Origin of the sequence: Bradyrhizobium sp. URHA0013, assembly GCF_000518345.1 — a bacterium.
In the GTDB taxonomy this organism is placed as follows: Bacteria; Pseudomonadota; Alphaproteobacteria; order Rhizobiales; family Xanthobacteraceae; genus Bradyrhizobium.
In genome coordinates this window covers 450,706-506,360 of the sequence record NZ_JADK01000007.1, presented here as the reverse complement: position 1 = coordinate 506,360, position 55,655 = coordinate 450,706, and the positions used below count along the sequence as shown (strand labels likewise).

The 55,655-nt window shown below is 64.7% G+C and carries 56 protein-coding genes and 1 tRNA gene (2 of these 57 only partly in view); 36 read left to right on the top strand and 21 right to left on the bottom strand.

Going from position 1 to position 55,655, the window contains the following annotated elements; translation table 11 throughout:
* Together N551_RS0112605 and N551_RS0112600 are read left to right on the top strand one after the other, a co-directional pair.
* Positions 1–634: the 3' portion of an ABC transporter substrate-binding protein gene (locus N551_RS0112605; protein WP_027567280.1), read on the top strand. It extends 917 nt beyond the left edge of the window; the window shows 634 of its 1,551 coding nt (coding positions 918–1,551); its start codon lies beyond the left edge, outside the window; the stop codon is at positions 632–634.
* Positions 635–638: 4 nt separating this feature from the next.
* On the top strand, positions 639–2,183 hold the full coding sequence (locus tag N551_RS0112600) for a GMC family oxidoreductase (RefSeq protein ID WP_027567279.1): 1,545 nt from the start codon (positions 639–641) through the stop codon (positions 2,181–2,183).
* Positions 2,184–2,218: 35 nt separating this feature from the next.
* Here the strand turns inward: N551_RS0112600 and N551_RS0112595 are convergent, their stop codons facing one another.
* The gene (locus N551_RS0112595; RefSeq protein WP_027567278.1) at positions 2,219–3,433 is read right to left on the bottom strand and encodes a YeeE/YedE family protein; all 1,215 of its coding nucleotides are present in this window, start codon (positions 3,431–3,433) and stop codon (positions 2,219–2,221) included.
* A 1,128-nt stretch (positions 3,434–4,561) separates the two neighbouring features.
* Between N551_RS0112595 and N551_RS36930 the strand changes: the two genes are divergently transcribed.
* Positions 4,562–4,750: a hypothetical protein gene (locus tag N551_RS36930; RefSeq protein WP_081747822.1), complete on the top strand. Its 189-nt coding sequence runs from the start codon at positions 4,562–4,564 to the stop codon at positions 4,748–4,750.
* 194 nt (positions 4,751–4,944) lie between these two features.
* On the opposite strand, the gene chrA is transcribed toward N551_RS36930, so the two are convergent.
* Both chrA and N551_RS0112585 read right to left on the bottom strand, forming a co-directional pair.
* The gene (chrA, locus tag N551_RS0112590; protein WP_027567277.1) at positions 4,945–6,330 is read right to left on the bottom strand and encodes a chromate efflux transporter; all 1,386 of its coding nucleotides are present in this window, start codon (positions 6,328–6,330) and stop codon (positions 4,945–4,947) included.
* Entirely contained in the window at positions 6,330–7,148 is an 819-nt protein-coding gene (locus N551_RS0112585; protein WP_027567276.1) for a chromate resistance protein ChrB domain-containing protein, read from the bottom strand. The genes chrA and N551_RS0112585 overlap by 1 nt, the downstream gene beginning before the upstream one ends.
* A gap of 195 nt (positions 7,149–7,343) precedes the next feature.
* Here N551_RS0112585 and dmeF point away from each other — a divergent pair, with 195 nt between their 5' ends.
* The 3 genes from dmeF (at position 7,344) to N551_RS0112570 (ending at position 10,158) form a co-directional block, all read left to right on the top strand.
* Positions 7,344–8,294: a CDF family Co(II)/Ni(II) efflux transporter DmeF gene (gene dmeF / locus N551_RS0112580; protein ID WP_027567275.1), complete on the top strand. Its 951-nt coding sequence runs from the start codon at positions 7,344–7,346 to the stop codon at positions 8,292–8,294.
* Between the two features lie 71 nt (positions 8,295–8,365).
* Positions 8,366–9,196 carry an N-acyl homoserine lactonase family protein gene (locus N551_RS0112575; protein WP_027567274.1) on the top strand — a complete coding sequence of 277 codons (831 nt, stop codon included), beginning with the start codon at positions 8,366–8,368 and terminating at the stop codon, positions 9,194–9,196.
* 83 nt (positions 9,197–9,279) lie between these two features.
* Positions 9,280–10,158 (top strand): DMT family transporter, encoded by an 879-nt coding sequence (locus tag N551_RS0112570; protein WP_027567273.1) that lies wholly within the window; start codon positions 9,280–9,282, stop codon positions 10,156–10,158.
* Here the strand turns inward: N551_RS0112570 and N551_RS0112565 are convergent.
* Together N551_RS0112565 and N551_RS0112560 are read right to left on the bottom strand one after the other, a co-directional pair.
* Positions 10,155–10,346 (bottom strand): hypothetical protein, encoded by a 192-nt coding sequence (locus N551_RS0112565; protein ID WP_027567272.1) that lies wholly within the window; start codon positions 10,344–10,346, stop codon positions 10,155–10,157. The genes N551_RS0112570 and N551_RS0112565 overlap by 4 nt on opposite strands.
* Before the next feature lie 31 nt (positions 10,347–10,377).
* Positions 10,378–11,535 carry an MFS transporter gene (locus tag N551_RS0112560; protein WP_027567271.1) on the bottom strand — a complete coding sequence of 386 codons (1,158 nt, stop codon included), beginning with the start codon at positions 11,533–11,535 and terminating at the stop codon, positions 10,378–10,380.
* A 184-nt stretch (positions 11,536–11,719) separates the two neighbouring features.
* Here N551_RS0112560 and N551_RS0112555 point away from each other — a divergent pair, with 184 nt between their 5' ends.
* Entirely contained in the window at positions 11,720–12,979 is a 1,260-nt protein-coding gene (locus N551_RS0112555) for an adenylate/guanylate cyclase domain-containing protein (RefSeq protein ID WP_027567270.1), read from the top strand.
* Between the two features lie 114 nt (positions 12,980–13,093).
* Here the strand turns inward: N551_RS0112555 and N551_RS0112550 are convergent, their stop codons facing one another.
* Positions 13,094–14,338 (bottom strand): MFS transporter, encoded by a 1,245-nt coding sequence (locus N551_RS0112550; protein ID WP_027567269.1) that lies wholly within the window; start codon positions 14,336–14,338, stop codon positions 13,094–13,096.
* A 167-nt stretch (positions 14,339–14,505) separates the two neighbouring features.
* Here N551_RS0112550 and N551_RS0112545 point away from each other — a divergent pair, with 167 nt between their 5' ends.
* On the top strand, positions 14,506–15,858 hold the full coding sequence (locus N551_RS0112545) for an Nramp family divalent metal transporter (protein WP_027567268.1): 1,353 nt from the start codon (positions 14,506–14,508) through the stop codon (positions 15,856–15,858).
* Positions 15,859–15,986: 128 nt separating this feature from the next.
* On the opposite strand, the gene N551_RS0112540 is transcribed toward N551_RS0112545, so the two are convergent.
* The 3 genes from N551_RS0112540 to hemB form a co-directional block, all read right to left on the bottom strand.
* Complete coding sequence (locus N551_RS0112540) at positions 15,987–16,763, bottom strand: arginyltransferase (RefSeq protein ID WP_027567267.1); 777 nt, start codon at positions 16,761–16,763, stop codon at positions 15,987–15,989.
* A gap of 163 nt (positions 16,764–16,926) precedes the next feature.
* Complete coding sequence (locus tag N551_RS0112535) at positions 16,927–17,466, bottom strand: RDD family protein (protein ID WP_007611123.1); 540 nt, start codon at positions 17,464–17,466, stop codon at positions 16,927–16,929.
* Positions 17,467–17,787: 321 nt separating this feature from the next.
* Positions 17,788–18,849, bottom strand: a complete 1,062-nt coding sequence (hemB, locus tag N551_RS0112530; protein WP_027567266.1) for a porphobilinogen synthase — start codon at positions 18,847–18,849, stop codon at positions 17,788–17,790.
* A gap of 122 nt (positions 18,850–18,971) precedes the next feature.
* Here hemB and N551_RS0112525 point away from each other — a divergent pair, with 122 nt between their 5' ends.
* The 12 genes from N551_RS0112525 (at position 18,972) to N551_RS0112470 (ending at position 29,507) form a co-directional block, all read left to right on the top strand.
* Complete coding sequence (locus tag N551_RS0112525) at positions 18,972–19,469, top strand: DUF6163 family protein (protein WP_027518332.1); 498 nt, start codon at positions 18,972–18,974, stop codon at positions 19,467–19,469.
* Positions 19,470–19,875: 406 nt separating this feature from the next.
* Complete coding sequence (gene ldtR, locus N551_RS0112520) at positions 19,876–20,394, top strand: transcriptional regulator LdtR (protein WP_007603420.1); 519 nt, start codon at positions 19,876–19,878, stop codon at positions 20,392–20,394.
* A gap of 201 nt (positions 20,395–20,595) precedes the next feature.
* The gene (locus N551_RS0112515; protein WP_027567265.1) at positions 20,596–20,832 is read left to right on the top strand and encodes a hypothetical protein; all 237 of its coding nucleotides are present in this window, start codon (positions 20,596–20,598) and stop codon (positions 20,830–20,832) included.
* A gap of 37 nt (positions 20,833–20,869) precedes the next feature.
* The gene (locus tag N551_RS0112510) at positions 20,870–21,091 is read left to right on the top strand and encodes a hypothetical protein (RefSeq protein WP_007603423.1); all 222 of its coding nucleotides are present in this window, start codon (positions 20,870–20,872) and stop codon (positions 21,089–21,091) included.
* A gap of 243 nt (positions 21,092–21,334) precedes the next feature.
* Positions 21,335–22,633 carry a serine hydroxymethyltransferase gene (gene glyA, locus N551_RS0112505; RefSeq protein ID WP_027567264.1) on the top strand — a complete coding sequence of 433 codons (1,299 nt, stop codon included), beginning with the start codon at positions 21,335–21,337 and terminating at the stop codon, positions 22,631–22,633.
* A gap of 29 nt (positions 22,634–22,662) precedes the next feature.
* Complete coding sequence (gene nrdR, locus N551_RS0112500; protein WP_007603426.1) at positions 22,663–23,145, top strand: transcriptional regulator NrdR; 483 nt, start codon at positions 22,663–22,665, stop codon at positions 23,143–23,145.
* Positions 23,142–24,290, top strand: coding sequence for a bifunctional diaminohydroxyphosphoribosylaminopyrimidine deaminase/5-amino-6-(5-phosphoribosylamino)uracil reductase RibD (ribD, locus tag N551_RS0112495; protein WP_027567263.1), 1,149 nt, complete (start codon positions 23,142–23,144; stop codon positions 24,288–24,290). The genes nrdR and ribD overlap by 4 nt, the downstream gene beginning before the upstream one ends.
* Positions 24,290–24,913, top strand: coding sequence for a riboflavin synthase (locus tag N551_RS0112490; protein WP_027567262.1), 624 nt, complete (start codon positions 24,290–24,292; stop codon positions 24,911–24,913). The genes ribD and N551_RS0112490 overlap by 1 nt, the downstream gene beginning before the upstream one ends.
* Positions 24,914–24,985: 72 nt before the next feature.
* Positions 24,986–25,477, top strand: a complete 492-nt coding sequence (ribH, locus tag N551_RS0112485; RefSeq protein ID WP_027567261.1) for a 6,7-dimethyl-8-ribityllumazine synthase — start codon at positions 24,986–24,988, stop codon at positions 25,475–25,477.
* A gap of 2 nt (positions 25,478–25,479) precedes the next feature.
* Positions 25,480–25,977 carry a transcription antitermination factor NusB gene (gene nusB / locus N551_RS0112480; RefSeq protein ID WP_027567260.1) on the top strand — a complete coding sequence of 166 codons (498 nt, stop codon included), beginning with the start codon at positions 25,480–25,482 and terminating at the stop codon, positions 25,975–25,977.
* Positions 25,978–26,152: 175 nt separating this feature from the next.
* The gene (gene thiL, locus N551_RS0112475; RefSeq protein ID WP_027567259.1) at positions 26,153–27,151 is read left to right on the top strand and encodes a thiamine-phosphate kinase; all 999 of its coding nucleotides are present in this window, start codon (positions 26,153–26,155) and stop codon (positions 27,149–27,151) included.
* 235 nt (positions 27,152–27,386) lie between these two features.
* Complete coding sequence (locus tag N551_RS0112470) at positions 27,387–29,507, top strand: sodium-translocating pyrophosphatase (protein ID WP_027567258.1); 2,121 nt, start codon at positions 27,387–27,389, stop codon at positions 29,505–29,507.
* A 270-nt stretch (positions 29,508–29,777) separates the two neighbouring features.
* Here the strand turns inward: N551_RS0112470 and N551_RS0112465 are convergent, their stop codons facing one another.
* On the bottom strand, positions 29,778–30,779 hold the full coding sequence (locus N551_RS0112465) for a tripartite tricarboxylate transporter substrate binding protein (protein ID WP_027567257.1): 1,002 nt from the start codon (positions 30,777–30,779) through the stop codon (positions 29,778–29,780).
* A gap of 86 nt (positions 30,780–30,865) precedes the next feature.
* Entirely contained in the window at positions 30,866–31,351 is a 486-nt protein-coding gene (locus N551_RS0112460) for an outer membrane protein assembly factor BamE (protein WP_027567256.1), read from the bottom strand.
* Positions 31,352–31,449: 98 nt separating this feature from the next.
* On the opposite strand from N551_RS0112460, the gene N551_RS0112455 reads away from it, so the two are divergent.
* The 8 genes from N551_RS0112455 to N551_RS0112420 all read left to right on the top strand — a co-directional run bounded on the left by N551_RS0112455 (position 31,450) and on the right by N551_RS0112420 (position 36,992).
* Complete coding sequence (locus N551_RS0112455) at positions 31,450–32,001, top strand: ubiquinol-cytochrome C chaperone family protein (protein ID WP_027567255.1); 552 nt, start codon at positions 31,450–31,452, stop codon at positions 31,999–32,001.
* Entirely contained in the window at positions 31,998–32,561 is a 564-nt protein-coding gene (locus tag N551_RS0112450) for a DUF177 domain-containing protein (RefSeq protein WP_027567254.1), read from the top strand. Before N551_RS0112455 ends, N551_RS0112450 begins: the two co-directional genes overlap by 4 nt.
* A 298-nt stretch (positions 32,562–32,859) precedes the next feature.
* Positions 32,860–33,921 (top strand): phosphate acyltransferase PlsX, encoded by a 1,062-nt coding sequence (plsX, locus tag N551_RS0112445; protein ID WP_027567253.1) that lies wholly within the window; start codon positions 32,860–32,862, stop codon positions 33,919–33,921.
* On the top strand, positions 33,918–34,898 hold the full coding sequence (locus N551_RS0112440) for a beta-ketoacyl-ACP synthase III (protein WP_026233249.1): 981 nt from the start codon (positions 33,918–33,920) through the stop codon (positions 34,896–34,898). Before plsX ends, N551_RS0112440 begins: the two co-directional genes overlap by 4 nt.
* 133 nt (positions 34,899–35,031) lie before the next feature.
* Entirely contained in the window at positions 35,032–35,373 is a 342-nt protein-coding gene (locus N551_RS0112435) for an integration host factor subunit alpha (protein ID WP_018456841.1), read from the top strand.
* 27 nt (positions 35,374–35,400) lie between these two features.
* A complete protein-coding gene (locus N551_RS0112430) occupies positions 35,401–35,979 on the top strand; it encodes a MerR family transcriptional regulator (RefSeq protein WP_007611070.1) in 579 nt (192 codons plus the stop codon).
* Between the two features lie 118 nt (positions 35,980–36,097).
* A tRNA-Pro gene (locus N551_RS0112425) sits at positions 36,098–36,175 on the top strand.
* Positions 36,176–36,299: 124 nt separating this feature from the next.
* Complete coding sequence (locus N551_RS0112420) at positions 36,300–36,992, top strand: hypothetical protein (RefSeq protein ID WP_027567252.1); 693 nt, start codon at positions 36,300–36,302, stop codon at positions 36,990–36,992.
* A gap of 6 nt (positions 36,993–36,998) precedes the next feature.
* On the opposite strand, the gene N551_RS0112415 is transcribed toward N551_RS0112420, so the two are convergent.
* The gene (locus tag N551_RS0112415) at positions 36,999–37,799 is read right to left on the bottom strand and encodes a tetratricopeptide repeat protein (protein ID WP_027567251.1); all 801 of its coding nucleotides are present in this window, start codon (positions 37,797–37,799) and stop codon (positions 36,999–37,001) included.
* A 331-nt stretch (positions 37,800–38,130) separates the two neighbouring features.
* The gene (locus N551_RS0112410) at positions 38,131–38,370 is read right to left on the bottom strand and encodes a hypothetical protein (protein ID WP_007611067.1); all 240 of its coding nucleotides are present in this window, start codon (positions 38,368–38,370) and stop codon (positions 38,131–38,133) included.
* A 331-nt stretch (positions 38,371–38,701) separates the two neighbouring features.
* Here N551_RS0112410 and N551_RS0112405 point away from each other — a divergent pair, with 331 nt between their 5' ends.
* From N551_RS0112405 to N551_RS0112395, 3 genes are all read left to right on the top strand, one after another.
* Positions 38,702–39,610: a dihydrodipicolinate synthase family protein gene (locus tag N551_RS0112405; protein WP_027567250.1), complete on the top strand. Its 909-nt coding sequence runs from the start codon at positions 38,702–38,704 to the stop codon at positions 39,608–39,610.
* A 143-nt stretch (positions 39,611–39,753) separates the two neighbouring features.
* The gene (locus tag N551_RS0112400; protein WP_027567249.1) at positions 39,754–40,725 is read left to right on the top strand and encodes an SDR family oxidoreductase; all 972 of its coding nucleotides are present in this window, start codon (positions 39,754–39,756) and stop codon (positions 40,723–40,725) included.
* Between the two features lie 264 nt (positions 40,726–40,989).
* Positions 40,990–42,102, top strand: a complete 1,113-nt coding sequence (locus N551_RS0112395; protein WP_027567248.1) for a S9 family peptidase — start codon at positions 40,990–40,992, stop codon at positions 42,100–42,102.
* A gap of 10 nt (positions 42,103–42,112) precedes the next feature.
* On the opposite strand, the gene N551_RS0112390 is transcribed toward N551_RS0112395, so the two are convergent.
* Positions 42,113–42,619 carry a MarR family winged helix-turn-helix transcriptional regulator gene (locus N551_RS0112390; protein ID WP_027567247.1) on the bottom strand — a complete coding sequence of 169 codons (507 nt, stop codon included), beginning with the start codon at positions 42,617–42,619 and terminating at the stop codon, positions 42,113–42,115.
* A gap of 403 nt (positions 42,620–43,022) precedes the next feature.
* Here N551_RS0112390 and N551_RS0112385 point away from each other — a divergent pair, with 403 nt between their 5' ends.
* A complete protein-coding gene (locus N551_RS0112385; protein WP_027567246.1) occupies positions 43,023–44,579 on the top strand; it encodes a porin in 1,557 nt (518 codons plus the stop codon).
* 330 nt (positions 44,580–44,909) lie between these two features.
* On the opposite strand, the gene N551_RS0112380 is transcribed toward N551_RS0112385, so the two are convergent.
* From N551_RS0112380 to N551_RS0112370, 3 genes are all read right to left on the bottom strand, one after another.
* Entirely contained in the window at positions 44,910–45,389 is a 480-nt protein-coding gene (locus N551_RS0112380; RefSeq protein WP_027567245.1) for a GcrA family cell cycle regulator, read from the bottom strand.
* A 72-nt stretch (positions 45,390–45,461) separates the two neighbouring features.
* Positions 45,462–45,659, bottom strand: a complete 198-nt coding sequence (locus tag N551_RS0112375; protein ID WP_007603456.1) for a hypothetical protein — start codon at positions 45,657–45,659, stop codon at positions 45,462–45,464.
* Positions 45,660–45,859: 200 nt separating this feature from the next.
* Positions 45,860–46,801, bottom strand: coding sequence for an acetamidase/formamidase family protein (locus N551_RS0112370; RefSeq protein ID WP_027567244.1), 942 nt, complete (start codon positions 46,799–46,801; stop codon positions 45,860–45,862).
* Positions 46,802–46,984: 183 nt separating this feature from the next.
* Here N551_RS0112370 and N551_RS0112365 point away from each other — a divergent pair, with 183 nt between their 5' ends.
* From N551_RS0112365 to N551_RS0112355, 3 genes are read left to right on the top strand one after another with little or no spacing between them, the layout of a single operon-like run.
* Complete coding sequence (locus N551_RS0112365; protein WP_197031131.1) at positions 46,985–47,734, top strand: YdcF family protein; 750 nt, start codon at positions 46,985–46,987, stop codon at positions 47,732–47,734.
* Positions 47,735–47,791: 57 nt separating this feature from the next.
* Positions 47,792–48,574, top strand: a complete 783-nt coding sequence (locus N551_RS0112360; protein ID WP_027567242.1) for a DUF169 domain-containing protein — start codon at positions 47,792–47,794, stop codon at positions 48,572–48,574.
* A gap of 14 nt (positions 48,575–48,588) precedes the next feature.
* On the top strand, positions 48,589–49,773 hold the full coding sequence (locus N551_RS0112355; RefSeq protein ID WP_027567241.1) for a trans-acting enoyl reductase family protein: 1,185 nt from the start codon (positions 48,589–48,591) through the stop codon (positions 49,771–49,773).
* Positions 49,774–49,869: 96 nt separating this feature from the next.
* Here N551_RS0112355 and N551_RS0112350 read toward each other — a convergent pair whose 3' ends face one another.
* Positions 49,870–51,066, bottom strand: coding sequence for an FAD-dependent monooxygenase (locus tag N551_RS0112350; protein WP_027567240.1), 1,197 nt, complete (start codon positions 51,064–51,066; stop codon positions 49,870–49,872).
* A 146-nt stretch (positions 51,067–51,212) separates the two neighbouring features.
* Here N551_RS0112350 and N551_RS0112345 point away from each other — a divergent pair, with 146 nt between their 5' ends.
* On the top strand, positions 51,213–51,689 hold the full coding sequence (locus N551_RS0112345) for a MarR family winged helix-turn-helix transcriptional regulator (protein ID WP_051462695.1): 477 nt from the start codon (positions 51,213–51,215) through the stop codon (positions 51,687–51,689).
* Here the strand turns inward: N551_RS0112345 and N551_RS0112340 are convergent.
* The 3 genes from N551_RS0112340 to N551_RS0112330 form a co-directional block, all read right to left on the bottom strand.
* Positions 51,658–52,914: an O-antigen ligase gene (locus N551_RS0112340; protein ID WP_027567238.1), complete on the bottom strand. Its 1,257-nt coding sequence runs from the start codon at positions 52,912–52,914 to the stop codon at positions 51,658–51,660. The two genes, N551_RS0112345 and N551_RS0112340, sit on opposite strands and share 32 nt — an antisense overlap.
* Positions 52,915–53,000: 86 nt before the next feature.
* Positions 53,001–54,551, bottom strand: a complete 1,551-nt coding sequence (locus N551_RS0112335; protein ID WP_027567237.1) for an undecaprenyl-phosphate glucose phosphotransferase — start codon at positions 54,549–54,551, stop codon at positions 53,001–53,003.
* 120 nt (positions 54,552–54,671) lie between these two features.
* Positions 54,672–55,655, bottom strand: the 3' portion of a protein-coding gene (locus tag N551_RS0112330; RefSeq protein WP_027567236.1) for a glycosyltransferase family 4 protein. 150 nt of this gene lie beyond the right edge of the window; 984 of the gene's 1,134 nt are visible here — the last part of the coding sequence; its start codon lies beyond the right edge, outside the window — the gene reads right to left on this strand; its stop codon occupies positions 54,672–54,674.

The following is a 55,655-nucleotide window of genomic DNA, read 5'->3' as shown; positions in this document are numbered from 1 at the left end:
TCAGCGCGAGGTGCTGGACGCACTCGGCCTGGACGCCAAATACGCCACGCCTTGCGCGACATACTTCACCTGCGGCACCACCTATGACAGCAAGGCCGGGACCGAAGCCGCCGCCAAGCCGTCGATCGAAACGGCGAAGGTCGCACTGAAGGCGACGAAATATGCCGGCGAGCCTGTCGTCGTGATGGAGGCCAACGATCTCGAAGCCCCGCGCGTCTCGGCGCAGGTGCTGGCCGAGCGGCTGAAACAGGCCGGCTTCAACGTCGACCTCCAGGTGATGGACTGGGCGAGCGTGCTGGCGCGCCGCGCCAAGAAGGAGGGCTGGAGCGTCTATGGCGTTCACGCCGGCGGCTTCGACCTCGGCTCGCCGCTGACCAACGTCATGGTCGCCTTCAACTGCGCCGATTTCACCGGCTGGCAATGCGATGCGCGCATCACGCCGCTGATGGAGGCCTTTGCCAAGGCGCCCGCCGAGGAGGATCGCAAGAAGATCGCAGGCGAGATCCAGACCGTCATGTACGATCAGGCACCCGCGATACCGTGGGGCCAATTCGCCCAGCCCGCCGCCTCTCGCGCGACCTTGCGCGGTCTGATACCGTCCGCCATCCCGGTGTTCTGGAACGTTGAGAAGTAGCGCGATGTACGATGTCATTGTTGTCGGCGGCGGCTCCGCCGGCGCCGCTGTTGCGGCACGGCTCTCGGAAGATCCCGCCCGGCGCGTCCTGCTGCTCGAGGCGGGCCTGGACTGGCGCGCCGACGAGGCACCCTGGGAGGTGATGACGCCGAATCCCATCCCGATCATCCACAAGCGCGAGTACCAGGAGAAATGGCAATGGCCGGATCTTCTGACGCGCCGCGTGGCCGGCCAGGAGCCGCGTTTCTACTGGCGCGGCAAGGGGCTCGGCGGTTCGTCGATGATGAACGGGCAGATCGCCATCCGCGGTGTCGCCGATGCCTTCGACGAATGGGCCGCCAATGGCTGCACCGGCTGGTCCGCCAAGGACGTGATGCCGTTGTTCTCGGTGATCGAGGATGATCTGGAATTCGGCGACGAGGCCTGCCACGGACGCGGCGGACCGCTGCCGGTCTATCGCGCGCCGCCGGACAAATGGGGACCGATCGATCGCGGCTTGCGCGATGCGGCGCTGGCGAGCGGCTATCCCTGGTGCGCCGACGTCAACGGCCCGGACGGCGAGGGCGTCGCCTGCTATCCCATCAACAGCCGCGACAGCCGCCGCATCACCACCAACGAGGGTTATCTGGAGCCCGCGCGCGGCCGCGCCAATCTGGAAATTCGCGGGCATGCGCTGGTCGATCGCGTGCTGATCAGCGACGGGCGGGCGACCGGCCTTCGCGTTCACATCGAGGGGCAGGGCACCAGCGAGATCAGCGCGCGCCAGATCGTGCTGTGCGCCGGCGCCATCCACAGTCCGGCAATCCTGCTGCGCTCGGGCATTGGACCCGCGGATGAGCTGAAGGCGATGGGGACCGCGGTCGAGCGCGACCTGCCGGTCGGCAAGCACTTCTTCGACCACCCGCTGTTTCGCGCCACGATCCAGCTCCAGGAAAATCTGCGGCCCACAGATCCCGACACCCGCCACACCAATTGCTGCGTGACCTATTCGTCAGGCCTCGCCGACGGCGGCAAGCGCGACATGATCCTGATCGCCTTCAACCACCGCGGCATCGGCGTGCCGGGCGCGATCGGCGCCGGGCTGTTCAACGCGTATTCGCGTGGCACGCTCAAGCTGGCCTCGACCGACCCCGCGATCGATCCTGTTGTCGAGGAGAACATGCTGGCCGATCCCCGCGACATGTTACGCATGATGGATGCGGTGAGGCGGCTGGCCGTGATCACCGCCCAGCCGACGCTATCGGGCATCACGGACTGGATCCGGCTCGCCGACACGGATTTGACGCTGCCGCAAGCTGCTGCTTTGCCCGATCACGAGCTCGAAGCGCTGCTGCGCCGTGAGACCGGCGACATCCAACACGCCGCCGGCAGTTGCCGCATGACCGGAGTGAACGACGCCCACGGCGTGGTCAACCCTGACGGCACGGTGAAGGGTATCGCGGGCCTGCGCGTCGCCGACGCCTCGATCATGCCGTCGGATTGCCGGGCTAACACCCACTTCACGACGGTGGTGATCGGCGAGGCGATCGCGCGGATGATGATGCGTTAGACGGCAGCATCGATCGCCGGCGTGCGGACGAAGACCTACCGCTCGACGGCCAGGCCGAACAGCGGTCGGAGCTGTGTTCCCAGAATGTTGCCAACGAAAGCCGCGACCAGCCAGCACCAGCCGTGCAGGCTGCCCGATGCGATCCCGCTGAAATAAGCGCCGATATTGCAGCCATAGGCGAGCCGGGCGCCATACCCGAGAAGCAGGCCGCCGATGATGGCGGCGAGGAGCGAGGATGCGGAGATGCGCCATGTCGGATGGAATTTGCCGGCGAGGCCTGCGGCCAGCAACGCTCCCAGGATGATGCCGAAATCCATGACGGACGTGATGTCGGCGAAGATACTTTGGTGCAGCGAGGCCGCCCGAGCGCCCTGCCAATAGGGCCAAGACGCGACGTCGACGCCGAGGCTCATCAGGATCTTCGATCCCCAGAGCGCGAAAGCGGAGGTGATGCCCCAGGGACGTCCCGCGAGATACAGCGTGGCGAAATTTCCGATCGCGAGCAGGATCGCGCCCCACAGGAGCGGCCACGGCCCCTGCATGAAGCGGCGCGCGCCGCGCAGCTTCGTCTGCGCTCCCGGCTCAAGTTGGCCGTGCCGGCCGATCTCAGCCCTGAGCGTGATGAGGTAGATCGCAGCCATGACGGCCCAGCAGAGCACGAGCGCCGGCAGCCAGCCGAGCCGTTCGACCAACGAGACCGCGCCGATGTTCGGCAGCGCGCTCCACCACGGCAGATGCAATGCACCGAGCGTCGATCCGGCGATGAAGGCCGCCAGTGTCACCAGCATGCGGGTGTTGCCGCCGCCGGCGGTATAAAGCGTTCCCGACGCGCAGCCGCCGCCAAGCTGCATTCCAAGGCCGAACAGAAACGCCCCGGTCAGCATGCCCACGCCCACCGCGCCGAGCTCGCCATGCACGGCAACGCCGAACAGCGTGCCTTGCGCCAGGGCCGGAAAGAAGAGGGCGGTTGCCAGCGCCAGCATGATCATTTGCGCACGGAGGCCGGCGCCTCGTCGCGCGACAATGAAGACGCGCCAGGCCGAGGTGAACCCGAACAGCGCATGGTAAAGCGTCAGGCCAAGTGCACCTCCGAGAAGAAACAACAATCCCTGCTGCCAGGAAATCGTGCCCGACAAGGCCGCGGCGCCCGCCAGAAGAATCGCCGCCGCGACAGCAACGACCGTGAGATTGGCGCCGTGCCGGTCATTGTCAGGGGCAAGCAGCCGCGCATCGATAGATAGATCGGTCATGGCTCATCCAAAAAAGCGGATTTCCTCGCAGTGAGAGCTAACCGGGGCGAATTCTCCCCGTTCCAATCTTTCCACCTTGGAACTGATGCGATAGCGCTAGGAAACGGCTGTCATGCCCCGGCTCGACCGGGGCATCCAGTACGCCGCGGCTTCTCTTCTCAATCACGATCGTCTCGGAGTACTGGGTCGCCCGGTCAAGCCGGGCGAGGACATCGAGGGTGAGGTTCACCCAGCCACCGCTCGGTTATACGTGTCGAACAGCGGACACGCCTTCGCGATCTCGCGGCGCGTTCTGCCCGAGTTTTGCGTCGTCGCATTGCCCTCGTTGAGACAAGGGCGCAGGGAAGGCCGGGCGCCGGCTGGCACCCGCAGATCCGTGGGCGATAGAAATGCACACGGGGTGGATCACAGGTTCGCCGGATCGCCCGGCCTTCCCGGCGCAATGGTTTTAACGTGTCCTTCGTGCTCCCCCCGGGGAGCGATGCACTATTGCCCCCGTCGCCTTGCAGATGACTGATGCGCGCGCCCGGTCGGGCCGCCACATCACCGCAGGACTTGACGCACAGACCCCGGGCGTCAGGACCAAACGACTTGTTCGTCCGCGCACGTCCTCGCTGGGACTTCGAGTGCTGGCGTGTGCTCACACCCGAAGCATGCCAAGGCGCTGGCGGCATCGTGTCGTAGACGCGAAAGCCTGTGCTCACGGTTTCCCGCCCTGCAAGGCTCGCCGCGCCCGACGCCGTCGCTGCCCAGCCCGCGGTCGTGACGATCGCGATCCGCCCCTTGTCTCGGGCCGGGGTATGTCGTTGGTACGTCGAATCCGAATTTCGGTAAAGTAGAATGTTTTGCGAGGGCTTGAGAGGCGGTGTGGCGTAGGCTTTTCAGCGCAACTTCGGCGACCCGGCACCTGATAGGACAACGTTATGACCGAAAGCGAAAAGAAGCTCCTGATCCACTCGGACATGGATCGCGCGGCTCGTCTGACGTCGGCTTACGCCAGTAGACGCACCAGCTTCAACCGAACTGGAACAATCTCGAAGCGATCTGATTGAAGTTTGTACGGCTTAGCTGGGATAGACACGGAGTATTCCTGGAGAAGCGTGTTGTCTATCAGGGAAGGTGCTTCACATGGATGACAAACGAAAATCATCAAAAGCTGGGGAACGGGCCGCTGAAGGCTTGCGCGAGGCGACTGCTAAGGAAGAAGCGAAAAACGAGAGCAAGACGGGACACGATTTAGCTAAGGGCGCTGATCGCTTCGAAGAACGTTCTGAAAGCTCCGATGGAAGAAGCGCAAAAGAGAAGCAAAAAGGGTGAATGTATGCGGCAGATCCGGCGCTGCGTTTCCGTGGATGACCTCAAGCGGGCGAACCGGGACCCCATAGCTAGCTGAGATGACCAACTGGCCCACTGGCTCGGGCGAGGATGTCTGAGGTTCGCCATGCAACCCTGACGGCTTAGTGACGCCTTCCATTGGCAAACCGGACGTGACGAACCAATTAGTCCATATTCTAAATCACCCCCGCCAACCTTAGCGCCACGCCCGCAACGCAGCTGCCGGCGAGCACCGTGAGCATGCCGAGCTTGAACCGGAAGATCGCGGTTGCCGCCGCGATCGACAGCACGAGCGCGGAGAGATCGACGCTGGTCAGCACCGGCATGTCGAAGGCAAACGGGAAGCTGTGCACCGGCACGGTCTCACGGAACAGCGTGTGCAGCGCGAACCAGATCGAGAGGTTGAGGATCACGCCGACGACGGCAGCCGTGATCGCACTGAGCGCACCGCCGAGACCCTTGTTGCCGCGCAGCCGTTCGACGTAGGGGGCACCGACGAAAATCCAGAGGAAGCAGGGCGTGAAGGTGACCCAGGTCGCGAGCAGCCCGCCGAGCGTGGCCGCGAGCATCGGCGACAGCCCGCTGGCGTCGCGGTAGGCGGCCATGAAGCCCACGAACTGGAGCACCATGATCAAAGGGCCGGGCGTGGTCTCGGCCATACCGAGACCGTCGAGCATCTCGTGCGGCTTGAGCCAGTGATAGTGCTCGACCGCCTGCTGGGCGACATAGGCCAGCACCGCATAGGCGCCGCCGAAGGTGACCATCGCCATTTTCGAGAAGAACAGCGCGATGTGAGTGAAGACATTGTCTTGTCCAACAGCGAGCAACAGCGCGATCACCGGCACCAGCCACAGCGCAAGCCACAACACGCCCACGCGAATCGTGCGGACGGTGTTGGGGCGGACATGCTCGGGCACGGCGTCGCCGAGCATGCTGTCGATCACGGCGCTGCTGCCGGCAGGGCCGTGACCGGCCGGCGCGAATTCCGGACGGCCCTGTTTGGCGCCGATATATCCGATGATTCCGGCGGCGATGATGATGACCGGGAAGGGGATCGCGAAGAAGAAAATCGCGACGAAGGCGATCGCGGCAAGCGCGATCATGATGCGGTTCTTCAATGCCCGCTTGCCGACGCGCACCACGGCCTCGACGACGATGGCGAGCACGGCGGCCTTCAGGCCGAAGAACAGAGCCTCGACGAAGCTGACATTGCCGTAGGCGGCGTAGACGTAACTCAGGCCCATGATGGCAATGATGCCGGGCAGAATGAACAGCCCGCCCGCCATCAGCCCGCCGGCGGTGCGATGCATCAGCCAGCCGACATAGGTCGCAAGCTGCTGCGCCTCCGGGCCCGGCAGCAGCATGCAGTAGTTCAGGGCGTGGAGGAAACGGGCTTCCGAGATCCAGTTCTTCTCCTCGACCAGGATGCGGTGCATGACCGCGATCTGGCCCGCGGGCCCGCCAAAACTCAGGCAGGCGACGCGGAGCCAGACGCGAAAGGCTTCGCTGAAGCTGACGCCGTGACCGGCATCAGCTCCTGCTTCGATCGTACGGGTATCCATCAAGCCTTCGCCTTGTTGGTCGGCCAGTTGTGGGTCTCGGACGTGGCGTCACGGCACCAGCGATAGAAGGCGTCGTAGAGCAGCATGCCGGCCTCGAGCTGTTCGAGGTCGTCATCATACATCCGCGACAGCCCGAGCGAAGCTGCGAGCAGGCCGGGGGCCTCCGGCGCGAGGTCGGGCCGCCCGGTGTCGGCGCCGCGCACCAGCGTTGCGAGCCGAAGCAGCGCCGGCGCGGCAATCCCAAACTCCTCGATCATCACGTCGAAGGTGCAGAGCTCACCACGGTGGCTCCAGAACACGTTCTCGATGTCGAACGGGGCTGCGTTGAAGCGTTGCCCGACGGCCACCACTTCCGAAGGCGCCACGAACAGGAACACCGCATTGGGATCGACGAAGCGTCGGATCAGCCAGGGGCAGGCAATGCGGTCGACCTTGGGCCGCGCCCGCGTCACCCAGACGGTGCGTCCCTTGGCGTCGCGCGGCGGCAGCTTGCGGGTATCGAGCAGCGGCAGCTTTGCGTCCTTCCAGCCCTCGAATCCGCCTTCCAGCGTCTCGGCCTGGACCCCAAGCTGCCTGAGCCAGGCCGCCGTGCCCTGCGCCAGCTTTGCGCCGCGCAGGCAGGAGACGATGGCGGTGCGGCCGGCGAATTCGGCACCCCATTCCGGAACATTGTCGTGGCTGAGCTTGATCGAACCTGGGATCAGCCGCCGGTCGGCGGCAAAATCCTCGTCGGTGCGCACGTCGATCAGGGCAGGGGCGTTTGCCGTGCCGATCAACCGTGCCAGTTTGTCAGATGATATCGTCGTGTAGGAAGACATGATGCGCCCTCGTGAAAAACAACGGGACGCGATACTTGGGCATGTCGCCTCGTGGGGAGATCGCTCAAATCCCCATGACCTTCATTACACCGAAACGGCACCTACCTGTCAATCGGCTCATTCCGGGGATTTTGCCCAGAAGACTCGCAGGTCTATATTAGGGGTTAACGGCCCGGGCCTTTCGGAGACTTCGCGATGCATTCCCATTCCATCGAACAATGGACCCATGACCACGCCTTTCTGGGCGACAAGCACGACGAGAACGAGCGGCGTACCTGGCTCGTCGTCATCCTGACGCTGGTCATGATGGTCGGCGAGATCGTCGCGGGCACGCTGTTCGGCTCGATGGCGCTGCTCGCCGACGGCTGGCACATGGGAACGCATGCGGCGGCGCTGGGGATTGCCGCGTTCGCGTATCGCTTTGCGCGACGACATCTGGGGAGCTCGCATTTCAGCTTCGGGACCGGCAAGTTCGGCGATCTTGCCGCCTTCGCCAGCGCGATCATCCTCGGCCTGATCGCGGTCGAGATCGCCTATGAGAGCGTGCTGCGGCTGATCAATCCGGTGCCGATCGTCTATGGCGAGGCCATCGTAGTCGCTGCCCTCGGCCTGTGCGTCAATCTCGCCAGTGCCTGGCTGCTCCGCGATAACCATGGTCATCACCATCACGGCCATGCGCATGATGATCACGACGATCATGACCATGATCACCACCACCATCATCACGACAACAATCTCCGCGCGGCCTATGTCCACGTCATGGCGGACGCGGCGACCTCGGTGCTGGCGATCGCCGCGCTCGTGGTCGCCATGTATTCGGGATGGGCCTGGGCCGATCCGGCGGTCGGCCTGATCGGCAGTGCCGTGATCGCAAGCTGGGCGTTCGGTCTGATCAAGACATCAGGCGCGGTGCTGCTCGACGTCCGCGCCGACGAGAAGCTGGAGCGCGTGATCCGGGCGCGCATGGAGATCGGCGACGACCGCGTCACCGATCTGCATCTGTGGCAGGTCGGCCCCGGCCATTGCGCTGTGCTGGTCTCGGTGGTGTCGGACCAACCGAAGCAGCCGGCCGTCTACAAGAGGCGGCTCGCCGGGTTGAGGGGGTTGAGCCACGTCACGGTCGAGGTCGAGACCTGCCCGCATTGAGGCGGGAATTCTGCGAACGGGCCGGGGTTGACCCTCGGTCACAGCCGACAATGGCTGCAAGGGAGGAACGAATGACGCCAAGGATCACGCTCGCTCTCGCCGTCGCCGCGCTTGCTCTGTGCGGCCATGCGGCGCTGGCGCAATCGGAAAAGACCGGTGTCGAAAAGCTCTACGTGCTCAATTGCGGGGAGGGCACCGCCGGCGACATCTCGCGCTGGACGCCCGGCCTCAACGAGGGCAAGACGATGGACTTCGTCGACAGCTGCTATCTCGTCAAGCACGCCAAGGGCTGGTTCCTGTGGGACACCGGCATCGCCGACGCAGTCGCCGCGATGCCGAACGGCCTTACGCCCGCCGATCCCAAGGCCGTGACCTGGCGCCGGCCGAAGACGCTTGCCGCCCAGCTCGAACAGCTCGGCCTCAAGCCCGGTGACGTCAAGATGATGGCCGTCTCGCACACCCATCCCGACCACACCGGCAATGTCGAGCTATTCCCGCAGGCCACGCTCTACGTGCAGAAGGCCGAGTATGACTGGCCCGGCGCCAACAACGAGCCGCGATTCAAGCCCTCGCACCCGGTCGAGCTGCTTGCGGGCGACAAGGATGTGTTCGGCGACGGCAGCGTGACCATCCTGTCGACGCCCGGCCATACGCCGGGACATCAATCGCTGCTGGTGAAGCTGCCGAAGACCGGCGCCGTCGTACTGTCGGGCGACGCCGTGCATTTCAAGGACAATTGGGACAACCGCCGCGTGCCCAGCATGAACGCCAACAAGGACCAGAGCGCGGCCTCGATGCAGAAGATCGCCGACACGCTCAGTAAGGAGAAGGCGCAGCTCTGGATCAACCACGACAAGGTCCAGCGCGACAGCCAGAAGATGGCGCCTGAGTTTTACGACTAGCTTCCCGCGACGCCCCTGTTGCCACTACGGTGGCAGCAGGGGCGTGCTAGCGCCCTCAACAAGCTCCGCAACGGGAGACGATTGTGGGTGAGTGGGCCGGGGTTGCGATCGCGCTGGCGTCGAGCAGCCTTGGCGGCACTGCCGCGGCGATCACCCGCTATCTGGTCGGCGGCGCCGATCCGATCCTGCTCGCGATCCTGCGCTGGGGGATCGGCTTTCTCTGCCTCCTGCCGTGCGCGGTTCTGTTCGGCGTGCGCTGGCCGCAGCGGTCCGACTGGCCGGCCGTGGCGCTGCTCGGCATCTGCTTTTTCGGCCTGTTCTTCATCCTCTACAACATCGCGGTCTCCTACACGACCGCCGCGCGCGCCAGTCTCGCGCTTGCGACGCTGCCGCTCCACACCATGGTGGTCGGCGCCATGCTCGGCGTCGAGCGGCTGACGGCGCGCAAGATCATTGGTGTCGGCATCGCCGTGCTCGGCGTGGCGGCGGCGCTGGCGGCGGGCTTGGCGCAAAGCCCGCCGGGCGCCTGGCGCGGCGAGCTGATCATGAGCGGTGCCGTGTTCTGCATGGCGTTCTACAACGTGCTGTCGCGGCCGCTGATGCAGCGCTCCAGCCCGCTCGGTTTTCTCACGGTCGGCATGGGCGCGGGCGCCGCCGTGCTGGTGCTCGCGGGTTTCGTGAAGGGCAGCTTTGCAGCGCTTGATCATTTCACGATGGGGCAGTGGATTGCCGGCGTCTATCTCGGCATCGGCGGCGGTGCGCTCGCCTTCATCCTCTGGGTCATGGCGCTGGCGCGGGCAACGCCGACCCGGGTCGCCAATACGATGACGGTCAACCCGATCGCCGCCACCTTGCTGGCCGCGCTGCTGATCGGCGAGCCGATCACGCCCAACCTCCTGATCGGGCTGGTCGCCGTGTTCGCCGGCATCTGGATCGCGACCGGCGAAACGAAGCCGGCCTAGTTGCGCGGTGCGGTCACGGCGGGCGGGCTCGCTTCCGGCGCCTTCTTCGGCTTCAGCGAGCCGGCGTAGAAGGAGATCAGCCAGACCAGGATGATGGCGAGGAGATAGACACCCCAGGCCTGTGGCGGCGTGGTCGCCCAGCGCAGGAGGCCTTTGAATGTGCGGGGCGGGCGCGTGTCTTCGGTCATGCTTCGCTTGTGCGCGAAAGCTCCGGCCCGGTCAATCCGGCCGTGGTTGCGCGCGGATCATGAACAGCGCGGCCAGCGCCGAGAGGCTGAGCGCGGATGAGACGATCAGCACCTTGGCGCCCATGACGTCGATGAGCAGGCCAAAGGCCAGCGGCGCCACGGCTTGCGCCATCCGTGCCGGCGCGCCGATGATGCCGAGGCGATAGCCGAAATCCTTGGGGCCGAAGATCGACAGCGGCAGCGTGCCGCGCGCGATGGTCAGGATGCCGTTGCCGGAGCCGTGGAACAGCGCAAACGCACTGGCCGCGGCGCCGCCGAAGATCGCAACGACCACGGCGCCGATCGGGTGGGTGAGGCAGGCGAGCCGCGTCGACCACAGCGGATGAAAGCGGCTGAGGAAGCCTGCCTCCAGAACCCGCGCGGCGACTTGTGCGGGGCCGATCAGCGCACCGGCCGCGATCGCCTCGACCGGCGTCGCGCCTGTGGTCTCCAGGATGCGCGGGAAATGCGCGGCCATCGCGCCGGTGACGGTCCAGACTGCCGCAAAGATGAAGGCGAGCAGCACCATGGTGCGGTCGACCGGCAGATGCGGCTTCACCGCTGTCGCCGCAGCCTGCCTGGCGCCCTTGATCGTCGGCAGCAAGAAGAAGTTGAGCGGCAGGCCGATCAGGATATTGGCCGCGGCCCAGGCAAAGCAGGTGTCGCGCCAGCCGATATGGGCGAGGCCCCAGGCGGTGAGCGGCCAGCCGACGGTTGATGCAAAGCCCGCCATCAGCGTGATGCCGGTGATCGGCTTGCGGGCCTCGGTGCCGTAGATGCGGCCGAGCGCGGCGAAGGCGGCGTCGTAAAGCCCCATCGCCATGCCGACGCCGAGCACGAGCCAGGCGATTGCCATCACCGCCACCGATTGCGAGAGGCCGAGCAGAACGAGGCCGGCGGCGATCGTCAGGTTCGACACCGAGAGGACCTGCCGGCCGCCGACCAGATCGATCTGTCGCCCGATGCGCGGCCCGAGCAGCGCCGAAATCACCAGCGAGGCCGAGAACGCGCCAAACACCCAGTTGGAGGAGATGCCGAGATCGCGCGCCATGGGATCGGCGAGCAGCGCCGGCAGATAGTAGCTCGAGGCCCAGGCCAGGGTCTGCGTGGTACCGAGCGCCAGGATGATCGGAAGCTGGCGCTGGCTCATATCCCCGAATTTCTGATCGGCGGTGTCATCATTCGCATTTGCGGCCCGAGGCGGGAGCGCGTCAACAGCGTCCGCGACATATGCGACCTGCCGCGGGCGGGAGCCTGGCCGTGAGCAGGAGCCTTGGCGACGCAAGGTCCGCGCGCCGCCTTTCGCTCGTCACGAATGCACGGCATAATGGCGCATGCAATTGACCTCGCGCGTTGCGCTGATGAACTGGTTGGCCGGCCAGGGGCTCACCGGCCTGCCCGAACCCGAACTGCTGCGCGGCTTCTGCGAGCGCTGCCGCGCCGAGGGGCTGGAACTCTCGCGTGGGCTTGTCGTCATCGATACGCTGCACCCTATCTACGAGGGGCGCGCCTTCCGCTGGAGCGATACGCCGACCAACGAGAGCGACGTCGTCGAATACGGCTCGACGGCCGAGGGCGACGCGGCCAACAATTGGCGCCGGTCGGTGTTCTATCATTTGCTCGAGCATGGTCACGACGAAATGGTTATCGATCTCGCCGACGCGCCCACGCTCGATTTCTCGCAAATCGGCGAGCTCGCCGAAACGGGTCACCGCCATTTCCTGGCCTTTGTGCACCGCTTCGGGGAGACTGGAGCGCTCGGGCAGATGGACTGCCTCTACTCCTCCTGGACAACGCGACGCGACAGCGGCTTCGCCGAAGGCGAGCTCGCGGCGCTGCGCGATCTCGTGCCGGTGCTGGGGCTCGCGATCAAGTCGGCGCAGCAGGTCGACATCGCGCGCACGCTCGGCCGCGTCTATCTCGGACGCGATGCGTCAGAGCAGGTCTTGAGCGGACGTATCTCGCGCGGCGTCACCGAGCGCATCAACGCCGTGCTGTGGTATTCGGATCTGCGCGGCTCGACCGGAATCAGCGAGAGCATTGGCCCCGACGAGATCATCCCGTTCCTTAACGATTATGCGCAGGCCGTGATCGACGCGATCCACGATGCCGGTGGCGACGTCTTGAAGCTGATCGGCGACGGCGTGCTCGCGATGTTCACCGGCGAGGACATGGCGCATGCCCGGCGCGCGGCGCTGCGCGCCGAGCATTTATTCCGCAAGAACGTCGCTGCGCTGAACCTGAGGCGGGGGGCCGAGGGCCGTCCCACCACGTCCGCCTATATCGGCCTGCATGTCGGCGAGGTCTTCTACGGCAATATCGGCAGCGAGGACCGGCTCGACTTCACCGTGGTCGGTCCAACCGTGAACGAGGTCAGTCGCATCGCCTCGATGAGCCGTTCGGTCGATCGCGAGCTGCTGGCCTCGGCGGAATTCTACAAGGGCCTCGACGCCACCGGCCGCCGCTACCTCGTCTCCACCGGCCGCTATGCGCTGCGTGGCATTGGCCGCGCGCAGGATCTCTACACGCTCGATCCGGAGGTGGACGCGAGCGAGCCGGTGACGGGGAGCTACGAGCGGTATCTGGCGGGCTAGGCTGGCTGCTTCAACATACTCCGTCATTGCGAGGAGCTCTTGCAACGAAGCAATCCAGACTGTCTCCGCGGACGGATTCTGGATTGCTTCGCTTCGCTCGCAATGACGGTGCAGCTAACACCGCGCCGCCACCTCATCGGCCACCATGTCCGGCTGCCGGTCCAGCGCCACGGCGGGCGAGAGCCAGATCACCAGCGCCTGCACGCCGAATACGGCGGCGGCGAGATAGAGGCACGCTTCCGCGCTCCAGAGGCCGCCGACGACCGCACCCAGCGCCGAGCCGACCGGGCGGGCGCCGTAGCTCATGATGTTGATGGCGGAGACGCGGCCGAGCAGGCGCGGCGGCGTTACCGATTGACGCAACGTCGTGGTCGAGATCACCCACAGGATCGGCCCGACGCCGAGCAGGAAGAAGCTCAAGGCCGCAAGCCAGGGCGAGGGGACCAGCACCGTCAGCGCCATCACCACCGCCGCGACGAAGCCGGTGACGGGGCCGAGGCCGACGACCGTGCCGAACGCGATGCGCTTCATCACGCGCGTGGCGAACAGCGCGCCGATCACCATGCCGACACCGTACATCGTCAGCACGGTGCCGATGCCGGCAGCGGTCAGGCCGAGGTGACGTACGGCGTAGGGCACGAACACCGCGATCTGCAGAAACCATCCGGTGTTGAAGATGAACTGGGTGATGAACACCGGCCGGAGCAGCGGATGATGAAACACGAAGGCCGCGCCCTCGCGGATGTCCTGGAACGGATGCCGTCGTGGGGCCGGCGTGCGGTCGGGCTCGTAGATGCCGGAGAGCAGCACGACGGCGATCGCGGACAGCGCGGCCGCAAAGCCGAAGGCCGGGCTCGCGCCCCACCACCCGACCAGCACGCCGCCGAGCGCAGGGCCGCTGGCGAAGGCGATGGTGCGTGCGAGCTCGATCCGCGCATTGGCTGCCGGCAACAGGTCCGAACTCACCAGGGAGGGCACCAGCGCCGGCGCGGCCACGCTGTAGACGACGGTGCCGCACACGGCGGCAAAGCCGAGCAGCGCCAGCAGCGGCAGATTGAGCGCGCCGAGCGCGAGCAGCAGCACGATCGCTGCAAGGGCCGCGGCCCGCAGCGCCTCGGCGCCCGCCATCAGCGAACGGCGGGAGATGCGGTCGGCCAGCAGGCCGGCCGGTATCGCGAACAGGACGAAGGGCAGGGTCAGCGCGGTCTGGAGCAGGCCCGTCTGGCCCTCGGCGACGCCGAGCGTCAGCACCGCGACGATGGGGGCCGCGGCCAGCGCGATCTGTTCGGCCGACTGTGCCGCCAGGTTCGACCAGGCGAGGCGGTTGAATGTCTCGGGGAGGCGCGGGGGAATTGACATGGCTCATTTCCTGCAAAGTCGGGTTGGCGCCAGTATCCGCCTCGGATAACGGCCAAACCCACCCGCTTCCCGACAGGGGCGACACATAGCGACCGCCCAGAGACCGATGCCGCTAGATGCAGTTGCAAATGAGTTGCAATAAGGCTCGACTTCGGTATTCTCGCTCCATGGATGCTCGCTCTCCCGATCTGACCCGAGACGCCGCCGGCTGGCGCAATGATGCGCCTGCGACCAAGAGCCTTGCCGAGGTGAATGCCTCGGTCGCCCTTCCCATCGCGGGGGTGTGGTGGCGGCGCCTGCTCGCCTTCGTCGGCCCGGGCTATCTGGTCTCGGTCGGCTACATGGACCCCGGCAATTGGGCGACCGACCTCGCCGGCGGGTCCAAGTTCGGCTACACGCTGCTCTCGGTCATCCTGCTCTCGAATTTGATGGCGATCCTGCTGCAATCACTGGCGGCACGGCTCGGCATCGTCACCGACCGCGACCTGGCGCAGGCCTGCCGCGGGACCTATTCGCCGGCCGTGAACTTTCTGCTCTGGCTTGCCTGCGAGGCGGCGATCATCGCCTGCGATCTCGCCGAGGTCATCGGCACCGCGATCGCGCTCAAGCTGCTGTTCGGCATTCCCCTGATTGGCGGCGCGCTGATCGCCGCGCTGGATGCCTTTTTGCTGCTCATCTTGATGAATCGTGGCTTCCGTTTCCTCGAAGCCTTCGTCATCGCGCTGCTCGTCGTGATCGCAGTCTGTTTCACCGTCCAGCTTGCCGCGGCAGCACCGCCGGTGACCGAGATGCTGAGGGGATTTGTGCCGAAGACCGAGATCTTCACCAACCCCGAGATGCTCTACATCGCGATCGGCATCATCGGTGCGACCGTCATGCCGCATAATCTCTATCTGCACTCCTCGATCGTGCAGACGCGCGCCTATGAGCGCAACGACGAAGGCCGGCGCGAGGCGATCAAATGGGCGACGACGGATTCGACCATCGCCCTGATGCTGGCGCTGTTCATCAACGCCGCGATCCTGGTCGTGGCTGCCGCAACCTTCCACAAGAGCGGCCATTCTGACGTTGCCGAGATCGGCCAGGCCTTCGAGCTGCTGTCTCCGCTGCTCGGGCTCGGCATCGCCTCGACACTGTTCGCAGTGGCGCTGCTTGCCTCGGGCCTGAATTCAACGGTGACGGCGACGCTTGCCGGCCAGATCGTGATGGAAGGCTTTCTCGATTTGCGCCTGCCGAGCTGGGCGCGCCGGTTGCTGACGCGCGGCATCGCGATCATTCCCGTGATCGTCGTCACCGCGATCTATGGCGAACGCGGCACGGCTGATCTGCTGGTATTCAGCCAGGTCGTGTTGTCGATGCAGCTGCCTTTCGCCGTGATCCCGCTGGTGCGGTTCGTCTCGGACCGCCGCAAGATGGGCAAGTTCGTAATCCCGGCGTGGGTCGCGGCGATCGCTTGGATCGTTGCCGGCATCATCGTGGTTTTGAACCTGAAGCTGCTCGCGGATACGCTGTTCGGGTGAGGGCGCCACCTCGATTGCTGTCATCGCCCGGTTTAGCCTGGCGGTCCAGTATTTCAGAGACCGGTTGTGATTGACCCGAAGCGCCGTGGCGTACTGGATGCCCCGACTGCGCCTGGCATGACGGAGAGCTAATCCTGCGGCTCGGACGTCGCATCGCCTTGCGCGTCGATGCGCAGCCAGCCTGACGGCGCGAGGCGCTGCTGCGGCAGGAAGCGGGCCTTGTAGTCCATCTTCTTGGAGCCTTCGATCCAGTAGCCGAGATAGACGTAAGGCAATCCCTGCCGGCGGGCGCGGGCGATGTGGTCGAGGATCATGAAGGTGCCCATCGAGCGGCTGACCTCGCCCGGCTCGAAGAACGAATAGACCATCGACAGGCCGTCGCTGAGCACGTCGGTCAGCGCGACCGCGATCAGATCCTCGCCGCGGCCGGTGATGCCGCTGTCGGGACCACGCTTACGGTACTCGATGATGCGGGTCTCGACGTGGCTGTCCTCGACCATCATGGCGTAGTCGAGCACGGTCATGTCGGCCATGCCGCCATGGCGGTGACGGGAATCGAGATAGGCGCGGAACACCGAATATTGCTCGGAGGTCGGCACCGCGCTGCGCTGCTCGCCGATGATGTCGGCGTTGCGCGCGATCACTTTGCGGAAGTTGCGGGAGGGGCGGAACTCGTTGGCGATCACTCGGACCGAGACGCAGGCGCGACACTGGTCGCAGGCGGGACGGTAGGCGATCGACTGGCTGCGGCGGAAGCCGCCGTGGGTCAGGAGGTCGTTGAGGTCACCGGCGCGCTCACCTACGAGGTGCGTAAACACCTTGCGCTCGTGCCGGCCCGGCAGATAGGGGCAGGGGGAGGGCGCCGTGAGGTAAAATTGTGGGGTGTCGCGCGAGTGCTGGGTCAAGGGACGTCGTGGGCCTCCAAAATGTGCATCAGCATCGCGCTACGAAAGCCCCCGGTCAATCGGTCTACTCGGCAGGTCAGATCGGACAGCATAGCGGGTCCAGGTTGATAGGTTCTTGATCCAGGTTGGTTGATCAGTAGGTCCTTGATCGAAAGGTCGCTGATCAGTAGGTCCTGGCGCCTTGAGGCACCGGCGCACGAACGGAATTGTTGATCACGACCGTTCCCAACACGAAATCCTGCAGCAAGCGCCTGCGGCCGTTGAAGAGGCCGACCAGGACGACGAAAGGCGACAGGAACGAGACGGTCACCCAGAACAGCACGGCGTGGGTGGCCCCGAGCACGAAATAGCCGGGCGCGCCGTACCAGGTGCGCAATTCAAGATCCATCACGCGCATGCCGATGGTCGCGGACGACGGACCGCCGATGCAGGCGCCGTAATAGACGATGGCCCAGATCACGGAGGCCGGCCAGGCCAGCCAGAACAGCGCCCAGCCGATGCCGAGCGTGACCACGCCGAACACCGCGATGAAGAGGTAGCCGAGGATCACCGGCACCGAGATCACGACCATGTCGATCAAGAAGGCGAACACCCGCCGCGTCGCAACGCCGCGGAACAGTTCCGGGTGCAGATAGGGATCGTAGGCGTGCGGCTGCGCCCCACCGTCATTGCGCCAGGCATTGCCCGAGTCCGAATACGACATGACCATTCTCCCGAGGGAAACTCCCGTGGCAGGACTCCCGTGGCAGGACATGGGAACAGGCCGTCCGCGTGCCAAGGGCGCCGGGATTAACAAGCCGAAATATTCCGGCGATTCGGGGGCGGCGGAGGTGGTGGTGGCACACCCTCGGTGTCGTCCTGGCGAAAGCCAGGACCCATTACCCCAAGGAGAAGTTTCGCGAAGATTGCTCGTCGGTACTGCGACCGATCGGAATCGAGAGATCACGCGGTATGGGTCCTGGCTTTCGCCAGGACGACGATGAAGAGACACATGTGCCGGCCTTCGCCGGGACGACCTTGGGGTCTACCCCTGAGCGCGCAGCTTCTCCGCCGCCTTCGGTGCGAAATAACTCAGCACACCGTCGGCGCCGGCGCGCTTGAAGGCGAGCAGGCTCTCCATCATGGCGCGGTCGCCGTCGAGCCAGCCGTTGTTGGCGGCGGCCGCGATCATCGCGTATTCGCCGGACACTTGGTAGGCGAAGGTCGGCATTGCGAACGTGTCCTTCACGCGGCGGACGACGTCGAGATAGGGCATGCCGGGCTTGACCATCACCATGTCGGCGCCCTCGGCGATGTCGAGCTCGACCTCGCGCAACGCCTCGTCGGTGTTGGCGCTGTCCATCTGGTAGGTGCGCTTGTCTCCGGTGAGCGTCTTGGCCGAGCCGATCGCGTCGCGGAACGGGCCGTAGAAGGCGGAGGCGTATTTTGCGGCATAGGCCATGATCTGCACGTCAAGCAGGCCGGTGCGATCCAGACCCTCGCGGATCGCGGCGACGCGGCCGTCCATCATGTCGGAGGGCGCGATGATGTCGCAGCCGGCTTCGGCCTGCACCAGGGCCTGACGCACCAGCACGGCGACTGTCTCGTCGTTCAGGATCTTGCCGTCGGAGATCAGGCCGTCATGGCCGTGACTGGTGAAGGGATCGAGCGCGACGTCGCAGAGAATGCCAATCTCCGGAAACTCCTTCTTGATCGCGCGCACCGCCTGGCAGACCAGATTGTTCGGGTTGGTGGCTTCCGAGCCGTCCTCGTCGCGCAGGGATGGGTCGGTGTAGGGAAACAGCGCGAGGCACGGGATCGTGAGCTTCATCGCCCGCTCGGCGTCGCGCACGGCCTGGTCGACGCTGAGACGCTCGACGCCCGGCATTGAGGCGATCTGCTCGCGCTTGTTGTTGCCGTCGATCAGAAACAGCGGCCAGATCAGATCGTCCGTCGTGAGCACGTTCTCGCGCACCATGCGCCGGGCCCATTCGGCCTTGCGGTTGCGGCGCGGGCGGACGGTCAGATCGAGGACGGGGAAGGCCCCAGTGCCATCCCGGCGCGAGACCTCGCGCAATTCGATCGGACGCCCGTATTTGATCGCCATCACTCTTCCTCCGGCTGGAATTATTCTTATACCAGCTCGCATGGTTCCCGTCACCGCGGCTTGACCTGTCGCAAAAGATGGCAGCCGATTGATTTTGCGGGGCAAAGCAGCCAGAAGGGGGCATGTCCGAGATCTCCACCCGCGATGCGGCCCGCGACAGTGCCAGGGACGCCGTCCGAGACAATGCCAGAGACAGCGCAATGTCGGTGGCGGCGATCTCGTCGGAGCGAGCTGAGTCCGACGACAATGTCTGGACGCGCCGGCTCGTGCTGTTCCTGCGGGTGATGGCGCTGCTCTCGATCCTCAAGGGTCTCTACCATTGGGCGCAGGTGACGGGCTTCGTCGGCGGTGAGGACGAGGCGTTCGAGAACCAGTCGATGGCCTGGCAGGCCTCGACCATCTACTTTGCCGTGATCGAACTCGTTGCTGCGGTCGGGCTGTGGCTGGCGACGCCCTGGGGCGCCGTGGTGTGGCTGACGACCGTGGTGTCGATGGCGGTGATCGAACTGATGTTCCCGGGCATCTACGGCGGCAGCCTGATTGTGGTCGGGGTCGAAGCCTTCATGCTGGCGGCCTATCTCGCACTCGCCTGGATGGCCGCACGCGAACGGCCGCCATAGCAAACTCTCCTGTCCCGGCTCTGCGCTCCGCTTCGCTGTGCTGGTCCGGGACAGGAGATTGTCGCGCTTGGTTGACGGAGGGTTGCGTAAAATTCGACGTAAGTTTTCGCTAACCAGCGTGTTCCGCCACAGCTCTTACGCGGCCGTTTCGAAACGGGGCGGGGCTGTTCTGGAATGCGACAATCGGGGCGGACGGAGGGTGAACAGGACCTTGCGAGAGTCAACAGAGAGTTGCGAAAAGTGCTTGTGGCACAGGCTTAATCCGCAATTCACTGTCTTAAATTCATGATCTCTTTATTCTCTTATTTAAGCCGATCTTCAAACGAGCCCCTTAAGTTGCACCTATCAGACGGGACACAAGTTTCGTCGAATGAGTGTCGATAAAAACGACAACAGGGGAAGTGTCATGATGAAAGCCGTCGCAACTGCGGCAGATACCGCAGAGCGCGTCTCCGGCCAGCAGGGTTCGGTGCAGACGCTCTATCTGGAAGCTTTGACTCTGGTGGAGCGGCTGCATCGCCGGTTGCTCGACGTGATCAAGGACGAGTTCGATCGCCGCGGCCGTGCGGACATCAACTCGGTGCAGGCGCTCTTGCTCTATAACATCGGCGACAAGGAGCTGACCGCCGGCGAACTGCGCACGCGCGGTTATTACCTCGGCTCCAACGTCTCCTACAATCTGAAGAAACTCGTCGAGCTCGGCTTCCTCGATCATCAGCGCTCGCGCGTCGATCGCCGCTCGGTGCGCATCCGCCTGACGCCGCAGGGCCAGGAAGTCCGCCGCATCGTCGACTCGCTCTACCAGAAGCACGTCAAGACGGTGGAGCAGGTCGGTGGCATCTCGGGCGAGGAGTTCTCGACCCTCAACAAGTCGCTGCACCGCCTCGAACGGTTCTGGACCGACCAGATCCTGTATCGTCTCTGAGTTCTTTTCGACGGGACAAGGCCAAGCCGGCCCACAACAAGACCGGCAAGCCTCCCAACGTGCCTGAGCTTCCCCAAGCGCGCCGGCCCGGCTGTGTCCGGACCGGTGCGTTTTTCCATTTCGCGGTTGCGAAAAAAATCCCCGATTCCATGGAACGAGTTCCCGGTTCGGCACTTATCTCCTCCGGATCGGAGGCTGACGATGCTGGTCGAGCGTGGCGTGGGGGTGATGAACGTGGAACTCGTGAGCGAGGCCTATGCCATCGCCGCGAACTATCTTCGCCGCTCCGGCGCGATCCGCGACACCCTCGTCACCGACGAAAGCCTGCTCGAGATCGTCATCAAGCTGCTCCAGCACGGCGAATTCAACAAGATCAGGCTGGCCAACAAGGCCATCGTCAGCTTCGAGGCGCAGTCCGAGGCCAAAGCGGTTGCCTGATCTCAACCCCCAAACGCGGCAAGAACCAGAGGGTGCCATGGAAGCTGCCATCGACCGGATCATGCATACCTACGATTTGCTCGCCAACCGCACGTCTGCGGCGAGCGCGGAGGCGCGGGAAAAGGTCACCAACTATCTCAATACGTTGATGGAAGCCGGCGAGAAGGACACCCACAGGTTGACGGTTTGCGGCCTCACCTATCTGCGGCAGCTCGACGGCAGCGTGGATCCCGTGAAGGCGGGGTATACCGGGCTGTAGGGGCTGGCTCGCACCCGCGCGGCCTTTCAAGCCCAAAGCAGCCTTTCAGGACACGGACGACCGGATACCGCCCCGTCGTCCAAATCCTCCAATCCCACCATATCTTGCATAAATCACAGGTCCGACCCGCAACTACTTGGCCTGTTGCGGGCGATGTGGTAGATCGCGCTCGCCGCTTCCGATCGCCACACCAGACCCGCCCGTAGCCCGCCAAAAGGCTGCGGCGGTGGAGATATTCGCAAGATGACCTTCGCCAAAACCGCCTCCGCGCCCGATTCGTTTTTCACCGCCTCGCTCGAGCAGGCTGACCCGGAAATCGCAGCCGCCATCAAGGGCGAGCTCGGCCGCCAGCGTCACGAGGTCGAGCTGATCGCCTCCGAGAACATCGTCAGCCGTGCCGTGCTGGAAGCGCAGGGTTCGGTGATGACCAACAAATATGCGGAAGGCTATCCGGGCGCGCGCTACTACGGCGGTTGTGAGTGGGTCGACGTCGCCGAGAACCTCGCGATCGATCGCGCCAAGAAGCTGTTCGGCGCCAACTTCGCCAACGTGCAGCCGAACTCCGGCAGCCAGATGAACCAGGCGGTGTTTCTGGCGCTGCTTCAGCCCGGTGACACCTTCATGGGCCTCGATCTTGCGGCCGGCGGCCATCTCACCCACGGCTCCCCCGTCAACATGAGCGGCAAGTGGTTCAAGGCCGCGCACTACACCGTGCGCCGCGAGGACCAGATCATCGACATGGACGCCGTCGCCAAGCAGGCCGAGGAGGTCAAGCCGAAGCTGATCGTGGCCGGCGGCTCGGCTTATTCGCGCGCCTGGGACTTCAAGCGCTTCCGCGAGATCGCGGACAGCGTCGGCGCGTATCTCCTGGTCGACATGGCGCACTTCGCCGGTCTCGTCGCCGGCGGCGTGCATGCCTCGCCGGTGCCGCATGCTCACATCACCACCACCACGACCCACAAATCGCTGCGCGGTCCGCGCGGCGGCCTGATGCTGTGGAATGACGAGGCGCTGACCAAGAAATTCAACTCGGCGATCTTCCCGGGCCTGCAGGGCGGCCCCCTGATGCATGTGATCGCGGCGAAGGCAGTCGCATTTGCCGAGGCACTGCGGCCGGACTTCAAGGTCTATGCCAAGAACGTCGTCGAGAACGCCAAGGCGCTGGCCGAGGCGATGAAGGGCCACGGGTTCGATATTGTCTCCGGTGGCACCGATAACCATCTGATGCTGGTTGACCTCCGGCCGAAGGGCCTGAAGGGCAACGCCTCGGAGAAGGCGCTGGTTCGCGCTGCCGTCACCTGCAACAAGAACGGTATTCCTTTCGACCCCGAGTCGCCGTTTGTCACCTCCGGTATTCGGCTGGGCACGCCTGCGGCAACCACCCGCGGCTTCGGAGTCGCTGAATTCCAGCAGGTCGCCGGTATGATCGCCGAGGTCCTCAACGCGATCGCGCAGTCCTCCGACGGCAAGGCGCCGCTGGTGGAAGCCGCGATCAAGGAACGGGTCAAGGCGCTCACCGACCGTTTCCCGATCTATCAGTAAGGTCCAAGAAAACCGGTCAAGGTCAACGGATGCGCTGCCCGAACTGCAACAGTCTCGATACGCAGGTGAAGGACTCGCGTCCGACCGAGGACTCTTCCGTGATCCGCAGGCGACGCGTGTGCGTCGCCTGCAATTTCCGCTTCACCACCTTCGAGCGCGTGCAGCTGCGCGAGCTCACGGTGATCAAGCGTAACGGCCGCCGCGTGCCGTTCGACCGCGACAAGCTGATGCGCTCGGTGTCGATCAGCTTGCGCAAGCGGCAGGTCGAGCCGGAGCGGGTGGAGAAGATGGTCTCCACCATCGTGCGCGAGCTCGAGACCGGGGGCGAGGCTGAAATCTCCTCCGAAGTGATCGGCGAGACCGTGATGGAGCATCTGCGCACGCTCGACGATGTTGCCTATGTCCGCTTCGCCTCGGTCTACCGCAATTTCCGCGAGGCCAAGGATTTCGCCGACGTGCTCGGCGAGCTCTCCGGTGAGGAGGAAGCGCGGCTCGCCGCGATCCGCAAATGATCTTCCGCATCCTGGAGGATCAATTCGCGCAGAAGGCGCGCGAGTCCAGGGATGCCGACCGGCGCTTCATGGAGCTTGCGCTGGCGCTCGGCAGGCGCGGGCAGGGACGTACCTGGCCCAATCCCGCCGTCGGTGCCGTCATCGTCAAGGATGGCGTGATCGTCGGCCGCGGCTGGACCCAACCAGGCGGACGACCGCATGGCGAGCCTGAAGCGCTGCGGCGCGCAGGCGAGGCCGCGCGCGGCGCCACGCTCTACGTCACGCTGGAGCCGTGTTCGCATTTCGGCAAATCGCCACCGTGCGCCGACGCCGTGATTGCCGCCGGCATCAAGCGTGTGGTGGCCGCGATCGAGGATCCCAATCCGGAAGTCGCCGGTCAAGGTTATGCGCGCCTGCGCGCCGCCGGCATCATGGTGGATGTGGGTCTGTACGCGCGCGAAGCCGCCTTCGACCACGCCGGGCATTTCCGTCGCATCAGGGATCAGCGCCCGCATGTGATCCTGAAGCTGGCGGTCTCGCCCGACGGCAAGATCGGCGCGGCCGGGGGCAAGCCGGTCGCGATCACCGGCGAGGCGGCGCGCAACCGGGTGCATCTCCTGCGCGCGCAAAGCGACGCCATCCTGGTCGGCATCGGCACGGTGCTGGCGGACGATCCGCAGCTCGACTGCCGCCTGCCGGGCATGGCAGCGCGCTCACCGGTGCGCGTGGTGCTCGATCAGAGCCTGCGCATTCCCGGCGCGAGCAAGCTCGTGGGCTCCGCGCGCGAGATTCCGCTGTGGGTGATGGGTTCTGAGCTCGCGGAGGCCGCGGCCGCCACGCGGCTCGGTGCTGCCGGCGCGCAGGTGATCCGCGTGCCGCCCGGCAACGCCTCGGGACTCGATCTTGCGGCAGTGCTGCATGCATTGGCCGGGAAGGGCATCACGCGGCTGATGGTCGAGGGCGGCAGCCGCGTTGCGGCGTCCTTCATCGCCGCTGACCTCGTTGACGAAATATGGCTGTTCCGCGGCGCGGATGCGGTGGGCGCTGACGGGGTGGATGCGCTCGCTGCATTGCCCCTGTCGAAAATCACGCAGTCGCAGGCCTATAAGGTTCATGCTAGCGAGACCTTCGACAAGGATACTCTCACCATCTACGAGCGCGCGTAATGTTCACCGGCATTGTCACTGATATCGGCGAGATCGTCGGCTTCACGCCGACAGCGCGGGGCCAGTTGCACCGGCTGCGCATCGCCTGCCGCTACGACCAGACCACCATTGCGGACGGCGCCTCGATCGCCTGCAATGGCGTCTGCCTGACGGTGGTTGCTTCCGGCGTCGAAGGCGGCAAGGACTCTGCTCAGAGGACCTGGTTCGACGTCGATGCCGCGGCCGAGACGCTGGCGCTGACGACCGCCAAGCACTGGAGGGTCGGCACCAGGCTCAATCTCGAGCGTGCGCTCAAGATCGGCGACGAGCTTGGCGGGCATATCGTCGCCGGCCATGCCGATGGCATCGCAACCCTCGTCGGCCGCGAGGACCTGCCCGAGATGGCGCGGTTCGAGCTCTCCACGACGCGGGAGCTGGCGCGGTTCATCGCGACCAAGGGCTCGATCACGCTCGACGGCGTCTCGCTGACGGTTAATACGGTGAAGGACGTGAGCTTTTCGGTGCTGATCATCCCGCACACCCTGACGGTCACGACGATCGGCGGCTGGAAGGCGGGGGATGAGGTCAATATCGAGGTCGATCTGATGGCCCGCTACGCGGCGCGGCTGACGGAAATGAAGTGACGGCGTCTTTGAACTTGGCTTACCCGCTGGTGGCGACTACATAGCGCGAACCCCTGTGGAACGGATTTGACGATGGCAGACGCGCGGCGCGCACCCCTGAAGGACCAGACCGACATCTCCGGCGCACGCGCGCTGATTGTCGAGGCACGGTTCTATGACGATCTCCAGGACGCGATGCTCGAAGGCGCGGTGGCCGAGCTGAAGGCGGCCGGTCTGACCCACGACGTCATCACGGTTCCCGGCGCACTGGAGATTCCTGCGGCGATCGCCATCGCGGTTGATGCCGCGGCCGCCAATGGCGAGCCCTACGACGCCGCGATCGCGCTCGGCTGCGTGATCCGTGGCGACACCATCCATTTCGAGATCGTTTCGCAGGAATCCTCCCGCGCGCTGATGGACTTGGCGGTGGCGCGCAAGCTGCCGCTCGGCAACGGCATCCTCACCGTCAACACCGAAGCGCAGGCCTGGGCGCGGGCGCGTGCCAGCGAGTTGAACAAGGGCGGCGATGCCGCGCGGGCCGCAATTGCGATGCTGCGCATAAAGCGCCGGCTGGCGCGGGCTTGATCATGGCCGACAACAGCAAGAAGCCGCCGGCTGGCACGGAGAAGAAAGCGAACCGGCGCGGTGCGGCGCGGCTCGCAGCCGTGCAGGCGCTGTACCAGATGGATATCGGTGGTGCCGGCATCAACGACATTTTTGCGGAGTTCGAGAGCCACTGGCTCGGCAACGAGGTCGAGGGCGATACATATCTCCCGGCGGAAGCGGCGTTCTTCCGCGACGTCGTTTCCGGCGTCGTGCGCGACCAGAAGAAGCTCGATCCGCTGATCGACGAGGCGCTGTCGAAGGGCTGGCCGTTGAAGCGCATCGAAGCGATCCTGCGCGCGGTGCTGCGGGCAGGGGCCTACGAATTGGAACATCGCAAGGACGTGCCGGGCCGCGTCGTCGTGTCCGAATATGTCGACGTCGCCAATGCCTTCGTCGACCGCGAGGAGACCGGCATGGTCAACGCTGTGCTCGACCAGATCGGCCGCCAGTTTCGCGGTGACGAGTTCGGGCGGGGGTAGATATCCGCGAGGGCGGTGAAGTGATGCGATACGGCTGCCCCATATTCCGCTGTCATCACCCGCGAAGGCGGGTGATCCAGTACGCCGCGGCCTATCGATGTCCCACGATCGTCTCTGGAATACTGGATCGCCCGGTCAAGCCGGGCGATGACAGCGATGTGTGTGGCTAACGCTAATGACCAGCCCGCACGATCCCTCCGCCGAAGACTCCCTCATCGCGCGCTATTTCAAGCCGCTGGCGACTGATCCCGGCGCGTTGGGGTTGGTGGACGATGCCGCCATCCTGCAGGCGCTCGGCAGCGACATCGTCGTCACCACCGACGCGGTGGTGGAGGGTGTGCATTATCTTGCCAGCGATCCGCCCGATACCATCGCGCGCAAGGCGCTGCGGGTGAACCTGTCCGATCTCGCTGCCAAGGGCGCCGTGCCGGCCGGCTTCGTGCTGACACTGGCGCTGCGCAGCAGGGAAGACGCCTGGCTCAGGCCGTTTGCGGACGCGCTCGGCGAGGATGCGAAAACCTTCGCCTGTCCACTGCTCGGCGGCGATACGGTGTCGACGCCGGGGCCGCAGATGATCTCGATCACCGCCTTTGGCCGCGTGCCGCAGGGCCGGATGGTCGGCCGCAGCGGCGCCAAGCCGGGCGACCGTATCCTGGTGACGGGGACGATCGGCGACGCCGCGCTTGGCCTCGATGTGCTCAAGGGCGGCGCGGTGGCGAATGCGCTGGCCTCCGATCCGCACGCGCGCGAGACGCTGATCTCGCGCTATCGCGTGCCGCAGCCGCGCAATGCTCTCGCGCACGGCGTGCGTGACCATGCAACGGCCGCGATGGATGTCTCCGACGGGCTTGCAGGAGACCTGACCAAGCTCTGTGCGGCGTCAGGCGTCTCGGCCACGATCGAGGTGACCAGCGTGCCGCTCTCGGCCGCTGCCGCCGGCCTGATCGCGGGCAACGTCGTTTCCGTTGAGACGCTGCTGGCCGGGGGGGACGATTACGAGGTGCTGTGCACCGTTCCGCCGGCGCAAGGCGACGCACTGATTGCCTTGGGGCGGGCGGCCGGCCTTGCCGTCACGGCCATCGGCACGATCGTCGCGGGCCATGAGCGGCCGCGCTTCCTGGACGGGCAGGGCCAGCAGCTGGTCTTGAAGCGACTGTCCTACAGCCACTTCTAGGAATTGCGCCAAACCGGCGTCCGGGCTGCCAAGACCGGCTAAATACCTGCCGAGATCGGCTTTTCGGGCTTATCTGGCGTTGCACCCTCAATTTGATTTTGGCAAGGTCGTGACCGACTAGGGCCGCGCCTTCGGGCAAGGGGCGGCCTTTTTCAAATCAAGGCGCCGCACCGCACGACGGAAAAACAAAAGGCGCCGGGGGTACGTTCATCAAGGATCTGAGGCAAAAAATCACATGACAGCATTATGGTTGATTGTGCTCTGCGGAGTGCTTTCCGTCGTCTACGCGATCTGGGCGACGTCTTCGGTTTTGAGTGCGGATGCGGGGTCTCCGCGCATGCAGGAAATCGCGGCTGCGGTGGCCGAGGGCGCGCAGGCCTATCTCAAGCGACAGTACATGACGATCGGCATGGTCGGCGTCGTGATTTTCGCCCTGCTGGCCTACTTCCTCGGCATGCTGGTTGCGATCGGCTTCCTGATCGGTGCGGTGTTGTCGGGCGCGGCGGGCTTCATCGGTATGAACGTCTCGGTTCGCGCCAATGTGCGCACCGCGCAGGCGGCGACGACATCGCTTGCCGGCGGCCTCGAGCTCGCCTTCAAGGCGGGCGCCATCACCGGCATGCTAGTCGCGGGTCTCGCACTGCTCGGCGTTACCATTTATTTCGCCTATCTCACGCACGGCATGGGGCTGAAGGCCAACGACCGTGTCGTCGTCGACGCGCTGGTGGCGCTCGGCTTCGGCGCCTCGCTGATCTCGATCTTCGCCCGTCTCGGCGGCGGCATCTTCACCAAGGGTGCTGATGTCGGCGGCGATCTCGTCGGAAAGGTCGAGGCGGGCATTCCTGAGGACGATCCGCGCAACCCGGCGACCATCGCCGACAACGTCGGTGACAATGTCGGTGACTGCGCCGGCATGGCGGCCGACCTGTTTGAGACCTATGCGGTGACTGCGGTCGCCACCATGGTGCTCGCCGCGATCTTCTTCGCGACCTCGCCGCTGCTGGTGAACATGATGACCCTGCCGCTCGCCATTGGCGGCGTCTGCATCATCACCTCGATCATCGGCACCTTCTTCGTCAAGCTCGGCGCCAGCCAGTCGATCATGGGTGCGCTCTACAAGGGCCTGATCGCGACCGGCGTGCTGTCGATCGTGGGTGTTGCCGGCGTCATCTACTGGCTGATCGGTTTCGGCCCGCTGGAAGGCGTGAAGTATACCGGCATGGCGCTGTTCGAGTGCGGCGTCGTCGGCCTCGTCGTTACCGGGCTGATCATCGTGATCACCGAATACTATACCGGCACCGATTATCGCCCGGTCAAGTCGATCGCGGCGTCGTCGGTTACCGGTCACGGCACCAACGTGATCCAGGGCCTGGCGATCTCGATGGAATCCACCGCTGGTCCGGCGCTGGTGATCATCGCCGGCATTCTCGTCACTTACAGCCTTGCCGGCTTGTTCGGCATTGCGATTGCGACCGCCACCATGCTGGCGCTGGCTGGCATGGTCGTGGCGCTCGACGCTTTCGGCCCGGTCACCGACAATGCCGGCGGCATAGCCGAAATGGCCGGTCTTCCGAAGGAAGTCCGCAAGTCCACCGACGCGCTCGACGCGGTCGGCAACACCACCAAGGCGGTCACCAAGGGCTATGCGATCGGCTCCGCCGGTCTCGGCGCGCTGGTGCTGTTCGCGGCTTACAATGAAGACCTCAAATTCTTCATCGCCAACGCCGCGAAGTATCCGTACTTCCAGGGCGTACTGCCCGACTTCTCGCTCAACAATCCTTACGTCGTCGTCGGCCTCTTGTTCGGCGGCCTGCTGCCGTATCTGTTCGGCGCGATGGGCATGACCGCCGTGGGCCGTGCGGCCAGCGCGATCGTCGAGGAAGTGCGGCGCCAGTTCCGCGAGAAGCCCGGCATCATGCAGGGCACGGACAAGCCGGACTACGGCAGGGCCGTCGACCTGCTGACCAAGGCGGCGATCAAAGAAATGATCATTCCGTCGCTGCTGCCGGTGCTGTCGCCGATCTTCGTCTATTTCGTGATCTACGCGATCGCAGGTGGCGGTGCCGTCGGCAAGTCGGCCGCGTTCTCCGCCGTCGGCGCCATGCTGCTCGGCGTGATTGTGACGGGCCTGTTCGTCGCAATCTCCATGACCTCGGGCGGCGGTGCCTGGGACAACGCCAAGAAGTACATCGAGGACGGCCATTACGGCGGCAAGGGCAGTGATGCCCACAAGGCGGCCGTGACCGGTGACACCGTCGGCGATCCCTACAAGGACACGGCAGGTCCCGCGGTGAACCCGATGATCAAGATCACGAACATCGTGGCGCTGCTGCTGCTGGCGATCCTCGCGCACTGAACCAGAGGCAGCTTTCCTGCGACAAACCCGCGGTGCAAACCGCGGGTTTTTGTTATCCGCTTTGCGGGAGCGTCGCCATGAAGTTCGAGACGACCAGATGTATCCGGTGCGGCTGCGACATGTTGGCGGCCGACAGTGTTTGTCCAACTTGCGGCAAGACGCAAAGGGGCTCCCGGCAATCCGGGCCTCGCACAATGTTGGCAGTCGCGCTGGCGGCGGCCGTCCTCTTAGCCTTCAACTGGTTCAAATCCCCAGTGCCACAAGCGGGGCCTACTGCACGTCCATCTGCAGTCCTTCCTTCTGGATGATGCCGGCGAACTTCTTCGTCTCGGCGTCCACGAAGGCGGCAAACTGGTCGGGCGTGCCGTAGTCGGCGCGGGCGCCCATGGCCACGATGTTCTTCTTGATGTCGTCGCGCTCGAGCATCGCCTTCACTTGAAGGTTGAGCGCTTCGACAACGGCGGGCTGCACACCCTTCGGCAGGAACACCGAGAACCACGACGAGACGTCGAAGGCCGCAAGCTCCGGCGCGCTCTCGCGCATGGTCGGCAGGTTCGGCGCAAGGTCGCTACGCTCGGTCGTGGTGACGCAGAGGCCGGTCAGGGTGCCGTTCTGCACCTGCGGCAGGCTCGGATAGAGATTGTCGAACAGGATCTGGATGTCGCCGGCGAGCGCCGCCTGGAGCGCGGGACCGGCGCCGCGGAACGGGATATGGGTCATCTTCAGGCCGGTGAGCTGCAGGAACCAGGCGCCTGTGAGGTGAGGGCTCTGGCCGACGCCGGAGGAGGCGTAGCTGAGCTTGTCCGGATTGGCCTTGAGATAGGCGACCAGCTCGGCGATCGACTTGATGCCGGTCTTGGGATGAGCCGAGACGATGTTCGGGATCCGGATCATGTTGGAGACCGGCTGGAGCTGGTCCGGCTTGTAGGTGAGGTTCTTGAAGATGCTGTAGGCGATCGCGTTCGGACCGGGATTGCCGATCAGGATGGTGTGGCCGTCCGGCTTGGCGCGGACCACCTCGGCCGTGCCGATCGTGCCGCCGCCGCCGGAACGGTTTTCCACCACGGCCGATTGGCCCCAGGCCGTCTGCAGATGCGCGGCAAGGAGCCGACCCATCACGTCGGTCGAGCCGCCGGCGGCAGCCGGCACGACGAGGCGGACGTTTTCGGTGGGCTTCCAGTCCGCCAGGCTCGATCGCGGCAGGATCGCTGCGGCCGAGAGGGCGGCAGCACCGGTGAGCACGCGACGGCGGGACAGCAATTGTTTGGGCACGAATCCACTCCCTGCAGCTTGTTTTGCAGGGAGCGTATGGAACAGGACGCGCAACGGCAAGCCGCACGAAGCCGCAGGCTGAAGGCTCAGTTAAAGCTGAGCAGCTTGAAGATCGGCGTGAGGTAGCTCATCTCCTGGCCCGACGTCGGCGTGGTGCGGCTGATGAAGTCGAAGATCTTGCCGTCCTGCAGGCCGTAATTCGCAAGCCGGCGCACGCGCCGGTTCTTGTCGAAATAGACCGCGATGACGCGCTGATCGACCACCTTCTGATTCATGAAGGCGACCATGCGCTCCGAGCGCTGCGAGATGTAATAGAACACCTCGCCGTCGAGGGTTGCGACGGTGGAGGGGGTGCCCATCACGATCAGCACCTGGTCCTGGCTCGCGCCAATCGGGATCTGCTCCAGCGCGTTGGGCGGCAGGATGTAACCCTTCTGGAACTGCTCGCCGGTGCAGCCCGCAAGCGCAGCCCCAACCAGGGCCGCGGCCGCGAACAAGCGCAAGCCGCGCCAACGTGCTTGAAGGCCGCGCCGCTTGTCTGCACGCAGGCTGGTCTGGTTCGTTATCGTCATAGCGGAACTGATTCCGTCCCCTTGCGTCGCGCGAGGCGCTGAAGTACCGGGCGGAGGCTCTGAATGCAACACGCGCGCGCCCGCTTGCGGAAACCACAATGCTTTGGCCGTTCAATCACTTCAGGAAACCCCGCCTAGCCTCGCCGGGCACCATTGAAGCCATCTATGGCATGATCGTGACGCAGGCGCGAGAACCCATATTTTACCGAGACTTGGGCGTGCCGGATAGCGTTAACGGGCGTTTCGATCTGTTGCTGCTGCACCTCTGGCTGCTGCTGCGCCGTCTGCGCACGGTTCAGGGCGCCACCGAGCTGTCGCAGGCGCTGTTCGACCGCTTCTGCGAGGATATGGACGACAATCTGCGCGAGATGGGGATAGGCGACCAGACCGTGCCGAAGCGGATGCGGGCCTTCGGCGAGGCGTTTTACGGCCGGGTCCAGGCCTACGATCAGGCCATGGAAAGCGGCGGCGAGGCGCTGGCGTCGGCGATCTGCAAGAATATCTTGAATGGGGCCGGCATGGACCAGGCGCAGCGGCTCGCGGCCTATGCCAGGGCTGCCGAGGCCGACCTCCGCCGGACCGGCGAGGCCTCATTGTTGGCCCCGTCTTTCAAGTTTCCCCCAGCGCTCCCTGAGGATGTCACGCCATGAGCCGACCGATACCAGCATTTGGGCCCGATCCCTGGCAGGTGCCCGTCATCGTTGCACAGATCCCGGACACCGGCCTGCATCGCAAGCTCGAGGCCTCGGCCGCCGAGCGGCAGGCCATGGCTGAGACGGCAGGCTTGCGCGAGGTTGTTTCGGTCCGGGCTGATTTCGATGTCGTGCCGAAAAGCGGCAACCAGATCCAGGTCACGGGGCACGTCCGCGCCCGGATCGGCCAGACCTGCGTGGTCACGCTTGACCCGATGGAGAGCGAGATCGACGAGGAGGTGGACCTGATATTTGCCCCCGAGGCCGAAGTCCGCCGCCTGGCCGAGCTGATGGAGGAGGTGCACGACGATCAGGAGCAGGTCGCCGACCCCCCGGAGGCGATCGTCAATGGCATCATCGACCTCGGCCGACTCGCCACCGACGCCCTATTCCTGGCGGTGGATCCCTATCCGCGGAAGCCGGGGGTGGTGTTTGAGCCCGAGGTCACCGCCCCCGATCCGGAGGATCATCCCTTTGCGGTCCTGAAGGCGCTCCAGGACAAGAAGAAAGACCAATAGGCGCCGTCTTTCCCAGAGGACCGCTTTGCTACGGGGCGCGAGGTGTTTGCGATCGTGGTTTGAAAGGTCGAATTATCTGTTTGATTTTGATGTGTTTCTTGTGAATTCGACCGTCTGCGGCCGGATCGTCCCGAATGCAAAAGGCTGGGGGCAAGAGGTTGTTTCGGGATAACAAAACGCTATTGTCGCGCCCCGGTCCGGGTGCGGCGTGGCGCTTGACCGACCGCCATGTTCGTGGCGAACCCATTTGCGGCCCCGCTCGTTCAAGACCGCACCAGACCAGGTTTCCAGGACTTTTATGCCAAGCAAGGTTCGCATCGCGCTTGACGCCATGGGGGGCGACGCCGGCGCCGCGGTGGTCATCCCAGGCGCCGCCATCTCGCTTGCCCGGCATCGCGAGATCGAATTCCTGCTGATCGGGGACCGCTCCAAGATCGAGCCCGAGCTCGACCGCCACCCCGCGCTGAAGGCCGCCTCGAAGATCATCCATACCGATGTCGCGGTCAGCGGCGAGGAAAAGCCGAGCCAGGCGCTGCGGCGCGGCCGCAGGACCTCCTCCATGTGGCTTGCCATCGATGCTGTGAAAAAGGGCGAGGCGGATGTCGCGGTCTCCGCCGGGAATACCGGCGCGCTGATGGCGATGTCGCGCTTCCACCTGCGCACGCTGCCGGGCGTCGATCGTCCGGCCATCGCCGGCATGTGGCCGACCAGGCGCGGCGATTCCGTGGTCCTCGACCTCGGCGCCAGCATCGGCGGCGATACCCACCATCTGGTGTCGCTCGCCATCATGGGCGCGGCGATGGCCAGCGTGTTGTTCAACAAGAAGCGTCCCACGGTCGGCCTGCTCAATATCGGGGTCGAGGAGATCAAGGGGCACGAGGAGATTCGCGAGGCCGGCGAAATCCTGCGCGCCAGGAACCTCCCCGAACTCGACTATCTCGGCTTCGTCGAGGGCGACGGCATCGGCAAGGGAGTGGCGGACGTCATCGTCACCGAAGGCTACAGCGGCAACATCGCGCTGAAGGCCGCGGAGGGAACCGCACGGCAGATGGCGGAATTGCTCCGGGACGAGATGAAACGGGGCTGGCTGTCAAAGCTCGGCTATCTCTTTGCGCGCAACGCCTTCCAGGCCCTGCGGAACAAGATGGACCCGAACAAATCCAACGGCGGCGTGTTGCTGGGGTTGAACGGGATCGTGGTCAAGAGCCATGGCGGAATCGCTGCCGAAGGCTTTGCCTATGCGATTGATGTTGGCTATGAGATGGTCAAATTCGATCTCCTCAACAAGATCAATCAGATGCTCAACCGCGAAGGTGGTGCACTCAATTCCGTGCAAGCCGCGCAGGAGGCTGTTTCGTGACTCAAATTCGTTCGGTCGTGCTGGGCTGCGGCTCTTATTTGCCGGAGCAGGTGGTGACCAACGCCCAATTGGCGGCGCGCATTGACACGTCCGACGAGTGGATCGTGCAGCGCACCGGCATTCGCGAGCGGCACATCGCGGCCGAGGGCGAGTTCACCTCGCATCTGGCGCTCAAGGCGGCGCAGGCTGCGCTCGCCGATGCCGGCGTGGACGCGCAGTCGATCGACCTAATCGTGCTCGCGACCTCGACCCCTGACAACACTTTCCCCGCCAGCGCGGTCGCCGTGCAGCATGGGCTCGGCATCAACCATGGCGCGGCCTTCGACCTTCAGGCGGTGTGCTCGGGCTTCGTGTTCGGGCTCGCCACCGCCGATAATTTCCTGCGCACGGGCGCCTTCAAGCGCGCGCTGGTGATCGGCGCGGAAACCTTCTCGCGCATCCTCGACTGGACCGATCGCGGCACCTGCGTGCTGTTCGGCGACGGCGCCGGCGCGGTGGTGCTGGAGGCGCAGGAGCAGCCGGGCAATGCCGCGACCGACCGGGGGATCGTGACCACGCATTTGCGCTCCGACGGCCGCCACAAGGCGAAGCTGTTCGTCGACGGCGGCCCGTCCTCGACCCAGACTGTCGGCCATCTGCGCATGGAGGGCCGCGAGGTCTTCAAGCACGCGGTCGGTATGATTACCGACGTGATCGTCGACGCCTTCAAGGCGACCGGGCTCAATGCCGACAGCATCGACTGGTTCGTGCCGCACCAAGCCAACAAGCGAATCATCGACGCGTCCGCGCACAAGCTCCACATCGCGCCGGAGAAGGTGGTGCTGACGGTGGACCTTCACGGCAACACCTCGGCAGCCTCGATCCCGCTGGCGCTGTCGGTGGCGCGCAAGGACGGCCGCATCAAGCGCGGCGACCTGGTTCTGCTCGAAGCCATGGGCGGCGGCTTCACCTGGGGCTCCGCGCTGGTGCGCTGGTAAGCCACAGTCGATAAAATTTTGCCCGAATCAGATCGGATTATCGATGCGCCTGCATTGATGAGCGCTGTTGACCGCCGTATCGTAAGCTCATAATTTCAGACAACAATTGTTCGCCGTGATGTGGGGCAGGGCGATGACCGATCAAAGTAAAACCGTAACGCGTGTCGATCTGTGCGAAGCCGTCTACCAGAAGGTGGGGCTGTCGCGCACGGAATCGTCTGCCTTCGTGGAACTCGTGCTGAAGGAGATCACCGATTGCCTTGAGAAAGGCGAGACGGTGAAGCTGTCCTCGTTCGGCTCCTTCATGGTCCGCAAGAAGGGTCAGCGCATCGGTCGCAACCCGAAGACCGGCACCGAGGTGCCGATCTCGCCGCGCCGGGTCATGGTGTTCAAGCCGTCCGCAATCCTGAAGCAGCGGATCAACGCCCAGCACCGCACCAATGGCGACGCCAGCAAGGCGCAACCCGAGGCGTAATCCGCCTTCCGGATAAGGATTTGGCATTTGGACAAGGCGCCGGATGCGTTCCGAACCATCAGCGAAGTAGCGCAGGAACTCGACATTCCGCAGCACGTGCTGCGGTTCTGGGAGACGCGTTTCTCCCAGATCAAGCCGATGAAGCGCAGCGGCGGCCGCCGCTATTACCGCCCCGACGACGTCGACCTGCTCAAGGGTATCCGCCGTCTCCTCTACGGCGAGGGCTACACCATCCGCGGCGTGCAGCGGATCCTCAAGGAGCACGGCGTCAAATCGGTGCAGGGCCTCGCCGACAGCGCGGCCGCGGTCTCGTTCGGGGCTATCGAGGACGCCGTCGGCGCCAGCCTGATGGAGCCCGAGGAGGAGACCGGCGTCCGCGGCGCCCGCGATAGTGACGACGACGATTACCAGGGCGAGGAGGAGGAGGGCATCGACTTCCGCTTCTCCGAGACCGACGACGAGGAAATCCTCACCACCTTCCGCAAGGGCGGCACCCCCGCCGCGCCCGCAGGCCCCAGCGCCATCGACCGGGAGCGCCTCGGACGGGTGCTCGCCGAACTCATCGCCTGCCGCGAAATGCTGGATCAGGCGCTCAAGGACGCCTGACGCCGGATCTCCTCGGCTTTGGGGGCAGTTCCGGTGGCTTTCGGCAGAGGCACCAAAATCCAAAATGGTGTGACCTCGCCTTGCGCAAACCGGCGATCCTAGCTAATGGAACGACGTTCGGAGCGTGGCGCAGCCCGGTTAGCGCACTAGTCTGGGAGACTAGGGGTCGGAGGTTCAAATCCTCTCGCTCCGACCATTTTGTTGGTAGACTCGGCTGAGTCCACGCGCGAAAGCATCGCGATACGCGCTTTGCCTGTCCGCGATGAGTCTCACGGTGCGCGCGCGGCGACAATGGGAGCACAGAAGTGCCCGACGAGCCGATGACCCTCAAGTTCCGCTGTCCGCCGGGTCTTGAAGACAAATTGCCGCCACCGGTCCCTGCGAGTTTAGGCCTGCCTGCCTGGCTGAAGGCGATGCCGACGCAGGCCTTCAACGCGATCAATCAGCGCGAGGAGGATACGGTCAAGCGGTGTCCTCCGGTCGTCGATGCCATGACGAGCGGCTTCCTGATCCCATTGATGTGCGATGTCAGGTTTGAGAACGGGGAAATTTCCTGGGACAATGACCTGCCAGCCGGTGGTGAGCTCGATTTCCCGCGCTCTCCCGTGGGATTTCACGACTCGAGTCAGGTCACGGGATCGCCGTTGTTCGAGCCGGACCGGCTTCTCATCAAGTTTCGTAACCCATGGCTGATCGAAGCGCCGGAAGGCTATTCGGTTCTGTTCATGCATCCGATCAATCGGTTCGATCTGCCCTTCACGACGCTCACCGGCCTCGTCGATTGCGATCGATATCGTGACAGTTGGATCCATTTCCCGGTGCACTGGCACGACGTGAATTTCAACGGCGTGCTGCAGAAAGGGACGCCGATCGCGCAATGCATGGCGGTGAAGCGGGAAACCTGGGTCGCCCAGACCGCACCACTGACTGCAGAGGAGATGCGACGGGTGTTCGAGGTGACGAAGTCGGTCGCGCAGGAGCCTGGCGCCTATCGACGGCAGTTCCGTGCGTGAGCCGTATTACGGCACCTCGCCTTGCAGAAACTTCTTGAGCGAGCTCGGGCGGAAGAAGAAGCGGCCGTGCGATGAATGGGCAAGCGTGTAGGCGGCTTGTGCCAGCATTCGAGGGCGGCCTTGTAAGGCCGAACGAAGGCTCGCCTCGCCCGCTTCGCGCTCACCCAACTCGAACAGGCAAGCCGCGAGGTTGGCCCGTGCCATGGCATCGTCAGGGCGCAGCGCCAGCGCGAGCCGGTACATCTCTGCGGCTGCGGCATAATCGCCGTCCTGGCGCAGCACGCGTGCAAGTAGGGTCGAGATATCAGGACGCCCAGGCGCGGCCTCGTGAGCCTTGACGAGAATCGCGCGCGCCTCACCGCGCGTATTGCGCTCGAGACACAGGCGCGCAAGATCCAGTTGCAAGTCGATGCTTTCCGGCGCGAGCGCGAGAGCGTTGCCGATCACCGCGATAGACTCATCGAGGCGCCGATCCTTGGCAAGCTGGCCGGCGAGTTCCTGGAACGCCGGCAGGAAAGGCGGGCGACGCGCCGCGGTCCGGCGCAATTGTTCGACGGCTTCCGTGCGACGTCCGGCTTCGCCCAAGGCCGCGCCAAGCAGAGTTTCAATGCCCGGATCGCTCGTGCGGCGCGCCGCCTTGTCCAAGGGCAGGATGGCCTCCGCTGCGCGGTTCTGAGCGAGCAAGGCGCGGCCGAGAACCCATGTCGCGACGATATCGTTCCGGCTCGTCTTCAAGACTTCGGCTGCAAGCCGCTCAGCCTCGGCGAAATTCTGCATCCGCAGCGCGAGCGTGGCGCGCTCGCGCAATTCGGCCTGTTGAGGTCCGCGGCTGGGGGGAAGAACAGGGCGCTTCGACACCGGGCTCGCAATCGACGATAATCGAGGCGCCAAGTATGGCCTCGGCCCCAACGTCGGGCAACCGCTATTCGCGTTCGCGCGCTGACGCCGGATGGGCGGCGTGCGCGTGCGATCATCTTGCGAGCAGTGGCTTAAGGGAAGATGTGATTGTCACAAAGCGCGCCGCCGCAATGGGGTCTGGCGCTGCCGATGCCCGCACGGAAAGACCAGTCGGCCTCCGGGGCGTTTCCTCGTTTTTAGTCTTGGTCCGTCGTCTTGGTATCAGTAGTTTTGCGGGACCTTAGGCGTGGCCCTTGATCTCGTAGTGACCCGGCACGCATTTGTAGCGATCGAGCCGCCAGTTGGCGTGGTAGATCGGATGCTCGCCCATCCATTTCGCCAGGGGGGCCTGTGCGCCGATCGCACACTGCATCATCGACATCTCGGGCGTCATGTTGCTGTCGGTCACGATTTCCTCGATGCAACTGCCTGAGCTGGCTGCACTCAGCCGGCAGAGCACGGCAACGACGGTCACGAACATTCCAGTCACCTCATCGGTAGTTTCTGACCACGAAGAGGATGCAAGCGGAGTGCCAGAGCCTGTGACGCAAACAACACGCTGGCCTGGCCGACTCGACCCAGCGTCCGGACTCCATTTAGCGATTCGGATTGTAAAAAAATTGCCCTTAAACCGAAGCCGGGCAAATACGGGGAACCGGCAGGGCCGAGTCGCAGGGATGATCGATTGTGGGGGCAGCGCCGCGCCGGTGGCGCTTCACAGGCCGCGCGCAGCCGGTAGGCTCGGAGGGACCGTGGCCACCCGCCAAAAGAGCGGGGCCGCCACAAGGGATATGGAAACGCGAGGGCAGACCATGAAGGCACGACCGACCGGCGTGATTCCGCCGATGACGACGCCGTTCCGGAAGGATGGCGAGATCGACTACACTCTTGTGGCGCCCCAGGTCGACTGGATGATCGGCGCCGGCGCGCACGGCGTCGCAGCCGGCGGCTCGACCGGCGAGGGGCACACGCTCGATCATGAGGAATATCGCGACCTGATGGAGGCGACGGTCGCGGCGGTGAATGGGCGCATTCCCGTGATCGCCGGCATCATCGTCGATTCCACGCGCGATGCGATCCGCCGCGGCAAGCTGGTGCGTGACATGAATGTCGCCGCGCTCCAGGTCACGCCGGTGCATTACCTGTTCAAGCCGGACGACGACGCGATGGTGGCGCATTTCCGCGCCATGGCTGATGAGACCGGCATGCCCATCATCATCTACAACGTGGTGCCGTGGTCGTATCTGTCGCCGGCGCTGCTGACGCGGATCATGACCGAGGTGCCGCTGGTGGTCGGCGTCAAGCAGAGCGCGGGCGACCTGAAGCTGTTCGCGGACCTCATGATGATGGCACCGGACAAGCTGATCTACAGCGCGGTCGATGCGCTGATGTATCCATCCTACACATTGGGGGCGCATGGTTCGATCGCCGCGATCCTGACCGCGGCGCCGCATGCCTCCGTCGCGCTGTGGGATGCGGTGAAGGCGGGTGACCATCCGCGCGCGCTCGACCTGCACAAGAAGCTGCTGACGCTGTGGAACGCTGTGATCGCCGACAATCTGCCGGCCTGCACGCGCTATGCGCAGACGCTGCAGGGCCTGCCCAGGACTCATCCGCGCGCGCCGATGCCGGAGGCATCGCCCGTGCAGCAGGCGGCGATCCGCAAGGCGCTGGACGGGCTCGGCGCGTTGAACGGGCGGCGCGTCGAGGCGGCCGAATAGTCCGCGCGCCGAAATTCCTGATGAACATGGCAGCGCCGATCCGCTTTTACCTGCGGATGCGGCGCTGCTACATTTCGTGCGCGCTCCGATGCGCCGTGTAGCCACGAAGAAACATACCGACAAGGGGAGGGGCCGAAAGTCCCATGAAGGATTTTGCAGGAAAGATCGCCGTCATCACCGGCGGCGGCACGGGAATGGGACGCGAGCTCGCGCGGCAGCTCGTCGCCGAGGGCTGCAATGTCGCGATGTGCGACGTCTCGGAAGCCGCGATGGCCGAGACCAAGCGGCTGTGCGAGGTCGAGAAGCTGCCGCAGGGCCTGCGCGTCACGACCCATGTCGCCGACGTCTCGATCGAGGATCATCTCAAGCGATTCCGCGACGAGCTTGCCGAGCAGCAGAAGACCGACCGGATCCATCTTCTGTTCAACAACGCCGGCATCGGTGGCGGCGGCAGCCTGTTCACCAACACCCGCGAGCAGTGGGAGCGCACCTTCAACATCTGCTGGGGCGGGGTCTATCTCGGCGTCCGCACCTTCCTGCCGATGCTGGTCGCAGCGGACGAGGCCCACATCGTCAACACCGCGAGCGTCAACGGCTTCTGGGCCTCTATCGGCATGAACCAGTCGCACACCGCCTACAGCTCGGCGAAGTTCGCCGTGAAGGGGTTTACCGAAGCGCTGATCAACGACCTCCGCCTGCACGCGCCGCATGTCAAATGCTCGGTGGTGATGCCCGGCCATATCGGCACATCGATCGTCTCCAATTCGCGCAAGGTGCAGAGCGCCGACGGTTCGGAGCGGCTCAATGCAGACGAGGTCGCGCTGACCCGCAAGCGCATGGTCGCGGCCGGTGTGCCGGATGCCGACAAGATGTCGGATGAGGACATCCAGGCGGTGTTCACCGAGCGCGCCCGCAGCTTCCTCGAGGATGCGCCGACGACGGCGGCGCAGGCCGCCAGGATCATCCTCGACGGAGTCAAGGCGGAGCAATGGCGCATTCTCGTGGGCGAGGATGCAAGGCGCCTTGACGAGCGCGTGCGCGCCACACCGGAGCAGGCCTACGACCGCGCCTTCTACGAAAGTTTTACGCAGGAGGTCGGTTGGCGGCTCGGCTGAAGCGGGCGCCGAGCGCGCGCGGATATAGGTATGATGCTCATCATGGCAAGAGGCGCGCAGGCAATTTCGCGTGCCACCTCTTGCCAGCCTTCTTGCAGGTGTTCGGTCACTCATGACGAACAGGAATGTCACGCATGCGACACGTCCTTGCGTTCAAGCGATGGTGATCTCCAACGGCTCTCATTCGGCGCACGGCAGCTTGGTCAGGGAACCAAAATAGTTTAGTCAGTCATGTGTAAGGCGATGACCAGAGCGTAGCTCCCGATGATACCCGCATGCCTCTCCGACGACTGGACCCTTTGCCCGGAGCGAGAGGACATCTCCGCTGAGTTCACGCGGCTCCTCACCGCGGCCCAGGAGGGCGGCGCCACGATCGCCGAATGCCTGATGATCGCGCGGCAGCTGAAGCGGGGCGAAGACCAGTCCTGGCATCGCGAGTGGAAGAATCTGGCGCAGGCCAATCGGCTTCGTGCCGAGGCCGCGTTCGCGGAAGGTCACAGGGCGACCGCGCAGCGCAACTGGCTCCGCGCCATGAATTACTACAGCGCGGCCGCGATGCCGCTCGATCAAGCGGACGAGCGCCGCTGGGTCGCGGTCCTCGCGATGCAGGATTGCGCCCGCCGCTTCCTCGCCGCGCGCGATCCGGCCGGCGAAGTCATGACGATACCCTGGCTCGACGGCCATTCGTTGCAGGGCTATTTCCTGCCCGCGCCGTCGGGACGCGTGCGAGCTCCGACCGTGATCTGCATCGGCGAGCCCGGCCACCGCAAGGAGGAGTTTCTGTTCAAGCTCGCGCCGCATGCGCGCGAGCGCGGCTTCTCGCTGCTGGCGCTGGACCTGTTCGGCGACCAGCGCGACGATCATCTCGACGCGCTGTTGCGGCGCCGGGATCTCGAGAGCGCGATTCCATGCGTGATGGACTATCTGGAGACGTGCAGCGAGCTCGATTTCGCACGTGTCGCGATCGTCGCCGATGGCTGGGGTTCTTCCTTCGTGGCGCGCGCGGTGCTGCAGGAGCCGCGGCTTGCCGCCGCCGTCTGCGATGGCGGCCTGTGGGACCTGCACGAGCGGGCCTTCTTTGCCAGCCGATTCGCGATGAGCGACGTCAGCATCGTTCCGGTGCCACACGCTCCGCTGATGGCCTCCAGCGCCGACTGTCCGGTGCTGATCACGCTCGGCGAGGACGGCTGGCTCAAGGCCGATCGAGCGCGTCAGATCGTCCAGACGTCCCGGCTCGGCAGTTCGGATGTCATGTTGAAGGTATTCACCGCGGCCGAAACCGGCGCGGCGCAGGCCCATGCGGACAATCCGAGCCTTGCCAATGAATACATCTTCGACTGGCTCGAATCCCGGCTCGGCGCCGCGGGGCGCATTTAAGGAGGTCGCCTCAGAAGTCGAGGGTCAGGCGGACGCAGGCCTTTTCGAGACGGGTCTTCAGCATCGCGAGCTTGGTGGTGAATTCCGTCAGCTCTTTCTCGTCGAACTCCTGGAAGACGAATTCCTTGATCGTCTTGTACTGCTCGTTGAGGCTCGCCAGGTGCTTCTGCGTCTTCTCGGTCAGGGACAGCCGGACCACCCTTGCGTCGGTCGGCGACGGGCGACGGCGCAACAGGGCCTTCTTCTCGAGCAGCTTGGACTGTGTGGTGACGAACGACGGATCGACGTGGAGGAGTTTCGAGACGACGTTGACCGGAATGCCGTCGTCCTTGTCGAGGTCGGAGATCGCCATCAGGATCAGCCATTGCGGGCCGCTGATGCCGAGCGTTCTCGCCCAGAACTGACGCAGCTCCTCCAGATACATGTTGATCGACGATATCTCCCAGGTGAAGCGCCTGATGATATCCAGATTGCCGATGGAGCGGAGGCGCGCCCCTTCTTTCCTCGTCGCTGACACAGCGTCACTCCCGTGATCTGATTTGTATGCGGCCGGTGTCGTGCAAGCCATAGTCCACGCAAGCCTGCTCTGACGCAAGTGCAGAGCAGGGTAATTTTGTCAGTAAAACTACAAAGATGATCAGCTCACGGAATCGCTCAGCAATGGTGTTGCGAACGGGGCACAGGTTTAGCGAAACCACAAAGCTTACCAAATAAGGTATTTTGATTAGTGAACGGCGCAGGCATATTGCTTGTGACGGTGGGGGGTACTCGATCGTCCCGTTGCAGGTGGTTTGCTCACGTCCCTCGCATCGAAGAGGGTGTGTCCGAAGCGCAAAGCGGCCGAGCGGATTTGAAAGACGGGGATCTGGGGGGCCTCACGGTCCGGTCTTCGTAACATGAGCAACTTGGAGGTTTTAATAATGAAAGTGGTGAAGAGCCTTTTGCTCGGCACGGCGGCGGGTCTGATCGCCGTCGGTGGAGCTCAGGCGGCTGATCTTCCGGTCAAGGCCAAGGCGGTCGAGTACGTGAAGGTCTGCTCGCTCTACGGTGCGGGTTTCTATTACATCCCGGGCAGCGACACCTGCATCAAGCTGGGCGGCTATCTGCGTGCCGAAGTGGCGCTCAATGCCGGCGGCAATTACAGCGCGCAGTACAACAACGTTTTCGCGGCCAACAACCGCCTGACGAACTATTATTCGATGCGCGCTCGTGAAGATCTCAACATCGACACGCGCACCGCGACCGAGTACGGCGTTGTCCGCACCTATTTCGATGCGGTCTTCACCTGGACGACCGGCAATTATGTCGGTGCCGGCTCAGGAACGGGTGCCACCCAGTACAGCAGCACGCTCGGCCTCAATGCCGCGGGCACTGGCCTGATCGGGTCCAGCGGCGGCGCCATCAACGGCACCGACGGCGGCATTTCGGGCGGCGCGCTCGGCGTCTACTACGCATTCATCCAGTTCGCTGGCTTCACCATGGGTAAGGCCGTGTCGCAGTTCGACGCGCCCTGGATCAATTATCCCGGCAACAACTTCGACCAGCTCGTGGGCGGCAGCGGCACCACCAACGGTGTTGCCCAGTTCACCTACACCGCCGATCTCGGCCAGGGCGTAACGGCGATCGTCTCGGCCCAGGACCAGACGCAGGTGTTCCAGACCGCGCTCTGGAATACGGCCGGCATGTCCACCACCGGCGTCCTCGGCGGGGCCTATGGCTCCAACGATCTCGGCGGCACCCGCTCTCCCGACCTCGTCGGCACGCTCCGCGTCGACCAGGCCTGGGGCCTGTTCCAGGCCTCGGTCGCCGCGCACGACAACCACGTCGGCTATTACGGCGCCAGCGAAGCCACCGGTCACCCTGAAGACAAGTGGGGCTGGGCCGTCCAGCTGGCTCTGGGGATCAAGAATATCCCGACCGGTGCCGGCGACGTGATCAACATCTCGGGCGTCTACACCGAAGGTGCGAGCCGCTACAACTTCCAGGAGCTGGCAGCGACCAGCTACTCGATGTTCGGCGGTTCGGGCGGCGCGTATCAGAGCATCGGCTTCGCCGGCGTGTCTGACGCGGTGTTCGCACCCGGCAGCGGCCTTGAGCTGACCAAGACCTACGGCTTCCGTGGTGCCTACACCCACAACTGGAGCCCGTACTGGAATTCGGCGCTCTATGGTGCGTGGGCTGCCGTCAACTACAGCGGCACGGCCAAGGGCATGATCTGCGGCAGCGCCGCGTTCGCGACCCTGACCGGCACCTGCAACCCGGACTTCAACATCGGCCAGATCGGTGTCATCACCCGCTGGACCCCGGTCAAGAACCTGACCTTCTCGGCTGACTTCACCTACAGCCACCTTGACCAGAAGTACTCGGGCGTGATCACGACGCCGGCGCTCACGAGCGTTGCCAAGCCTGCCGCGACCTATGAGCTGAAGGACCAGGACACCTACAGCCTGCTCGTTCGCGCCCAGCGCAACTGGTAAGCCTTGATCTTCGGACTTGGTCTTCGGACTGGGTCTTCGGATGTGACGCAGCCCCGGCGGGATACCGCCGGGGCTTTTTACGAGCGGGGCCTTTTGCGAGATGGGCTTTCGGAAAATCCGGCGGCCCGTGCGGGCGACGAAGACGAGCCATGCGATTCAGTCGGCCCAAATTTATTTACTTACCTGAGTTACTAAGCTATATAGTTCTCAGCCGATGACGAAAGTTGCGGCTCTGACTTGATGCTAAACCTCCAGAAACCTCCGGCAATGCCCTGCCGGAGGTTTTTCGTTTTGGTCCATGGCTCCAGGACTTGGCTCTAAGACTTGGCTCTAGCCGCGCATGACGCGCGCGCGGGAATTCGGCCGGTAGGCGAGGCGGCTGTGGCCGGCGCAATAGGACTGGCCGTCGGGTGCGGAGTTGCCGCAGAAGCAGAAATCGTCGGCGCCGGGCGTCGAGATCGGCCAGCGGCAGCGGTTCTCGGCAAGCTCCAGCAGCGAGCAGCGATTGGCGTCGTCGATCGGACCGGCGACCATCGGCACACCGGTTTCCCCATAGATCGTGGCGAGCATCTCGTATTGCAGCCGCGGGACGGTCCGCGGCGCGCGCGCCGGTGCCAGGCCCCTGTCGTGAACCTTGCGATCGTCGACGGTCCGGCCGCGCGTCAGATTGAGGCGGGACAGCTTCCCGATCACGGCATTGCGGCTGACGCCGATGTCGGCGGCGATCTCGCGGCAGGAGAGGCCAGCCTCGAAATGCTGCTTCAAAAGTTCAATTCGTTCGTCCGTCCAGGTCGGTGAGAGAACAGGCATTGGTGCGGTCCCAGGTTGCAGATGTCGGCCATCCGCCTCTCGAGATCCCTCCGCCTCACGTTCGGCGCGCGCTCACGTTCTGCCATTGTCGCGAATCGACAAAAGCCCGTCCTTGATGGCGAGACGGATGCCTTCCTCGATCAAGGTACGTGCGACGCCGGGAACGCTGGTGCCGTGGGTGCCCTGTCTCACCAGCTTCTCCAGATAGGTGATGGTCGAGAGCGCCAAGGTTACGGGAATGCGGTCAGTCTCGGCTTTTTCGGTGGCCATGCCTAAACGCTAGCCTCATACACGGGTACATAAAAGTTACGATTAAGACTCTATTTAGGTTTGGCAGCGGAAGTCAAATGCAGGCTGCGACGCTCGGTCAGCTCGTTGGAATCGCGAGGGAAATCAGGCATGGCAGGACACGCCGCGCGAGAAGGCAGGCGGCGGCGTGGCCTCGAGAGGTCAGGAGAGGGCGGGTCGGCTCAGCCGTGCACGATCGCCTTTTCGATCATGCAATGGATGCCCTTGGAGCCGTTGACGGTCTGGGTCACCCGCAGATCGGCCGCCAGGCTGCACAGCGTATAGGCGTCCTCGCGGGACAAATTGCGCCTCTCGCCCAGCAGCACGATCATGTCGCGCAACGCCCGCACCACGCACTGGTCGAGGTCGGGGTCCATCGCCATGGTCATGTAATGCGTCTCCGTCTCGCCGCGGGGATAGTCGAGCCTGAGGTCCTTGCGCAGCGTCAGACGGAAGCGGCCCTGGAGTGCGGTCTCGATCGCGGTGACGCAGACCTCGCCGTCGCCCTGCACGCCGTGGCCGTCACCGCACGAGAACAGCGCGCCCGGGACGAACACGGGCAGGTACAGCGTCGCACCAGCGCCAAGCTCCTTGTTGTCGAGATTGCCGCCCATGGCGCGAGGAACGAGCGAGGAGATGCGGCCCCAGGCCGGAGGCGGCGAAACGCCCATCACGCCGAAGAACGGCTTGAGCGGCAGGTCGAGCCCCCACGGCATGCGGGCGACCATCCGCGACCGGTCGAGCGGGATGTTCAGGATGCGCGTCTCGTGGAAATCGTCGGGCAGGGTGCCGGACAGCGGCTTGATCATGTTCCAGCCCCAATCCTGCCGGAGCTGGACGTCGAGGATCTCGACCGCGAGCACGTCGCCGGGCTCGGCCCCCTCGACCGCGATCGGGCCGGTGAGGATGTGGCCAGGCAGCATGCGCTCGTTTTCGGCGTGAACCTTGTGCATCTCGGGCGGAATGTGAAACTTGCCACGGTCGGGTAGCATGTCCGGACCGCCGCTGATGGTGTCGACCGTGACCTCGTCGCCGCTCGCCATGGTGAGGACCGGCTTGAGCGTGGCTTCGAAGAAGCCCCAATGACAGGTCTCGGGGCTGGAATGCAGGTGGTGATGCGTCATGTGGTATCCGTCCATTTCACAGGCCCGGGCTTGACCAGGCAATCGATCCTCTTCCAAGAAGCTTTCTGAAGATCGACGGGCGGGTCAAGCCCGCGCGCACCAGGCACGATCATTCCAGCGAGGCTCCCCCTGCTTTTTGTCCTGTCCAAGACCCTCGGCGCCGCGGTGCTGCCGATCAACTTCATGATCGAGCTTGGGATCGTCTCGGTCGTGCTAATGGCGACGCGCTTTGCCGCATTCGGCCGCAAGCTCGCCGCGGCCACCCTGATCCTGCTGGCGCTCGCCGCGTTTTCGCCGCTCGGCAACCTTTTGCTCTATCCGCTGGAGTCGCGTTTCCCGCCGTGGGATCCGTCGCGCGGCGCGCCCGACGGCATCATCGTGCTCGGCGGCTCGGTCGACACCGATCTTTCGGCGGCGCACCGCACGCCGGTCGTCGCGCACGCGGCCGATCGCCTGTTTGCGCCGGCCGAGCTCGCGCGCCGCTATCCGAACACGCGCGTTATTTTCACCGGGGGCACCGCGAACCTGGTTTCGACGGACGCCCGGGAGGCCGACTACTCCGCGCCGATCCTGGAGAATCTGGGCATCGCGAAGCAGCGCCTGATCCTGGAGCGGGACTCTCGCAACACCTACGAGAATGCCATCTTCACCAAACAATTGGTGGCGCCCAAGCCGGGCGAGCGCTGGCTCCTGGTCACGTCGGCCTTTCACATGCCGCGTTCGATGGGGATCTTTCGCGAGGCGGGATTTGACGTCGAAGCCTATCCCGTGGACTGGCGAATGGGCGGGCGTGACGATCTCCTCTCTTTCACCAATGTCGGCACGGACGGGCTCGGCCGAACCGAGGTCGCCGTGCGCGAATGGATCGGGCTCGTCGCCTACCGCCTGATGGGCCGGACTGGCGAGTTGCTCCCGGGACCGGCGAAGGACTAGAACCGTTCAAGAAGCAATAACAGCGCCGGTGTGCGAACGCCCGGCCGGGAGGACGCCATGCAACAGCAGAGTGCAGACAGCATCGATCTTGCCGGCCTCGTCGCCGATCTCAACAGCCTGCTGCGGCTGAAGACCACGGTGATCGGCATGAAGCTGTTCGCGCGCACCGCGGACATGGAGGCAATCCCGAAAATCCGGCGGCCGAACGCGGTCCACACCACCGACCAGATCGTCAGCATGGCGGCGCGTCTGGGCTGGACCGTCGGCATCACCGCCGACGATCTCGTCGGCGCACAGTGCCGCGCGGTGATCGGCCTTGCACCGCAGGACGAGAAATGGCTCGCCGGCGAAAACTATGTCGGGGTCTGGCATGGCACCGCGGAGGACGCACGCAAGCGTCAAGAGGCGCTGGATGTGGTTCCGTTCGGGCAATATCAGGCGCTCGCAGTCAGCCCGCTGTCGAGCGGCCGGCTCGATCCGCCGGACATCTGTCTCGTCTATGCGACGCCGGGGCAGATGATCATCCTGATCAACGGGCTGCAATATACCGGCTACAAGAAGTTCGAATGGGGCGTGGTCGGCGAGACCGCTTGTGCCGATTCCTGGGGCAGGGCGCTCAAGAGCGGTGAGCCCAGCCTGTCCTTGCCATGCTATGCCGAACGGCGCTATGGCGGCGTACCGGACGAGGAGATGCTGATGGCCCTGAAGCCGGAACATCTCGCCAAGGCGGTTGTGGGCATGAAGGCGCTGGCGAAGAACGGCCTGCGTTATCCGATCCCGCCCTATGGTATTCAAAGCGATGTCCGTGCCGGCATGGGCGTGAGCTACGCGAAGAAGTAAAGTAAAGGCCGACCATGAGCTCTGCGAAATTCGACATCGTCGTCTATGGCGCGACCGGTTTTACCGGCCAGCTCGTCGCCGAATACCTGACCCAGCGTTACAAGAGCGACCATTCGCTCAAATGGGCGATGGCAGGCCGCAGCCTCGGCAAGCTGAAATCGGTGCGCGATGCGATCGGCGCGCCCGGGAATACGGAGCTTATTGTCGCAGATGCGTCGGACCCGGCCTCGCTGAAGGCGATGGCGGAACGGACGATGTCGGTGATCACCACCGTCGGCCCGTATCAGCTCTATGGTGAGGAACTGCTCGCCGCCTGCGTCGCCACGGGCACGGATTATTTCGATCTCTGCGGCGAGCCGATCTGGATGCGCCAGATGATCGACAAGTACGAGGCGGCTGCGAAAGAGAGCGGCGCGCGGATCGTATTTTCGTGCGGCTACGATTCCGTGCCGTTCGAGCTCGGTACGTTCTTCGTCCAGGAAGAGGCCAAACGTGTCTTCGGCGCGCCGGCCCCGCGGGTGAAAGGGCGTGTGCGCGACATGCGGGGCACGCTCTCGGGCGGCACCGCCGCGAGCGCGAAGGCGACCTTCGATGCGGTGGCCAAGGATCTCAGCCTTGTCGCCATTCTCAACGATCATTTTGCGCTGACGCCCGGCTTCACCGGCCCGAAGCAGCCGAAAGGCAACAGGGCCGCCTTCGAGGAGGACCTGCAATCCTGGGCGGCGCCGTTCATGATGGCGCTGATCAACACGCGCAACGTTCACCGCTCCAACATGCTGATGGGATTCCCCTACGGCCAAGACTTCGTCTATGACGAGATGGTCCTGACCGGTCCCGGCGAGAAGGGCGAAGCCAACGCCAAGCTCGTGATGGCTGCCAATGCGGGCAAGACCGGCCCCGACGCACCGAAGCCGGGCGAGGGGCCGTCGAAGGAAGAGCGCGAAAACGGTCTGTTCGATCTGCTCTATCTCGCGATCGCACCTGATGGCCGCATGGTCCGCGCCGGCGTCACCGGCGACCGCGATCCCGGCTACGGCTCGACCTCGAAGATGATCTCCGAATGCGCGATCTGCATGCTGCGCGACACGACCGACGTCGCAGCCGGCTTCTGGACCCCGGGCGCGGCGATGCAGCACAAGCTGATCAAGCGGCTGCAGGAGCATGCGGGGCTGACGTTCGAGGTCGAAGCCCGGGCCTAGCTTACCATGTCTATCGCGATTGCGGAGAGATGATGGGCACGGCGCTTTGCGCCTTTGCCATCCTACGGCCCTTCGCGGGCATAACAGCGTTCGCCACTACACCGCCCGCGCGTCGTACGCGTACATGAAATCCATGCCTTTCGCGCCCAGTGGCAGCAGCCATTTCATCATCTGATTGCGGATCCACGCGCCGGTGGCGCTGAACTCGCGCTTGCTGTTGCCGTTGCGGCGGGCCATGGCGACAATTTTTTCCGTGCGCGGGCGCCGTTCGGCCTCGAAGGCCTGGAAGGTGGCGCCGAGCTCCTGGCCTTGCTGCATCAACCGGGCGAGGCGCATCGCATCCTCCAGCGCGAGCGAGGCGCCCTGGCCGGCATGGGGGCTGGTCGCATGGGCGGCATCGCCGATCAGCAGCGAGCGCTTGCGCGACCAGGTCGGCAGGGTGGCGACGTCGAGCGTGTCGGTGACCACGATGTTCTCGGCTGCCTCGATGATGCCAGGGATCGGATCGTGCCAGCCGCGGTGGAAGCCGCGCAGGTGCTGCTTCAGCGTTGCACGGTCGAGCGCGCGGAACATCGCCGCGTCCATGCCGTGCGCCGGCTGCGTGCTCCACCACATCACGCCGTCGTTCGGATCGGGACTGCAATAGCCGTAGCCGAAGAAGCCGCTTTGCCCGAACGTGGTCTCGACGTGCCGGCCGATCGGCCGGCCGTCGAGGACGGCGTGCGGCACGAAGCCGCCGAAGCCGATCAGTCCGGTGTCGAACGGTTGCGGCCCGTCCGGCACCACCTGGCGCCGCGTCACCGAGTGCACGCCGTCGGCGCCAATCAGGAAATCGCCTTCGGCCGTGGTGCCGTCGGCGAAGTAGGCGATGATCGGCTGGTCGCCGCGATCCTCGATCTTGATCAGGCGCTTCTCGAAAAAGAGTGAAACGCACGCGCACCAGGCCTTGTCGATCAGCATCTCGTTCAGCGTGGCGCGGCAGACATTGACCGCGGGCTGGCCGAAACGCCGCGCCATGTCGCGATTGATCGAGCCGAGCCTCTTCCCGCCTTGCGAATAGAAGTCGAACGATTCCGCGACCGAGCCGCGGCTGATCAGCTCGTTCGAAAGGCCGATCTCGTCCATGACCTGCATGCCGTTCGGTGCGATCTGAAGGCCGCCGCCGATGCCTTTCGAATAGGGCCAGGCCTCGTAGATCGCGGACTCGATGCCGGCGCGGCGCAGCAGGATCGCCGTCACGGGGCCGGCGATGCCGGCGCCGATGATGAGGGCCTTTCGGGGACGATAGGACATGGCTTGCTCCCGACGTTTCGGTGGTGCTATGAGAATTACGGTTGCTAAATCTCTTAGTTACTAAGATATCTACCCACTAAGATACGAGGTCTGCCTTGTCAAGGACGAAGGCGCGCGCCGCGCTGCTGCAGGAGCTCGAGGAGGCGATGCGCAGGTCGTCCGCGCAGGGCGTGCTTTATGGCCAGACCGTTGCGAACGTTGCCGGAATTGCCAATTCCGACCTCGAATGCATGGACATCCTGTATCTCGAAGGCCGTGTCACCGCCGGCCGGCTCGCCGAAGTCACGGGGCTCACGACCGGCGCCATCACGGGCGTGGTCGATCGGCTCGAAAAGGCGGGCCTGGTGCGTCGTGAGCGCGACGATGCCGATCGTCGCAAGGTCTTCATTGCCGTCGTGCCGGAGGCGATAGAACGGCTAGGCCAGTTCTACGTGCCGATGCAGCAGGCGATGGAAAAGGTTTTTGGCGGCTATTCCGACCAGGAATTGCGCCTGCTGCTGCGCTTCGCCAATGAGGGCTACAAGGGCGTGCTCGCGGCGACCGCGGCGCTGAAGGGCCTGCTCGACACGCCGCCGGAGAAACGCCCCGATCTCAAGCTGAAGAAGCTTCGTCGCCAGCCCTAGCCTTGTAGATCTGCGCAGCCGCGATCATGCCCCACATCGCGCCCAGCATCATCCAGAAGTGGCGCCAGTGGTCGGTGTCGATTACGAAGCTTTCGCCGACGGTGCCGACGAAGGCGGAGAACACCGCCAGATAAGCGCGCTGCCAGGGCACCGGCACGAAGATGTGCCTGACACCCATGATGACGGTCGTGAAGACCAGCGCGGGATAGCAGATGCCTGACAGCCAGCCGCCGGACATGAAGGCGTTGAGATAGGAGTTGTGGGTGTCCTCGGGGAAGAAGCGGTGGAATTGCAGAGGGCCGATGCCGAACGGCAGGTCGAGCGCCATCTCCGCTCCCAGAATGTGCCGGCCGAACCGGCCGAACCTGCCTTCGTCATAGCTCTGGTCGAAGCTCGCGCGCTGCTTGAACATCTCGGCGGTGGAATCGAACGACATCAACACCGCGATCAGCGCAAGGCCCAGCACTGCGGCCAGGATCGCCATGACGATGATACGCGAGCGTTGCGCGTTGGTGCGGCTGGTCAGCACCATCAGCGCCAGCATGAAGGCGGATGTCAGCACCAGCCCACCCCAGGCGGCGCGGGAGAACGCGAGCAGGATCGCCAGCGACATGATGCCGAAGGCGATGACGTTGCGAAACGCCTTGCCGAACTTGTCGGAGACGACGCTCTGCAGGGAGAACAGTGCCGGCAGGATCAGGAAGGCGCCGAGCACGTTCGGGTCCTTGAAGGTGCCGCGCGCGCGTCCGTACAGTGTGAGGAGGTCGTCGCCGCCGGGAACCAGGTGGAAGTAGCCGGCGACCGCCAACAGCGAGGCGACCATCGCGCCGACCACGAGCCCGCGGCGGAGCATGTCGAGCCGGGCCGCGGTGTCCTCCGACGTGACCATGGCGAAGAACACGACGGTCACCGCCATGTACCAGGAGGTCGCAATCCAGCTGACCACCTCCGACTGTTCGAACAGCGGGATTGCGCTGATCGTGTAGCCGATATTGAGCAGGACCAGCATCAGCACCAGTGGCATCAAAGCGAGCCGCAGACGCAGGCCGGTGGCGAAGAAGGTGACGGTGGCCAGCAGCGTCACGATCTCGTAGGGGCTCGGCTCGATGAAGACGATCGCGCCGGAGGCGCCGACCAGCCATATCAGCGCGCGCTGAAGGGCCAGCACGCCGGGCGCAGCGCGAACCGCTGCATTCATCTCCCCGGCTGTTGCCGCATACGCCATCACACGCTCATACGTTTACGCAACTCATACGCCGACAAACACCGCTAGGTGCCCGCCTTCGCGGGGGCACGACGGAAGACCACAACTCAATACGCATTCTCGTTCTTGGTCAGCAGCGAGACCGGCGTCTTCAGTAGAATCACGAGATCGAACAGCACCGACCAGTTCTCGATGTAATAGAGGTCAAACTCGACGCGTTTCTGGATCTTCTCTTCGTTGTCGATCTCGCCGCGCCAGCCGTTGATCTGGGCCCAGCCGGTGATGCCGGGCTTGACCCGGTGGCGGGCGAAATAGCCGTCGACGGCTTCGTCGAACAGGCGGCTCTGCAGCTTGCCCTGCACCGCATGCGGACGCGGGCCGACCAAAGAGAGATCGCCGGAGAAGACCACATTGAAGAGCTGCGGCAGCTCGTCGAGGCTGGTCTTGCGGATGAAGCGGCCGACCCGGGTGACGCGCGAGTCGTTCTTGGTCACGACCTTCGAGGCCGTCGGATCCGCCTGATGATGGTACATCGAGCGGAACTTGTAGACGTCGATGCGCTCGTTGTTGAAGCCGAAGCGCTTTTGGCGGAATAGCACGGGGCCGGGGCTGTCGAGCTTCACTGCCATCGCCACCAATCCCATCACCGGCAAGGCCACTAGCAGCGCGAGGGTGCCGACGACGCGGTCGAACAGCCATTTCATCACCAGATCCCAGTCGGTGATCGGCGCCTCGAACACGTCCAGCGTCGGCACCTCGCCGATATAGGAATAAGAGCGCGGACGGAAGCGCAGCTTGTTGGTGTGCGCGGAGAGGCGGATGTCCACCGGCAGCACCCAAAGCTTCTTCAGCATCTCCAGGATGCGCGTCTCGGCGGAGATCGGCAGAGCAAACAGCACGAGATCGACGCGGGTGCGGCGGGCGAACTCGACGATGTCGTCGACCTTGCCGAGCTTGCGCGCGCCGGCACAGGTTTCGAGCGCGCGGCTGTCGTTGCGGTCGTCGAACACGCCGAGCACGTGGATGTCGGAATCCTCCTGCGCTTTCAGCGCCTCGACCAATTGTTCGCCGTTGCGGTCGGAGCCGACGATGATGGTGCGGCGGTCGAGCCGGCCCTCGCGCCCCCAGGCGCGCACCAGCGAGCGCAGCACCAGACGCTCGCAGAGGAGCGCGGCGAGCCCGAGGACGTAAAAGGCGGCAAGCCACAACCGCGATATTTCGCTGCCGAACTTGGCGAAGAAGGAGATGCCGATGAACAGCAGGAAGACGAACGACCAGGACGAGATCATCCGCGTCATCTGCCGGAGCTGACCGCGGAACAGCTGCACCTGATAGATGTCGGCGGCCTGGAAGCAGACCACGGCGGAAACCGCGACGGCGATGACCTGCGCGGGATAGATCCAGCTGAAGGAGCCGGCGTGCGGCATGACATAGCCGAGATAGAGGACGATGCCGACGAGGCTCAGCAGCGCGAAATCGACGAGGCGTACGAAGCCGGTGATCACGATCGGTGAATAGGCGCGGGCGACTTTCTGGTTGACGACGTCGAGCGCGGCGGGCGAGAGCCGTTGACGCCGCTCCACAAAGGGCCGGTCAGCCGGCTTCGCCGCGGCGCTGGTCGCGGCATCGAGCATCGAGCGTGCGTTGAGCGGTTCCACGGGCGTCCACGTCCATTCCAAAAACCCGCGGGGCCACGTCCTTGCGCCCCGGGCGAGCATCCCCTGGCGCTTGGATTATCGGACAAATCGGAAGATTCTCTAAAGCGGTCTTAAGGATGGTTAATGATTGGCAAATGCGTTGCGATAGCCCGCGAGCACGCCGTCGACCATCGCCTGCTGGGAGAAATGCGCGGAGATGCGCTCGCGAAGAGACGAGGCGCGCTGCGCTGTTCCCTGCGGATTGTCGAGCGCGGCCGCAATCGCTTCCGCCATGGCCTCCGCGTTGCTCGGCGCAAACAGCGCCGGGTTCTCCGCGCCGAAAATCTCGGGGATGCCGCCGATCTTGGACGCGATCATCGGAATGCCGGCGGCGCCGGCCTCGATCACGACATAGGGCATGGAATCGCCACGCGACGGGACGACCAGCAGCCGCCCCTTGGAGAAGCCGTAGCGTGCCTTGACGTGACCGATGAAGCGGACGGCACCGGAGAGGCCAAGCCTCTCGACTTGCGCTTTCAGCGCCGCGGTCTCCTCGCCGTCGCCGCCGAGCGTCAGTGTGACCTTCTTGCCGCCCTCGTGCAGGCGCGCCACCGCGTCGACCAGCAGATCGGCGCCCTTGATGTGCCTGAACTCACCGACATAAGCGAGGTCGGTGGCGTCGTCGGCCATGACGACAGGTTCGAATTCCTCCGGCGTCACGCCGTTGAAGACGCAATGCACCACGCCCTTCGGCTTGCCGACGATGCGCTGATAGGTGTCGCGGGCAAACGCGCTTTCGAACAGGAACAGGTCGGTCGCGTCCATCAGCGCACGCTCGAGCCGCGCGTAAAATTCGCCTTTGAGGGTGTTGAGGGGATAATGCAACGAGCCGCCATGCGGGGTGTAGATGCGGATGGTGTCGTCGGATCGCCGCCGCATGCGGATGAAAGCGCCGGCCTTGGCGCCGTGGCCGTGCATCACGTCGGGCTTGAGCGTGGCGATCAGGCGCCGCAAGCGGAACCAGACCAGGACATCGTCGGGCGAGGGTTCGCGGCGGATCGCCATCCGGTGCACGCCAAGCTTCAGCCGCGGTGCTAGCTCGGCAAGGGCCTTGTCGGCGCGCTC

Excerpts from the sequence above, each read along its gene's own strand:
- N551_RS0112600 (WP_027567279.1), top strand. The coding sequence starts at position 639 with ATGTACGATGTCATTGTTGTCGGCGGCGGCTCCGCCGGCGCCGCTGTT.
- N551_RS0112595 (WP_027567278.1), bottom strand. The coding sequence starts at position 3,433 with ATGACCGATCTATCTATCGATGCGCGGCTGCTTGCCCCTGACAATGAC.
- N551_RS36930 (WP_081747822.1), top strand. The coding sequence starts at position 4,562 with ATGGATGACAAACGAAAATCATCAAAAGCTGGGGAACGGGCCGCTGAA.
- chrA (WP_027567277.1), bottom strand. The coding sequence starts at position 6,330 with ATGGATACCCGTACGATCGAAGCAGGAGCTGATGCCGGTCACGGCGTC.
- N551_RS0112585 (WP_027567276.1), bottom strand. The coding sequence starts at position 7,148 with ATGTCTTCCTACACGACGATATCATCTGACAAACTGGCACGGTTGATC.
- dmeF (WP_027567275.1), top strand. The coding sequence starts at position 7,344 with ATGCATTCCCATTCCATCGAACAATGGACCCATGACCACGCCTTTCTG.
- N551_RS0112575 (WP_027567274.1), top strand. The coding sequence starts at position 8,366 with ATGACGCCAAGGATCACGCTCGCTCTCGCCGTCGCCGCGCTTGCTCTG.
- N551_RS0112565 (WP_027567272.1), bottom strand. The coding sequence starts at position 10,346 with ATGACCGAAGACACGCGCCCGCCCCGCACATTCAAAGGCCTCCTGCGC.
- N551_RS0112560 (WP_027567271.1), bottom strand. The coding sequence starts at position 11,535 with ATGAGCCAGCGCCAGCTTCCGATCATCCTGGCGCTCGGTACCACGCAG.
- N551_RS0112555 (WP_027567270.1), top strand. The coding sequence starts at position 11,720 with ATGCAATTGACCTCGCGCGTTGCGCTGATGAACTGGTTGGCCGGCCAG.
- N551_RS0112550 (WP_027567269.1), bottom strand. The coding sequence starts at position 14,338 with ATGTCAATTCCCCCGCGCCTCCCCGAGACATTCAACCGCCTCGCCTGG.
- N551_RS0112545 (WP_027567268.1), top strand. The coding sequence starts at position 14,506 with ATGGATGCTCGCTCTCCCGATCTGACCCGAGACGCCGCCGGCTGGCGC.
- N551_RS0112535 (WP_007611123.1), bottom strand. The coding sequence starts at position 17,466 with ATGTCGTATTCGGACTCGGGCAATGCCTGGCGCAATGACGGTGGGGCG.
- hemB (WP_027567266.1), bottom strand. The coding sequence starts at position 18,849 with ATGGCGATCAAATACGGGCGTCCGATCGAATTGCGCGAGGTCTCGCGC.
- N551_RS0112525 (WP_027518332.1), top strand. The coding sequence starts at position 18,972 with ATGTCCGAGATCTCCACCCGCGATGCGGCCCGCGACAGTGCCAGGGAC.
- ldtR (WP_007603420.1), top strand. The coding sequence starts at position 19,876 with ATGATGAAAGCCGTCGCAACTGCGGCAGATACCGCAGAGCGCGTCTCC.
- N551_RS0112515 (WP_027567265.1), top strand. The coding sequence starts at position 20,596 with ATGCTGGTCGAGCGTGGCGTGGGGGTGATGAACGTGGAACTCGTGAGC.
- N551_RS0112510 (WP_007603423.1), top strand. The coding sequence starts at position 20,870 with ATGGAAGCTGCCATCGACCGGATCATGCATACCTACGATTTGCTCGCC.
- glyA (WP_027567264.1), top strand. The coding sequence starts at position 21,335 with ATGACCTTCGCCAAAACCGCCTCCGCGCCCGATTCGTTTTTCACCGCC.
- nrdR (WP_007603426.1), top strand. The coding sequence starts at position 22,663 with ATGCGCTGCCCGAACTGCAACAGTCTCGATACGCAGGTGAAGGACTCG.
- ribD (WP_027567263.1), top strand. The coding sequence starts at position 23,142 with ATGATCTTCCGCATCCTGGAGGATCAATTCGCGCAGAAGGCGCGCGAG.
- N551_RS0112490 (WP_027567262.1), top strand. The coding sequence starts at position 24,290 with ATGTTCACCGGCATTGTCACTGATATCGGCGAGATCGTCGGCTTCACG.
- ribH (WP_027567261.1), top strand. The coding sequence starts at position 24,986 with ATGGCAGACGCGCGGCGCGCACCCCTGAAGGACCAGACCGACATCTCC.
- nusB (WP_027567260.1), top strand. The coding sequence starts at position 25,480 with ATGGCCGACAACAGCAAGAAGCCGCCGGCTGGCACGGAGAAGAAAGCG.
- thiL (WP_027567259.1), top strand. The coding sequence starts at position 26,153 with ATGACCAGCCCGCACGATCCCTCCGCCGAAGACTCCCTCATCGCGCGC.
- N551_RS0112470 (WP_027567258.1), top strand. The coding sequence starts at position 27,387 with ATGACAGCATTATGGTTGATTGTGCTCTGCGGAGTGCTTTCCGTCGTC.
- N551_RS0112460 (WP_027567256.1), bottom strand. The coding sequence starts at position 31,351 with ATGACGATAACGAACCAGACCAGCCTGCGTGCAGACAAGCGGCGCGGC.
- N551_RS0112455 (WP_027567255.1), top strand. The coding sequence starts at position 31,450 with ATGCTTTGGCCGTTCAATCACTTCAGGAAACCCCGCCTAGCCTCGCCG.
- N551_RS0112450 (WP_027567254.1), top strand. The coding sequence starts at position 31,998 with ATGAGCCGACCGATACCAGCATTTGGGCCCGATCCCTGGCAGGTGCCC.
- plsX (WP_027567253.1), top strand. The coding sequence starts at position 32,860 with ATGCCAAGCAAGGTTCGCATCGCGCTTGACGCCATGGGGGGCGACGCC.
- N551_RS0112435 (WP_018456841.1), top strand. The coding sequence starts at position 35,032 with ATGACCGATCAAAGTAAAACCGTAACGCGTGTCGATCTGTGCGAAGCC.
- N551_RS0112420 (WP_027567252.1), top strand. The coding sequence starts at position 36,300 with ATGACCCTCAAGTTCCGCTGTCCGCCGGGTCTTGAAGACAAATTGCCG.
- N551_RS0112410 (WP_007611067.1), bottom strand. The coding sequence starts at position 38,370 with ATGTTCGTGACCGTCGTTGCCGTGCTCTGCCGGCTGAGTGCAGCCAGC.
- N551_RS0112405 (WP_027567250.1), top strand. The coding sequence starts at position 38,702 with ATGAAGGCACGACCGACCGGCGTGATTCCGCCGATGACGACGCCGTTC.
- N551_RS0112400 (WP_027567249.1), top strand. The coding sequence starts at position 39,754 with ATGAAGGATTTTGCAGGAAAGATCGCCGTCATCACCGGCGGCGGCACG.
- N551_RS0112395 (WP_027567248.1), top strand. The coding sequence starts at position 40,990 with ATGATACCCGCATGCCTCTCCGACGACTGGACCCTTTGCCCGGAGCGA.
- N551_RS0112385 (WP_027567246.1), top strand. The coding sequence starts at position 43,023 with ATGAAAGTGGTGAAGAGCCTTTTGCTCGGCACGGCGGCGGGTCTGATC.
- N551_RS0112380 (WP_027567245.1), bottom strand. The coding sequence starts at position 45,389 with ATGCCTGTTCTCTCACCGACCTGGACGGACGAACGAATTGAACTTTTG.
- N551_RS0112375 (WP_007603456.1), bottom strand. The coding sequence starts at position 45,659 with ATGGCCACCGAAAAAGCCGAGACTGACCGCATTCCCGTAACCTTGGCG.
- N551_RS0112370 (WP_027567244.1), bottom strand. The coding sequence starts at position 46,801 with ATGACGCATCACCACCTGCATTCCAGCCCCGAGACCTGTCATTGGGGC.
- N551_RS0112365 (WP_197031131.1), top strand. The coding sequence starts at position 46,985 with ATGATCGAGCTTGGGATCGTCTCGGTCGTGCTAATGGCGACGCGCTTT.
- N551_RS0112360 (WP_027567242.1), top strand. The coding sequence starts at position 47,792 with ATGCAACAGCAGAGTGCAGACAGCATCGATCTTGCCGGCCTCGTCGCC.
- N551_RS0112355 (WP_027567241.1), top strand. The coding sequence starts at position 48,589 with ATGAGCTCTGCGAAATTCGACATCGTCGTCTATGGCGCGACCGGTTTT.
- N551_RS0112350 (WP_027567240.1), bottom strand. The coding sequence starts at position 51,066 with ATGTCCTATCGTCCCCGAAAGGCCCTCATCATCGGCGCCGGCATCGCC.
- N551_RS0112345 (WP_051462695.1), top strand. The coding sequence starts at position 51,213 with ATGCGCAGGTCGTCCGCGCAGGGCGTGCTTTATGGCCAGACCGTTGCG.
- N551_RS0112340 (WP_027567238.1), bottom strand. The coding sequence starts at position 52,914 with ATGGCGTATGCGGCAACAGCCGGGGAGATGAATGCAGCGGTTCGCGCT.